This is a genomic window from Prevotella melaninogenica (genome assembly GCF_018128065.1).
GTDB lineage: Bacteria > Bacteroidota > Bacteroidia > Bacteroidales > Bacteroidaceae > Prevotella.
Map to the genome: position 1 here is coordinate 252,501 of NZ_CP072360.1, position 57,671 is coordinate 310,171.

The window sequence follows — 57,671 nt, forward strand, 5'->3', positions numbered from 1 at the left end:
GCTTTCGCTTAGCCGCTGATACCAGGTACCAACAGCGAGCATCCATCGTTTACTGTGCGGACTACCAGGGTATCTAATCCTGTTTGATACCCGCACCTTCGAGCTTAAGCGTCAGTTGCGCTCCCGTCAGCTGCCTTCGCAATCGGAGTTCTTCGTCATATCTAAGCATTTCACCGCTACACGACGAATTCCGCCAACGTTGTGCGTACTCAAGGAAACCAGTATGCGCTGCAAGTCAGACGTTGAGCGTCTACATTTCACAACACACTTAATCTCCGGCCTACGCTCCCTTTAAACCCAATAAATCCGGATAACGCCTGGACCTTCCGTATTACCGCGGCTGCTGGCACGGAATTAGCCGGTCCTTATTCGTATGGTACCTGCAAACAATCACACGTGACTGACTTTATCCCCATACAAAAGCAGTTTACAACCCATAGGGCCGTCATCCTGCACGCTACTTGGCTGGTTCAGACTTACGTCCATTGACCAATATTCCTCACTGCTGCCTCCCGTAGGAGTTTGGACCGTGTCTCAGTTCCAATGTGGGGGACCTTCCTCTCAGAACCCCTACTGATCGTAGCCTTGGTGGGCCGTTACCCCGCCAACAAGCTAATCAGACGCATCCCCATCCATTACCGATAAATCTTTACTTCAAATCTGATGCCGTCATCGAAGACCATGCGGTATTAGTCTGCCTTTCGGCAGGTTATCCCACAGTAATGGGAAGGTTGGATACGCGTTACTCACCCGTGCGCCGGTCGACATCCAAAGAGTGCAAGCACTCAATGCCGTTTCCCCTCGACTTGCATGTGTTAAGCCTGTAGCTAGCGTTCATCCTGAGCCAGGATCAAACTCTCCATTGTAAAATATGTGTTGGTGATGAATGAGGGGTGATAGGTGGTGATGAACACCACTACTCCCAAACACGTCACCGAGTAATCTCTGTTTCAGAACGCTTATCCTTAGAATTTAAGTTTAAAAAGCACCTTTTCGCTTGAACTTAAGTTTTGAGGCAGTGCCTCAAAAGCAAGAACAAGGAATTGATCGGTTCGTTTCTTTTACCCATCTATTTGATATAAAATCAAACAGACGCTTCTTGTACTACTTCTCTGTTTATGTAAATCTTTTCAAAGAACTCTTTCTTTATCGCTTTAGTCAAAGCGCCAGGTGGCGGGTTTTGTAAAGCGAGTGCAAAGGTATAGAGAATTTCTTTTCCCACCAAATGTTTTAAGGATTATTTTTCAGAGAAATAAACTTTTTTATTTAAAATTGATTCAAATCAACTAATATCTTTAAAAATGATTACTTTTGTACCTTAAAAAAGAAAATTAAAGTATGAGACATACAAGAGAGATTATTAAGATTTGGACTCACGATTGCATTCTACATAATGAAGAAAACTCAAAATTTTTCATTATACAACCTGTTGATAGCAACGATACAGAAGAATTAGAGCGACAAATCACCTATATTGAAGAGCATACGCAGACATCTTTCTGTCATATTGCCATTCGCATCAATAAATGGAATGCCGAGCTTACACCATGGTCAGCCCCACCCGTCTTTGGTAAGATTCCATTCGGTGATGGTGCCCATTCCACCTTATTATATATAATAGAGCATCTCATTCCAACATTGAATAAGCGATATTCATTAGGATTGAACAAAGGCAACACAATTTTAGGAGGATATTCATTAGCAGGACTCTTTTCACTATGGACTGCCTATCAACACGAGGTACCATTCCGAGGAATTGTTTCCGCATCACCTTCAGCGTGGTATATAGGTTGGTTAGAATACGCCGAAAACCACCAACCGCAAGTAGAACACGCCTATCTCAGCCTTGGCGACAAAGAGGAGAAAACAAAAACAAAATTGATGTCAACTATCAGTAAAGATATACTCCGACAAGAACAGATATTCACGGAGCAAGGCATCAATTGCAAAATGGAATGGAACGCAGGAAATCACTTCCAAGATAACGGCATTAGAATTGCGAAAGGTTTCCTTTGGTTAATGAACCAGTAGTAAACAAGCCGAATACTCTGCTCAAAGAGAAAGTAGTCGGCAAATAAATATTCGATTGACTTCACAATTGAATATCTTCTAATACAGAACAAAAGCGCCTACTCAACCCCAGCAAGGTGCTTTGCTTCTGGTGAAAGAAACCTCTTTATCTTATCATAAGAGACAGTAAAGGTAGGCATTCCAATCGCATACGGACCAATCTCATACTGTCCATAACCAAAGACAACACCTTTCGGCGAAAGATAAACCTCATCCTCAGGCAGCGGGATAATCCCCTTCTTAAGAAAGAGTTCCGCCATATCCTCTTTGACACGACTACTTACATTACGCGTACCATTATCCTCTTCACAACTTCTAAAATAGCTTTCCACGCCAGCTCTGAGGATAGGTTGTAGTTCCTTAACATTCTTCACTTTCAAGATATTACGCAGCATAGCACCCGTCTTCTTATCAAAAGTTACCCCATACGTTCCAGACATTCCATGTGCTCCACCAGAATATATGTAAACAGACGAGGTATAAGAAACATAACGAGTAGTTTCATTTTCCTTCATAACATAGCTTGAAAATGCTGGCGTCCAAGACGAATTTGAATCCTCGAGTTCTTCGAAATAAAGCTTCACATTAGTATAAGCAATCTTAGCATAATAGTTTATCATTCCCTTACCATCTGCAAGATTCTTGTAAGATTGAGCTCTTACACCATCATAAACAACATAATCTGTTACTTTCCTCATCTCAGACGATAGATAAGCACGCAACGAATCAACCAAAGGCTGCGGACCAGACTTCGGAAAAGAATAAGCAAAATCAACAGTTCCCTTATTCGTACTATAAGATTTACCGATAGAGTCAACCACCAATGGCACATCTTTCTCCACCACAACAGAATCAGAAGTGGAAAGAGGAGAAACAACAGTGTTCGCCAACTCTTTTGTTGTCGAAGCCTTTTCACTTTTGCATCCAACAGAAATAATGCTATTCAAAAGAGATGCTAAAAGGAATAAAAAATATCTTTTATTCATATCAACTAATGCTTGTTAAAAGACAACAAAAATAGTCATTTCCCCCTTTATTTACAAAACTTTACCTACTTTTGTTACATTAGGAAAGTAACAAAGCATATTTTATAGGCTTCCTTGTTGAAAACAGTCAATAAAATATGCTCTTAAAAGCAATAGGAAAGATGAAGATTAGCATTATAGGAACAGGGATGATAGCTACCGAAGTTATCACGCTGCTAAAGACAGAAGTGAAAGGGATTGAAATCACCAGTATATTTTCACATAGCAATCAGGAAAGGGTCGAATTTCTTGCAAAGATGAATCATATTGACAGAATTTATACCAACTATGATCAGCTACTCAAGGAAGACAAAGCCGATTTCGTTTATATAGCCTTAGTCAACAGTGCCCATTACGAATTCACTCGCAAAGCATTAGAAGCTGGACGAAACGTGATTGTAGAGAAGCCTTTTACCCTAACTGTTACCGAAGCTGAAGAATTAGCAGCAATGGCTCGAGAGCGAAAGCTATACCTCTTTGAAGCTATCTCACCCTTACATACCCCTAACTTCCACATGGTTAAGGATAGTCTGAAACGAATTGGTCCTATACACTTCGTACAATGCAACTTCTCACAATATTCAAGTAAGTACGACCGCTATCTGCAAGGAGATATTGCACCAGTATTCTATCCTGCATTAGGAGGTGGCGCACTTAACGACCTCAACGTCTATAACATCAATGTTGTTATCGGATTATTCGGACAACCCACTTCAACTGAATATTTTGCCAACCGTGGTCACAATGGTATTGACACGTCTGGCGTGATGGTACTCTCCTACCCCACACTGACCGCAACTTGTACAGCTGCAAAGGACTCCAGTAGCCCATCTTTATCCTCATACAAGGAGAAAAGGGATGGATACATATCCCAACACCAGCTAACGAGTTTGGTAGTGTGGAGATGATGATACAAGAAAAGCTAACCAGTTATCGTCGTAACGCCTATGAAAGTCGCCTTGCCCATGAGTTTATCGACTTCAAGGATGTATGGGAGAAGAAGGATTATAAACAAATGGAGGCATGGCTGGATAGGTCAGTAGAAGTGATGAGGGTGCTAAGGTAAAAAAAGCCTCACCCCAAAACAGCCTCACCCCCAACCCCTCTCCGAAAGGAGAGGGGAGTAATTACCGAAGAGGGAAAATAGGTTGAACTACTTCAGGGAAGGATGTTTTATAAAATTATAAAATCAAAAAGGACACTCAATAACTGAGCATCTTTTTTTTATATCCTTATTGTGTATTACTTCAATGCTTGCTCAAGATCGGCAATGATGTCCTCTACGTTTTCAATACCCACTGAAAGGCGGATTAAGTCAGGTGCAATACCAGCCTCACGAAGTTGTTCATCTGTCAACTGACGATGGGTGTGACTCGCTGGATGCAGCACACAAGTACGTGCATCAGCCACATGCGTTACGATAGAAACGAAATCAAGACGATCCATAAACTTAATAGCATCTTCTCTCGAACCCTTCAAGCCAAAAGCAATAACACCACATGAACCATTTGGAAGATACTTCTGCCCCAATGCATAATACTTATTTGAAGGCAGACCGCAATAGTTCACCCATGCCACCTTCTCATTCTTTTCCAACCACTCAGCCACCTTCTGTGCATTTGAGCAGTGCTGCTTCATACGAAGGTGTAAAGTCTCAAGACCTATATTAAGCAAGTATGAGTTTTGTGGTGCAGGTATACTTCCAAGGTCTCTCATCAACTGAGCTACCATCTTAGTAATATATGCCAGTTTACCAAAGGCTTTAGTATAGGTAAGCCCATGATAACTATCATCCGGAGTGGTCAATCCTTGGAACTTCTCACTGTATTCCTCCCAATCGAAATTACCAGAATCAACAACGACACCACCAACCTGCGTGGCGTGACCATCCATATACTTTGTCGTAGAATGGGTAACAATGTCGCATCCCCACTCAAAAGGACGACAATTAATTGGAGTAGCAAACGTATTGTCGACTATTAGTGGCACACCATGTTTATGAGCAATTCCTGCAAAACGTTCTATATCGAACACCTTACCTCCAGGATTTGATATTGTCTCACCAAAGAAACACTTTGTATTTGGCTGAAATGCAGCCTCAATCTTTTCATCGTCCCACTCTGGATCGATGAATGTACACTCAATACCCAACTTCTTCAGTGTTACACCGAAAAGATTAAATGTTCCACCATAAATAGTGTTGGATGTCACGAAATGGTCACCAGCTCCACAAAGATTAAATATTGCATAGAAGTTGGCAGCCTGACCCGAAGAGGTTAGCACAGCACCAACGCCACCTTCAAGGGCAGCAATCTTCTTGGCAACAGCATCATTCGTAGGGTTAGCCAAACGTGTATAGAAATAACCACTATCCTCCAAGTCGAACAAACGTGCCATCTGCTCACTGGTTTCATATTTGAATGTTGTACTCTGATAAATTGGCAACTGCTGGGGTTCACCCTTTATAGGTTTCCATCCACCATGAATACAAATAGTTTCGAGATTTCTTTTCATATCCTTATATATTTATTACTCAATAGAATTCGATTGCAAAGTTATAACAAAACAATTTACTAACAAAATATACTGATATATTCAGAAAAATGTACTACTTTTGTCCAATATTTACGATATTCAACAGAATAATATTCTGCAAAAAGAGAACCTAACAAAATGAATAATATTGAGAACTTAGATGAAACAGACCGTAAGATACTGCGTATTCTGCAACGTGATTCACACTTAACGGTAAAAGAATTAGCTGTAAAACTCCATCTCTCAACCTCTCCCACCTTTGAACGACAAAAACGTTTGGAACGTGATGGGTTTATAGAGCGATATATGGCTGTTGTAAATCCACATAAGGTTGGCAATGGTATTATGGTAATGTGTAATATCAGACTCAAACAACACTCTCAGGAACTCATACAAGAATTCATGAATGTAGTGCAGGGTATTGAGGAAATCACAGAATGTTATAACACCAGTGGCGACTATGATTTCCTTATTAAAGTCTATGCGCGTGACATGAAAAGCTATCAACAATTCATGCTCAACACCCTTGGAACAATTAATTGTATAGGAAGTTTACATAGTATCTTTATCATTGACGAAACAAAGAACACACATGGAGTTCCTATCTCTATGCTTTGAGTTTTAAGGAGTTAATGGCTTATCGAAATCGGCAATGACATCCTTAACTGGTCTTTCGACCCCTAATAGTTATCGTGCGGACGCTCCGCACATGTTGTGTTGATGGTGAACACATGTTGTGCGAATGGCGAACACCAAATGTGTTGAAGATTAAATGAACTGCTCTATGTGGTTAATGAAAGTGCAACCGAATGTTAGAACCCATCAAGTGGTGATACTATAAGCATTCAAGAGATGGAAGTCATGATATAGTAAAGGCAAGGACACACATTGATGCCCCTGCCTTTATCTTGTTTAATCATACTCAAAATTTTATGCGTCTTGCTGTCGAACACCCATACGAGCCTCAACAACATTGACAACATAGTCGCCTAATTTCTCGCACTCCTGAATGATGTCCATGTACATCGTTCCCACTGCATAGGTGTACTTATGGTCGTTCACATCGTTGATATTCTGCGAACGCAACTGATTACGATAGTTGTTGATTTCAGTCTCAATATTGAACGAACGATTCACATCATTGTCCTGACGATGACCAACAAGAATGCGGTTCATCTGTGTCAGAGCATCATCTGTCAATTCAAACATCTGATGCATGTGGTCATACTGATCTTGCGTGAAGTCTTCCTTGCTATTGATGAGACGGCTGGAGGTACGAGCAATGTTATAACAAGCATCACCGATACTCTCTAACTCAGAGATTTCACGAAGCATAGAACGTACCTTCTCCTTAGTTTCATCACTCAGATGGGCATTAGAAACCTGGTCAAGATACTTCGCAATCTCTATCTCCATATTATCAGAAATACCTTCATACTTCTCAATACGACTGTAAAGTTTGCTGAATTTATCCATATCTTTCTCACCAAGTAACTCACGAACCATACCAAACATACGCTGGATACGCTCTGCAAACGACTTTATCTCTTTTGAAGCCTCAAGCACAGAAAGTTCTGGAGTCTTCATGATACCAGTCTGAATGAAGTGCAGACGGAACTCGTCTTCGTCCTTGTTTGCCTTCGGTTTGATAATAATGCAGACAAGCTTCTCTAAATACTTGATTGGTCCAACGAGGATAGCTGTGTTGGCAAGGTTGAATGTGGTATGGAAAGCAGCAAGCACAAAACTTAGTTTGGCAGCATTAGCCGCAAAACCAGGCGCGCCTTTTGGCATATTTACATCATAACCCACCCAATCGCATACCATATTGATAAAAGGATGGAAAACACATAATACCCAGAGAACACCAAAGACATTGAACACCATGTGAGCCATCGCAGCACGACGTGCCTGCGTGTTAGCCGTCAAAGCAGCGAGGTTTGAGGTTACTGTCGTACCGATATTCTCACCCATTACAAGTGCAATACCCTGATAAATAGGCAGTACGCCCGTTGAACAGAGTATCATCGTGATAGCCATGATAGCTGCAGAACTCTGCACACACATGGTCAACACGCTACCAATAAGTAGGAAAACAATAGTTGTTACGAAGCTTTGTGGGTCAAAATGACTAAAAAAGTCGAGTACAGCCTGATTATGTGCAAGATCCATGTCAATACCCGTTTGGCGCAAAGTTCCCAATCCAAGGAACATAAAAGAGATACCAAAGAGAAAATCACCGATGAGTTTACGCTTCTTAGAGTAAATCAGTGCGATACCAACAAAGAATGCTGGCCAGACGAAATCGGTAATATTAAACGAGAAACCAGCTGACATAATCCATGCCGTTAGCGTCGTTCCGATGTTCGCTCCCATAATAACCGAGATGGCTTGAAGCAATGTCAACAACCCTGCATTCACAAAGCTAACCGTCATCACCGTCGTTGCTGTTGATGATTGTACAGCAGCTGTGATGAACGTACCCGTAAGAATACCAGTAAACCGGTTTGTAGTCATTGCGCCAAGAATGTGACGCAACTGTGGACCTGCCATTTTCTGCAGAGCCTCACTCATAGTTTTCATACCGAACATTAGCAATGCCAATGCTCCAATGAGCTTAAAGAAAATCCAAATCGACATATAATAACTTAATTTGTGATGTCTGTTTCTTGGATATCTGCAAAACTTTCTCTAACTTTACAATCCTATTTACCCAAGGACAATATTGTTCCCTGACATAATTTTAACCATCAATGATTATGAGACAAGTACTGCATATCCGTTGCAAAAATAATAAAAAAACTCAAGAAGTCCCAATCGGAAGTACACTTTCTGACATTTATAAGGAAATTAATCTCCAAATACCTTACGGACCAGTGAGTGCAAAAGTGAACAATAAGGTGGAAGGACTCCATTATCGTGTCTATCATAATAAGGACATAGAGTTCCTCAACCTGCTTTCACCATCAGGTATTCGCACTTACACCCGCTCGCTCTTCTTAGTGCTCTGTAAGGCTGTCCACGACCTTTATACGGGTAGTCAAGTGATTATAGACATCCCTGTTTCAAATGGTTACTACTGTAACTTGAAGCTTGGACATGAGATTACAACAGAGGATGTTGACCGCATCCGTACACGAATGCAGGAGATTATCGACGCTAAGATGCCTATCCAGCGTTACGAAACAACAACCGAGGAGGCTGTTAAGCTGTTCACTGAGTTAGGCGATATACAAAAGGCTAAACTCCTTAAAAGCAGCGGTAGCCTTTATTGTGTCTATTATGTGCTTGACGATTATAAGGATTATTACTATGGTTCGATGCTTACCAACACGAGTCAACTTCATCTCTTTGGGTTGGAGCCTTACTTTGATGGGGTCCTCTTGCGTATCCCTTCCGTACAAGACCCTTCTAAATTAGGTGAATTGATACGTCAAGACAAGATGTTCGAGGTGTTCAAGGAGCATCATAGATGGCAGAGTATCTTAGGCATTAAAACTGTAGGTGACTTCAACGAGGCGGTAAAGAATGGACTGGCAACCGACCTTATCAATGTCAGTGAGGCTCTGCAAGAAAAGAAGATATCGCAGATTGCCGATACGATTGCTGAACGAAAAGAGATAAAGGTAGTACTCATTGCCGGACCATCTTCGAGCGGTAAGACAACATTCTGTAAACGCCTTTCAGTCCAACTATTAGCAAGTGGTGTGAAACCTGTACAGATATCCTTAGATGATTACTTCGTTAACAGGGCGGAAACACCGAAAGACGAGAATGGAGAACTTGATTATGAGAGTATCTATGCACTGAATATTCCACTTATCAATGAGCAGTTTAATGCACTTTTCCGTGGTGAAGAGGTGGAATTACCAAAGTATAATTTCCAAACCGGAATGAGTGAAAAGAGCGGTAAAAAACTGCATCTTGGAGAGAATAACATACTACTTGTGGAAGGTATTCACGCACTCAACCCTGCACTGACAGAGCAGATTGCAGACGACAAGAAGTTTAAAATCTACGCATCTGCCCTCACTACAATCCTGTTAGACGACCATAACTATATCCCAACAACCGACAATCGACTACTTCGTCGTATTGTTCGCGATTACAAGTATCGTGGTTGTTCTGCACAAGAAACAATCCACCGCTGGCCAAGTGTACGTGCCGGTGAGAACAAGTGGATTTTCCCTTATCAAGAACAGGCTGATGTAATGTTCAACACGGCAATGCTCTTTGAACTTGCCGTCATTAAAACGCAAGCGGAAGAAGTGTTGGAACAAGTGCCAGAGAACTGTGAGGAATATGCTGAAGCCTATCGTCTGCGCAAGTTCCTCAAGTATTTTGCACCACTACCTTTCCGCAATCTCCCTCCAACATCCCTACTGAGAGAGTTCTTAGGAGGTAGTTCGTTTAAGTATTAGATACGCTTCTACCATATAAAAGGTGCGCTTTTGACTCTCAAAAGCGCACCTTTTATTTTATTAGCTATCATCAGTTTCTCATTGTTCATTGACCATAGCAAACAAAGAGACAAAGCTATTACTTTATTTTACGTTCCAATACTTTCAGCAAGTCAAAAGGATGTCTCTTCATGTCTTTCAATGAGAATCCATCACCCTGCAGGTACTCATCCATCTTTGGGAAACGATCAAAACACATACGAAGTGTTTTCTTAGCAGCCATACGTATGCCCGTTTCAGGAACATAATAAGTCACAACAACTTCGTCACCTTTAAGACAATAAGTATAAGCCCATGACTCTTCAGTATAAAATGTTGTCCCTGAACTACTATACCATACTGTTGGAGATAAAAAACCAAGTACTTCTTTCCCTTCATAAGTCAATTCCCAAAAGTACCGATGATTTGTTGGCTTCAAATTTTTAGGTAACGTTAATACCTTGCATGCATATAAAGACAAGTATTTACGTTGCTTCCCATCTACTGTTAACTCCATTTCTTTTGCATCATCAGCTACATACTTTGTTCCCTTACCCGTTGATGTAGGTGAGATAAACAATGTCTGCATATTAATAATGGACTGACCATAAACACTTGCCATAACCTTTGCATTCTTTACATCAACCAAATAACCTGACACTTTGCTACCATCTTTGAGCGTAAGGACGCATGGTAAAGGTTTGAATTCCTTTTTCTTAGCACTTACTGAGACGATGCCAATCAACAACATTAGCATCATCAACATGATTACATTAATCTTTTTCATAACTCATTTTATTGTTTTAGTTAGAGTTCTTTCGTTAACAATACAAAGATATACAACAAATGTGAAACAGAGAAAGAAACTTCTAAAGTTTTGCAAATCTTTTTTTATAATATTGCTATCCAATAAAAGTGAAAAAGAATAGCTCTATTGCTGCATCTTTGTAGTTACCTCTATGGTATTACCTTTGATAAAACAAACCTCCTCTAACCAAATAATGTTAGTTACTTTTACGTAATACAACTCTTTTCTGACATTAAATTAATTCCACATTAATAGCCTATTGCGAGGTGTTTAGCCATCCGCACCATTCGTGCGAACCAACAACACCATTCGTGCTAACCATCAACACGACACGTGCGGTATAACAACAGTACCTCTAAAGATGACAAAAAAGGAGACATTATGTTCATTATAACGAATATAATAAACTGCAAAACAAGGTAACTTTACTCAGTTTTAAAATGCAAAAAGCAAAGGAATAAAAAGGTAAAAACCAAACTCTAAAACTTAGAAACTAATCTTTACTGATTTACTTTCATACAAAAAAGAAAATATTTTCACGAGAAGAAGAATTTATTTTCATGAAAAGAATTATGGGTCTTCAGGAATTTGGAGTGATAGTGTTTAATATCTGATTATCAATAACATTTATAATTTATATACTTTTATATCCCTTTGTTTACTGATATTAAAGAATACAAAGTACTAATTTAAAGGTTACGAAAGTTGTTGTTGTATCACATGGGTTATACACGCTACAAAACGCTTATAATGAACTATTTACAAATTTTCTTTACTAACAAGTGGCATAAAGGACATCATCGCATCACTCCAAATTCCGGAAGAGCCCTTTTATTGTGTTTATAGTTGCTGTTTCCGTATCATAAAATCACCTTATCATACAGCTTGATAAAGTTATTCGTTTTCTCCTTCTTCATCAGCAATCTTCGGAGCTATGAATTTGACAGCTTTTCTGAAAGCACTGATAGGGCTAATCTTTCGCTTTCTTATTTCATCACTTGACAGTAAAGTAGCCTTATTGTCATTGTGTTCAACAAGGATAAAAGCTAAACCATCATAGCGTACACGTAGTCTATCAGACACTATCTGATGGTAGGCTTTCCGGTATTTCTCCTGCTTCATAAAGGAATCTGAACGTGAGCAGAGGAAGACGATGCGGTTGTCAATCTTGAAATAATGCGTAGGATAGATATCATCAACAGACCATTCTCCACCCATAAACGCGTCATAATAAGCAGGATGGATAACAAAAACGTCACTGTTGATATAGACACCATTTGTATAAACACCATGGTCTTCGTATCCATATCCACATTTAAGAATAAACGTACTATCCTTAGGATATTGCTTAATAAAACGATGAATGCATCCCAAAAAGGCTGATTTCATCTCTGTGGTGTCTACAAGAACCAAACTGTCTAATGCATTACTTTCTGTTGTTTTTTGACAAGTCTTATTACAACAGGAGGATAGGAGGGTAAGAAGAAAGACGAAGAAGAGTGCAGTTTGTTTCATACTTTCATTATGTTGAAGTCTTATATCTTTATTCTTTAAAATCTTTCTATATTCTATTCCTACAGCAATCCCTCTTCAATACGCTGAATAATCTCTTCAGGAAGGATATTATTCATACAAGCAAAGTCGCCACGATGGCAAGGTTTATTGCCAAAGACAGAGCAAGGACGGCAAGAGAGCGTATTGATTTGTACGGCATCTTCTTCCTTTTGATGCCAACCCATGAAGCCACAATAAGGATGAGTTGCACCCCATACGCTTACAACACGAGTGTTAGTAAGGGAAGCAAGGTGCATGTTAGCACTATCCATTGACAGCATAGTGTCGAGATGACTCATAAGAATAAGTTCCTTTTCGAGTCCTTTCAGTACATTGGCAACACATAGACATTGCGTATACTGTGTTGCCCATTGGTTCAACACTTCTATCTCATGTTTACCACCACCGAAGAGAAAGATACGCCAAGAAGAATGTTTCTCGGTCAGTTTACGCACCACTCGTTCCATCCTTTGCAGTGGATACATCTTACCTGCATGGGCTGCAAAGGGTGCTATACCTATCCAACATTCCTCTGGTTGTTTTATACCTATCGTATTAGGGAGACTCTGTAGGTCGCCACCTTCAGCTGGAAAGATACTCGTAAAGTCAGGTTTAATAGGATAGCCCAATGCTTCGAGTACATCAGCATAGTTTTGGAAGGAGGTAGGCTGTTGTATGAATACTTTGTTTTCAGTTTGGCATAAGCGTTTCTTCCCCTGTTTATGTTTGTTGATATGTGCTACGGAATAGCCACCAAGGAGGAAACGAAGACGGAGAATACGTGTACGTAGCACATTATGAAAATCAGCTACAGCAGTGAATTGTTTTGCAACTAAACGCCGATAAAGCGTATTAAGTCCTCTAAAACCTTTATATTCTCCTTTCAAGTCAGCAGCCATAAATTCGACATTTGGTGCTAAATGCTCGAAGAATGGCTGTGCAAAAGGACGAGAAAGCACACTGATTCTTATATCAGGATACTGTTTAGCAAGCGAGTAAACAATAGGGACTGTCATGGCAATATCGCCCATAGCAGAGAATCTTATAATAAGAATATGTGGAGTTTTCATTGGCTAACAAACATAAAGAAGCAAAGGATAATAAATAGAGAGGATTGCTATAATTAGTAGGGATAAGCAATAAGATGACTTATCTGATAACTAATAAAGCTCGTTCAAATTTACTCTTATCGAGTAATTGCACCCCTCCCTTTGAAAAGCGGGAGGGGGATTATTTTATTTCTTATTATAAAGAATCGGATTGGTTGCAGGGTCGTTGTACATCTTCATCTGACGATAAACCTTCATATACTTGCGACCATGCTGAATGTCGTCAAGCAATTGGTCAATGGCAAGACTAAGATCCTTTTGTTGTTCAAGGAGGATATTCAGCTTAGACTTACATTTCTCAATATGTTCAGCTGAAGCATCCGTGCGCTCAGTTTGCTCTTTCATGTGGTAAATTTTCAATGCAAGGATTGACAAACGGTCAACAGCCCATGCTGGACTCTCGGTATTGATAGTCGCATCAGGGAGCGGCGTAACGTCAGAGTAGAGTTGACGGAAATATGAATCAATCTGCTCAACGAGGTCAGTACGATCCTGATTAGAGCGGTCAATACGATGCTTGAGGCTCATTCCTTCCTCAGGATTGATATGTGGGTCACGGATAAGATCCTCAAAATGCCATTGAACTGTGTCAATCCAGCATTTCAGATAGAGACGGTTTTCAATGGAATCTCTGTCGTAAGGGTTATTAATAGGCGTGTCTACATTGTCCGTAATATGGTAATCACGGATAGCCTGATTGAAAATCTCGTTACAATGTTTTGTAAATGACATTCGATTTTTATTTTTCTGTTTATTTTGCAAATATATAGTAAATTCCTTAAAGGACAAAATAAAAGCTCTTGTTTTTCATTGTTTATCACTTAAAACCAAATCGTTCATTAGAGCCTAAAACTATTTTGTTTTATTATTGAGCAGATTGTCTGTCTTTATTCGCAGGCGTAGTGAACTACATCAAGTAACAAAGATTGATAACATACCGATAAGAAATACCCCTCTAAGTGGATTTCATGCTCTTATAAGACCTTTCTAAATATAACACATAGCTACACTATAAGTTTATATTTTGTTTGCTGTCATTTTAACAGTTAGTATTAACTATTTGTAAACTAATTGTTTATAAGTTTATAAACCCTGACAGGAGTGACAGGAAAATTATTTTGTCCCACTGACTATCTACGATTGAATTCCATTTATTTCTTGTTTTTTCTAAATATGGAGTGATATAGTTTCCTCCATACTAATGATATTTCTTAGTTAATATATGCTATTCCTCCGTATTTTACGAATGAGCTATAATCAACCTTTTACCCTCACTAATTTACGTACGGAGGGGACAGCACGTATAGTGCAGATGCTGAACACCATTGGTGCGAACGCTTAGCACGGATGGTGCGGATGGTTTATATCCATGTAAAGAACCTATTACAATCAAAGTGAAAACAACTATTAAGGTGTTACATTGTGGCGGATAGAATGCGTTTGATGAGTGATAACAAACAACGTTATTGTATTTTCGTCTTAATAATAAGGTGTGGTAGTTTATTAAATCAGTTTAATTTCAATCAGTGGCATAAATAAAGTTTTGAATAATCAGATATAATTGTTTGATTTTTCGTATAATTAAGTGACAAAATGGCAAAATTTATGCACAAAGATATATAGTTTGTGCAACGAAGAGTGCTTTTTTAATCAAAAAACTTGCACACATGGAAAAAAAACATTTCCTTTGCAACCGCATTTTGAATTTGGAAATCAATATTAAACATTTTAAAACTTACAATTATGTCAGAAATTGAATCAAAAGTAAAGGCTATTATCGTAGAGAAGCTCGGCGTTGATGAGGCTGAGGTAAAGCCAGAGGCAAGTTTCACAAACGACCTTGGTGCTGACTCTTTGGACACTGTAGAGCTCATCATGGAGTTCGAGAAGGAGTTCGGTATTTCTATTCCAGACGATAAGGCTGAGAAGATCTCTACAGTAGGCGATGCTATCTCTTACATTGAGGAGAACGCTAAGTAAGGTTTACTCAAGATAAAAGTACCAAGCAAAGCGTACGTCTTTGCTTGGCTTTTTTTTACTTTACTTTTTTAATTTATATTTCACGCATGGAATTAAAAAGAGTAGTTGTAACAGGTCTTGGCGCCGTTACTCCATTGGGTAACACTCCAGAGGAGACCTGGCAGAACATGCTGGCAGGTAAGAGTGGTGCTGCTCCTATTACACATTTCGATACAAGCCTTTTCAAGACAAAGTTTGCTTGTGAGGTAAAAGACCTTAACATCAATGATTACATTGACCGTAAGGAGTCTCGTAAGCTTGATCGTTACACTCAGTTGGCTATGATTAGTGCCATTCAGGGTGTTAAAGACGCTAACTTTGACATGGAGAAGCTTGATAAGAACCGTGTCGGTGTTATTTACGGTGTAGGTATTGGTGGTATCAAAACTTTTGAGGATGAGGTGACTTATTACGCTCAGCATCCTGAGAATGGTCCTAAGTTCAATCCTTTCTTCATTCCGAAGATGATTGCAGATATCGCTTCTGGACAGATTAGTATTCTGTATGGATTCCACGGTCCTAACTATACAACAACATCTGCTTGTGCTTCATCAAGCAACGCTTTGGCTTCAGCATTCAACCAGATTCGTCTTGGTAAGGCTGATGTTATTGTTAGTGGTGGTGCTGAGGCAGCAATCTGCGCTTGTGGTGTAGGTGGTTTCAATGCTATGCATGCACTTTCTACACGCAACGATGACCCAGAACATGCTTCACGTCCATTCTCAGCAAGTCGCGATGGCTTCGTAATGGGTGAGGGTGCTGGTTGTCTTATCCTTGAGGAGTTAGAGCATGCAAAGGCTCGTGGTGCTAAGATTTACGCAGAGATGGTTGGTGAAGGTGAGTCAGCTGACGCTCATCATATTACTGCTTCTCACCCAGAGGGTCTCGGTGCTAAACTCGTTATGAAGGCAGCACTTGAGGATGCTGGTTTGAAGCCAGAGGATATTGACTATATCAATGTTCACGGTACATCAACTCCTGTTGGTGACCTCTCTGAGGCAAAGGCTATCAAGGCTTTGTTTGGTGATGCTGCTTACAAGTTGAATATCTCTTCTACAAAGAGTATGACAGGTCACCTCCTCGGTGCAGCTGGTGCTGTAGAGGCTTTGGCTTGTGTCATGTCTGTGAAGGAAGATATCGTTCCTCCAACTATCAACCATGAGGAAGATGATAAGGATCCTGAATTGGATTACAACTTGAACTTTACGTTCAACAAGGCACAGAAACGTGAGGTACGTGCTGCACTTAGCAACACCTTCGGTTTCGGTGGTCACAATGCTTGTGTTGTATTCAAGAAGTATGCTGAATAATATAATTGATAGAATAAAGCTCCCTTTCCGCACGGAGAAGGAGCTTTATTTGTCTTTGTACCAAATTATTGGCATTATCCCACACGATATCAGTTATTATAAGACTGCACTCTTGCACAAGAGCGTAGCACATCGTAACGCAAAGGGTAAACCAGTTAACAATGAACGCCTTGAGTTTTTGGGTGATGCTATTCTTGATGCCATTGTTGGTGACATTGTTTATGAGCATTTCCCAGGTAAGCGTGAAGGTTTCCTGACGAACACCCGTTCAAAGATAGTACAACGCGATACGCTAAATCGTCTGGCAAAAGAGATGGGAATCGGACAATTGATTCTCTCTAACGGGCATACGTCTTCGCATAACAGCTATTTGGGTGGTAATGCTTTTGAGGCACTTGTAGGCGCTCTCTACCTTGACCATGGCTACAATGCTTGTATGAAGTTCATGAAGCAACAAGTTCTTGGGAAGCTTATCAATATTGACAAGGTTGCTTACAAGGAGGTGAACTTCAAGTCAAAGCTCATCGAATGGAGCCAAAAGAACAAGGTGAAGATGGAGTTCAAGCTGATTGAAAACCAAAAAGACCAGCAAGGTAGTCCTACCTTCCATTTTCAGGTGATTATAGAGGGTATTCCATGCGGTGAGGGGCATGGTTATTCAAAGAAAGAGAGTCAGCAAGAAGCTTCTAAACTTACGCTTCAACGTCTGCGTCGTGAACCTCAGTTTATAGATGAGGTATTCGCTGCCAAAGCAAACCGTACAAAGATGGAAGAGGAACCAGTGCTCAATGTTCCTGAAACGACACAGGACATGAACTTCATTGAAGGTTCTGAACCAAAGGCTGAAAAGCATGAGAATCCTTTCCAAACAGAAGTTTTTGATGAGAAATCATCAGCCGCTGATGAAAAGATAGAAGCACAAAATGAATCTTCTGTAGCATCAGAACGAAAGGAAGACAATGAGGATTTTGACCTCTCTGATATCTCTCATTTAAAACCTATTGACCGTGAATCCATCATCGCAGCTGCTGAGGCAGAAGCGTTTGATGAGGATAAATAGCAGGACAAAAACAAAAATAACAGGCGTTTACAGCCGATGGTAAGTGATAAATACATCCTTTCGTTCACTATCTTCTGTAAACGCCTGTTATCTTTTGGCTGTTTTCTTATCATATATTAAGCCTCTATTAATCCTATAATCAAGTACTTAATATGTTAGAACTCTAATCTACATTCTACGACATATTTACGAGAAGAGGAATAGTTCTATAACGAATCGTGTGGGTAAATAGTTTTTTCCTTGCCAGCGTTCCTATGTTTAATGGCTTTATGGCTGAACAGATGAAGACGAATTAATCTACAAAGTATAAAGGTGTTTGAGCTAAACAAGCTTCTACACACCTCCTGTTTATTCTTAGTATTACAACATTTTGCTCACAATTCATCCCCTGTCATCCATATATCATAGTGAATTTAACCCTCCGCACATGTGGTGTTAACCTTCCGCACCATATGTGCTAAGCATCAGCACAACATGTGCAGAGTATCAGCACCGCAGCAAATGATGGTAAACATTCACAAACATTGTATGAAATAAGACCTTAAAACATCCTTTTCCCTTGGCTAAAGTATTAAAGTGTAAAACGCTAAAACTAAACTGAACAAATCAATTCTTTCTATAAGTACAACAGATATTATTCTAATCGGGGCAAACAATCCAAACGATTCGTTATAGAGCCAGAGAATATTATTAATGGCTGTCATTTTAAAATTTGTATAAACTCATTATAAACCTATCAGTTAAATAAGAATAATGGGTGACGATAGTGACAGGAAAGTCTACTTTATTTTTACTTTTTTGGATAATAATCGAAAGTGATAAACTTCTAAAAATATTCCATTTTGGATAACAATGATATCACTTTTTTTTCTTAACTTTGTCCATACGAAAACCTGTTATAAGACATAAATAACTAATAATTAGTTACTTATATGTAAATAAGGAAATCTCAATAGAGGGTTAAAGTATAATAAAAAGGAAAACTATATATTACAAGTAATGAATATAACGAAACGTAATGGAGAAGTAGAAGTCTACAATAACAAAAAGATTTCAATAGCCATTAAAAAGAGTTTTATTAGCACTGGGAAGGAAGTTTCAGACAGTGAGATAGCTGGAATGGTTAGTGAAGTAGAGCAGTTCATCACTGACAATCCCGAACTACGCACTGTGGAGGATATCCAGAACCGAGTGGAGAAGTGCCTTATGGCACATGGTCATTACGATGAAGCGAAGAATTATATCCTCTTCCGCTATCAGCGTAATGAGCAACGACAAGCTATCAACTACATTGCGTGGTCAGCTGACGATCGTGAGTTGGCTGATGTGTTGCACAGTGTAGCCCGAGAATACCGCGAGCGTTCTTATAGTATGGTGACACTTCAGGAGAAGTTTGCCAGCTTCACCAAACCCGGTATGTCACAGAAGGATGCTATTGAAGCACTTATCAAGGCTGCTGTGGAGTTGACAACACCTGAGGCTCCAGCATGGGAGATGATTTCAGCACGTATTCTTTCTTATCGTTCTGAGAAGAAAATCACCCGTTTGGAGGAAGAGTTGGGACTCAAGACCTTCTATCGTAAGCTTAAATATATGACCGAAGAAGGACTTTATGGTGATTATATTCTTCAGAACTATAGCGAAGAAGAAATCAACGAGGCTGCTACCTTCATTGATCCTGAACGCAATAAGCTCCTTAATTATTCAGGTCTTGATCTACTTCTAAAGCGTTATGTTATAAAGAATTACTCTGGTAAAGTGATTGAACGTGTACAAGAAATGTTCCTTGGTATTGCGCTTCATCTTGCTATGCCAGAGCAGAAGGATAGTCGACTTATGTGGGTACGTCGTATCTATGACTTGCTTAGTAAGTTAGAAGTAACGATGGCAACCCCTACCCTTTCTAATTCTCGTAAGCCAAGTCATCAGCTTTCAAGTTGCTTTATTGACACCGTACCAGATAGTTTGGATGGTATCTATCGTAGCTTAGATAACTTCTCACAGGTGAGCAAGTTTGGCGGTGGTATGGGTATGTACTTTGGTAAGGTACGTGCTACGGGTGGTAATATCCGTGGTTTCAAGGGTGTAGCAGGTGGTGTAATCCGCTGGATGCGACTCGTTAATGACACTGCTGTTGCTGTTGATCAGTTAGGAATGCGCCAAGGTGCTGTAGCCGTTTACTTAGATGTATGGCATAAAGATCTACCAGAATTCTTACAACTTCGTACCAACAACGGTGACGATCGTATGAAGGCTCACGATATTTTCCCAGCTATCTGTTATCCTGATCTTTTCTGGAAAATGGCAGAGGAAGACATGAATCAGAACTGGTCGCTCTTCTGTCCTAACGAGATTATGCGTATCAAGGGTTATTGTCTTGAGGATTATTATGGCGAAGAGTGGGAACGTAAATATCTTGACTGCATTAATGATCAGCGCCTTTCACGCCGTGTAATCAGTATTAAGGATATCGTTCGTCTTGTTCTTCGTTCTGCTGTTGAGACTGGAACACCATTTACCTTCAACCGTGACACGGTGAACAGAGCTAATCCAAACGGACATAAGGGTATGATTTACTGCTCTAATCTTTGTACGGAGATTGCTCAGAACATGGCTCCAATTGAGACTGTATCGAAGGAAGTAGAGACAAAGGATGGTGATACTGTTGTTGTTACAACAACTCGTCCGGGTGAGTTTGTAGTATGTAACTTGGCAAGTTTGTCACTTGGTAGACTTCCATTGGAGGACGAGAAGAAGATGAAAGAAAAGGTTGCAACAGTTGTTCGTGCACTTGACAACGTTATCAACCTCAACTTCTACCCTGTTCCTTACGCACAACTTACCAACCAGCGTTATCGTTCAATTGGCTTGGGTATTAGTGGTTATCACCATGCTCTTGCTAAACGTCGCATCAAGTGGGAGAGTGAGGAGCATCTGCAGTTTATGGATAAGGTGTTTGAGACTATCAACCGAGCAGCTATTCTTGCCAGTTCAAACCTTGCTAAGGAGAAGGGAAGCTATCAGTTCTTTGAAGGAAGTGACTGGCAAACAGGCGCTTACTTTGATAAGCGTGGTTATGACAGTGCTGAATGGCAGGATGTTCGTAAGACAGTTGCATTGCAGGGTATGCGTAATGCTTATCTTCTTGCTGTCGCTCCAACCAGCAGTACAAGTATTATTGCAGGTACAACAGCCGGCTTAGACCCAATTATGAAGCGTTTCTTCTTAGAAGAGAAGAAGGGAAGTATGCTTCCACGTGTTGCTCCTGAGCTTTCAGATGAGACCTACTGGATGTATAAGAGTGCTTATCTTATCAACCAAAAATGGAGTGTTCGTGCTTCTGGTGTACGTCAGCGTCATATCGACCAGGCACAGAGTATGAACCTCTATATCACCAATGACTTCACAATGCGCCAGATACTCGACCTTTACTTACTTGCTTGGAAAGATGGTGTTAAGACTATCTACTATGTCCGTAGTAAGTCATTAGAGGTGGAAGAGTGTGAGAGCTGCTCATCATAATAATTCAGAATTCACAATTCAGAATTCACAATTATGATTACCTCTCTTGCTAAATATTAGAAAAATGATAGAGTAAATATATAAGAAATAATGGACAATCAATTAAAACGTAATACCTTATTCAATCCTTCAGGCGATATCGACTTGCGCTTGAGACGAATGATTGGTGGCAATACTACTAATTTGAATGACTTCAATAACATGAAGTATTCATGGGTAAGTGACTGGTACAGACAGGCAATGAACAACTTTTGGATTCCGGAGGAAATCAATCTTTCACAGGACTTTAAGGATTATCCACATCTTGAAAAGGCTGAACGAGTAGCTTACGACAAGATTCTTAGCTTCCTTGTTTTCCTTGATTCGCTTCAAAGCAACAACCTCCCAACACTCAGTGAATATATCACTGCAAACGAGGTAAACCTCTGTCTGCATATTCAGGCATTCCAAGAGTGTATCCATAGTCAGAGTTATAGCTACATGCTCGATACTATTTGTAGTCCTGAAGAGCGTAACGACATTCTCTATCAGTGGAAGACCGATGAGCATCTCTTGAACCGTAATAAGTTTATTGGTGACTGCTACAATGAGTTCCATGAGAAACGTGATAAGTTCAGCTTGATGAAGACGCTTATTGCTAACTTCATTCTTGAAGGTATCTACTTCTATAGCGGATTTATGTTCTTCTATAATCTCAGCCGAAATGGTAAGATGTCGGGGTCTGCACAGGAGATTCGCTATATCAACCGAGATGAGAATACACACCTCTGGCTCTTCCGTAGTATTATTCTTGAGCTGAAGAAAGAGGAGCCTGATATGTTTACTCCAGAGAAAATAAAGGTTTATGAGGATATGATGCGTGAGGGTGTACGTCAGGAGATAGCATGGGGACAATATGTTATCGGCAATGATGTGCAGGGTCTTAATGCGCAGATGGTGTCTGATTATATCCGTTATTTGGGTAATCTTCGCTGGTCTGGACTCGGTTTTGGTTTCCTCTATGATGACAACCAAAAGGAACCTGAGAACATGAAGTGGGTAGGTCAGTATTCTAATGCTAACATGGTGAAGACCGACTTCTTCGAAGCTAAGAGTACTGCTTACGCCAAGAGTACTGCACTGATTGATGACTTATAAGTCTTAATTCATAATTATAATTACCTTCGTAATTCATAATTCAAAATTCACAATTCATAATTATGATTACTTATTTTGGGTGTTATGAAAGGAAAATTCTAAACATAATAATTCCAATAAATAGTAATTTAAATTATGAATTGTGAATTTCTTTTTATCTCTATACGAACCATAAACATGAAAGACATCATATATGCTTTATTTATTTTTAGTAATCTAACTCGTTTATAACAGTAAATTAGTTCTTATTCAAGACTATACTGCAATGTAATTAGTGGTTAGCACCATCGGTGTTTACCCTCCGCACATCATGTGCTGGGAATCAACACCAACCGAAATAATACAAAGTAAGATTCATAAAGGATGAAACTTGTATTCATAACTGTTGATAACTCTGTGGAAAACTATATTGATAACTATTTTATAACTCTGTGGATATCCACACAAGAACAGAAGAAGAGGCTTCTATGTGGATATCCACAAGGTTATTAATGCAGTTTTATAGAAGTTTTACACAACTTTCATATCAAAAAAGATATAAACTTATTATCTTTGCATCAATTGTGGATAATGTGGATAACTCAACATAATGCCTGAATATCAAACAATAAAATGAGAATAACTTGTTAATAATATAACATCTAAGTTTGATAACCATTCTGGCAAGAAAACGGCAGAAAAGTTCTGCACTAATCCACAGCCCATCATACTTAAACATTCTTTTTCTTTTAAAAGAGAAATAAAGAATAATATTAAAGTTGAACGGATAAAACGGAGAATATGAAAAAGTTGAAGATTTATATAGTTTGTCTCTTTGCGATGATTGCCGTCAGTGCCACCGCACAGTGTACATTCCGTAACACGGCGTTTAGCAGTGGAGAGTATCTTACCTACAACCTTTATTATAATTGGAAGTTTATTTGGGTAAAAGCAGGTACAGCCTCTTGGTACACGGTCTCCTCTACTTATAAAGGTATTCCAGCTTATCGTGCCTCGCTAACAACACGTGGTAATGGTAAGCTTGACGATTATTTCGTATTGCGTGATACGTTGCTTGCCTACAACTCTAAGCAGATGGAACCGCTTTACTTCCGTAAGGGAGCAAGGGAAGGAAAGCGATATACGGTGGATGAGATATTCTATACTTATCCAAATGGTAAAAGTAAGATACGCCAACATAGAATCAACAACGAAGGAAAACATCAATGGATGGAGAATACATACGATGACTGTTCTTATGATATGATGAGCATTTTCCTTCGTGCACGTAGTTTTAATCCTGAGAACTGGAAGAAAGGTGAGGTGGTGAAGTTCCCTATCGTCGATGGAAATAGTCGACATGCAGCTCGTATAGTTTATGGTGGTAAGGAGAATATCAAGGCCGACAATAATCATAAGTATCGTTGTTTGCGTCTCACCTATTATGAATATGAGGATGATAAGTGGCGCGAAATAGCTAATTTCTATGTAACGGACGACAGCAACCATATCCCTGTTCGTCTTGATATGAGTTTGAAGTTTGGTTCAGCAAAGGCTTTTCTTGTTTCAATGAAGGGTATTAATAGTCCGATTAAATCTGAGGTAAAATAGGAATTTATCAGTCTTATTCCTATCTTATATATAGAGGATAAATTTTTAAAAGGACGATATAAAACCATTCCTTATAAATTATAGGGGTATAACGTAATGCAAGCGTTATACTCCTATAATCGTATGATAGAGATGAGATAGACTTCATTTGTATTCCACCTTATTTCCACTTCTTCTCGCTTATATCGAATTAATTATGTAATTTTGCAGATAATAAGTAGCATACGGCAAAGAGAAAGAACACTTCCTCTGCGTTCGTAAGTCTTATTTTTGGACAAAAGAAATAAACGTTTATTTAAGATATGGCATTAAAATGTGGTATAGTAGGACTGCCAAACGTAGGTAAGTCCACACTTTTCAACTGCTTGAGCAGTGCCAAAGCACAAGCAGCTAACTTCCCTTTCTGTACGATTGAGCCGAACCTCGGCGTAATTACCGTTCCTGACGAGCGTTTGAATAAGCTCGCTGAGATTGTTCATCCAGGACGAATCGTACCTGCTACCTGTGAGATTGTCGACATCGCAGGACTCGTTAAGGGTGCTTCAAAGGGTGAAGGATTGGGTAACAAGTTCCTTGGCAATATCCGTGAGTGTGATGCTATCATTCATGTAATCCGCTGTTTCGAGGACGATAACGTGGTACGTGAGGGTGGTATGGCAGTCAACCCAATTGAAGATAAGGAGATTATCGATACAGAGTTGCAGCTTAAAGACCTTGAAACCATTGAGGCACAGCTTGCTAAACAGCAGAAAGTTGCTGCTGCAGGCAATAAAGATGCTAAGGTAATGGTATCTGTCTTGGAGGCTTATAAGGAAGTGTTAGAGCAGGGTAAGAATGCTCGTAGCGTTGAGTTTGAAAGCAAAGAAGAACAGCAAGCAGCGCACGACCTCTTCCTCCTGACAACAAAACCTGTACTTTACGTTTGCAATGTAGACGAATCAAGTGCTAAGACAGGTAACGAATACAGTCAGATGATTGAGAAGATTGCTGCTGAGGAAGGTGCTGAAGCAATGGTTATCGCGGCTAAGACAGAGGAAGACATTGCTTCTTTGGAGAGCTATGAGGATAAGAAAATGTTCCTCGACGAGCTTGGATTGGAAGAAAGCGGTGTGAGCCGACTCATCAATAAGGCATATCATCTGCTCAACCTCCAGACCTTTATCACTGCTGGTGAGATGGAAGTAAAGGCATGGACCTTCCATAAGGGATGGAAAGCTCCGCAGTGTGCGGGAGTTATCCATACCGACTTTGAGAAGGGTTTTATCCGTGCAGAGGTCATCAAATACGACGATTACATTAAATATGGTTCTGAGGCAGCTATTCGTGAGGCTGGTAAACTCGGCATCGAAGGTAAGGAGTACGTTGTACAAGACGGTGATATCATGCACTTTAGATTTAATGTATAGCCCTATTTAACCCCTCTCTATTCAGAGAGGGGATAATTATTGGTGCTATCTTCACTTTTAATAGCATAACTATGAACAATCTACTTTATATTGCATGGCAGCCAAGTGAAGTGATTTTCCAGCTTGGTTCTCTTCCTATTCGTTGGTACGGAATGTGTTGGTTAGTAGGTCTTGCCTTGGGATATTTTATGATGCAGTGGCTTTTCAAACGTCATAAATTTCCTTCATCACAGTTTGATCCACTCTTCCTCTATGTCTTCTTTGGCGTATTGCTTGGTGCTCGCTTAGGTCATTGTCTCTTTTATGAGCCAGAGGAGTTCCTCACTTCTTGGAAAGGAATCATGACTATCTTTATTCCTATTCGTGAAATGGCTGACGGTTCATGGAAGTATGTGGGTTATCAAGGACTTGCATCGCATGGTGGAGTAGTCGGATTGCTTATTGCCCTCTTCCTTTATATTCGCAGGACGAAGATGAATACGTGGGTAGTACTTGACTTCTTCGGTATTGTATCAGGTATCACAGCCTGCTTTATTCGTCTTGGAAACCTGATGAATTCAGAGATTATTGGTAAGGTAACAGACGTTCCTTGGGCTTTTATCTTCTATAATGTAGATGATAAACCACGTCATCCAGGACAGCTCTATGAGGCAATAGCCTACTTAATTATCTTTCTTTTTATTTATTTTATATATAGGAAGTATCCTAAGAAAGTGGGTACAGGACTTTATTTCGGACTCTGTCTTACACTTATCTTCACCTTCCGTTTCTTCATTGAATACACAAAGGAGATACAGGAAGCATTTGAGGCAGGTCTGCCAATCGATATGGGACAGATATTAAGTATTCCTCTTATTGCCCTCGGTGTATGGTCAATTCTACGCTCAAGAGGCAAAGAAGGAAAACTACCATAACTCGCTTTCGACTACGAATTACGCTAATTGCACGAATATTCCTTATCAATGAGTATTCGTGCAATTTGTTTTATGAATATTAATTAGTTGAAATTTGTAAACTATTTTTATGCGGTTTAAACCCAATACATGCTCTTTTAGCTTCTAAAAGACGCCCTTTTGGCTTGCAAAAGATGCCCTTTAAGCCCCTTACTAACGCCCTTTTGAAGTCCAATTAAGCACCTTTTACTTTGCTACTTTATAACTAATTGATTTTCTGTTGATTACAAACCTACTTTTTGTATGTGGTTTTATCGTTATTTATTGATGTTTTACTCGAAATTATGTAATGATTTTTCAAACCCTTATCTGCATATTTTCGAAGTCCTAAAATGAAATGGTTTTCAATATCAGAGGATGATAATAGGACAGATGGTTGACTGTCTTAGCCAAGTTTTTGTTTAATGAGTAACTTCGGTTCTTTCTTTAAAGCAATACGAAAAGCGTCTACACATTTAACGGAAGAACCTATTTTCTTCCTTATAATTCTTTTATTTATTTGTAATTCTTCTTGTAATATCTTCTAAAGACTGATAAAAAAGTGGAGCTGAAACATTGTTTATGTTTCCTTCTTTATATACGCTATTGCATATATACAATAAGTCATCAATGTTTCCATGTAGTTCCATAATCCTTCTTGTAAGATTATTTGTGGCAAACATACGCTTCATGAAAATGGCAGAAAGTTGAGCTGGTAGTTTATATAGCCATAATTCATTTCTGTAATATTTCATATTAATACCACGTGAAGCTGCTATTTTTGTTGTCTCACGAATAGTTTTAATCGTAGTTGCCAATAGCTTTAGAGAATTCATAAGTTTATGAACTGATGCTATACTGTCATTTATGTCTCCATTTTTACCTATGACAGAGATAACTGCAGCGTTGATAGCCATGTGTATCCATATCCATTCCAACATGTCATAAGGGTTCTCAAGCTTTATGTTAGAGGACTTAAATAGATTAGAAATAGCCTCATAATTTGATATGGTTGTCTTATTTTTAGACTCTATCATGAAATGATCGAATAAACAACAATCAAGTTCAGCTTTAGTAGCAAGCTCTTCTTTTTTTATTTTTATGCAACCTCCAGCAACGGGAAAGCCTAAGATATAATCATATCCTTGCATAATTTTATCAAGATATTGCTTGTCATACCATAGATTACAGCATAAGAGTATTGTGCCTTTGAATGCTTCTTTTCGTAGTATCTCCATTACATTGGCAATCTTCCCTTGTGAGATACTTACGAAAATCATGTCATATTCTTTCTTTGAATGTGGATTTACTGTATATTCTTTTTTGACTTGAATACCCTTTGATGATTCTCTTCCATCTAATAATGTAACTTCAATATTGCTTATATATTCCTTATTACTTCCTTCCCGAATATAATGTTCAACATTGTGTCCAGCCTCTTTAAACACAGAAGCATAAGTTGTTCCGATAACTCCTAATCCTATAATTAATATATCCATATTTGTGTTTATTTTAGACAAAGGTAATTAATTATTTGGGCTTTCCTCCTTATTTTTGTAATTTTGTAAGTCTAAGGATAAAATAGGAAACAGACTTAATAAGGAAGTAAAAGATATGACAAAAGACGATAAGGGATTAACCCCGATGATGAAACAGTTCTTCTCAATGAAGGCACAACATCCTGGAGCATTGATGCTCTTTAGGTGTGGTGACTTTTATGAGACGTATGGTGAGGATGCTGTGGAGTCGGCAAGAATACTCGGTATTACCCTTACACGTCGTAATAATGGTGGTAATGGCGACTCGATAGAGATGGCTGGTTTCCCACATCATGCCCTTGATACTTATCTTCCTAAGCTTATCCGAGCTGGAAAGCGTGTAGCTATCTGCGACCAATTAGAAGACCCAAAGAAGAAACGTGAGGCTATCAAAGGCAAGAAGGGTCTGACGGCAATGGACAAGATGGTGAAGCGTGGCATCACAGAACTTGTCACTCCGGGTGTTGCCATGAGCGACAACGTGCTGAACTATAAGGAAAATAACTTCCTTGCAGCGGTACATTTCGGTAAAGGTTCTTGTGGAGTCAGTTTCTTAGATATATCTACCGGTGAGTTCCTGACTGGTGAAGGCAACTTTGATTATGTCGAAAAACTATTGGGTAACTTCCAACCAAAGGAGGTACTCTTTGACCGTGCGAAGAAACAAGACTTTGAACGCTATTTTGGTACACGCCTTTGTACATTCGAGATGGACGATTGGGTGTTTACCGATCAGACGGCACGTCAGAAGCTATTGAAGCATTTTGGAACAAAGAACTTAAAGGGTTTCGGTGTTGATCATTTGAATAATGGTGTTATTGCAGCAGGTGTTATCCTTCAATATCTGGAGATAACGCAGCATACACAAATCAATCATATCACTTCATTGGCACGTATTGAAGAAGATAAATATGTGCGAATGGACCGCTTCACGATTCGTTCTTTGGAGTTGATTGCCCCAATGAATGAGGGTGGATCATCGCTTTTGAACGTTATCGACAATACTGTTACGCCAATGGGTGGACGTATGTTGCGCCGTTGGATGGTCTTCCCACTGAAAGATGTAAAGCCTATCAACGAACGTTTAGACGTTGTTGATTATTTCTTTCGTGAACCTGATTTCCGCGAGTGTATCAATGAACAGTTCCATCGCATTGGCGACTTGGAGCGTATCATATCAAAGGTAGCAGTCGGTCGTGTGTCACCTCGTGAGGTAGTACAGCTGAAGAATGCCCTTATGGCTATCCAACCCGTTAAGACGGCCTGCCTTTATGCAAAGAGCGATACACTCAAGAGGATAGGTGAACAGCTGAATCTCTGTGAGTCTTTGCGTGATAGAATAGAGAAAGAGATACAGCCTGATCCTCCACAGTTGGTCAACAAAGGCGACGTGATAGCCTTAGGTTATAACCAAGAACTCGATGATTTGCGTTCTATCCGTGACAATGGAAAGCAATATCTGTTAGAGATTCAAGAGAAGGAGATTGCTCAGACGGGTATTACTTCATTGAAGATAGGATTTAATAACGTGTTCGGCTATTACTTGGAGGTGCGCAATACGTTTAAGGATAAGGTGCCTGAGAATTGGATTCGTAAGCAAACATTAGCGCAGGCAGAGCGTTATATCACGCCAGAACTTAAGGAATACGAAGAAAAGATACTCGGTGCTGATGAGAAGATATTGGCTTTGGAAACTCAGCTTTATATGGAGCTGATACAGGATATGCAGGAGTTTATTCCGCAGATACAGATTAATGCCAATCTCATTGCCCATCTTGACTGTCTGCTTTCGTTCATGAAGGTGTCACAGTTGCAGCGTTATGTGCGTCCAGTAGTGGACGATTCGGAGGTTATAGACATAAAACAGGGTCGCCATCCAGTGATTGAAACACAGCTACCGATAGGTGAACAGTATGTGCCTAATGATGTACTGCTTGATACGGAACACCAACAGATAATGATGATTACGGGTCCGAATATGGCAGGTAAGTCTGCCTTGTTGCGTCAGACAGCCCTTATCGTACTCTTAGCACAGATTGGTTGCTTCGTTCCTGCTGAACGAGCACGTATCGGAATGGTGGATAAAATCTTCACACGTGTGGGTGCTTCGGATAACATTTCATTAGGAGAATCAACCTTTATGGTTGAGATGACAGAGGCTTCAAATATCCTAAATAACGTCACTCCACGCTCTTTAGTGCTCTTTGATGAGTTGGGTCGTGGTACAAGTACCTATGACGGTATTAGCATTGCATGGGCGATTGTAGAGTATTTGCACGAACATTCACGTGCACAAGCTCGTACCCTCTTTGCGACACACTACCATGAATTGAACGAAATGGAGAAGAATTTCCCACGTATTAAGAACTTCAACGTCTCTGTGAAGGAAGTGGATGGAAAGATAATCTTCGTTCGTAAGTTAGAGAAAGGTGGTAGTGAGCACTCCTTCGGTATTCATGTAGCGGAGATAGCGGGTATGCCTCGTTCTATTGTTAAGCGTGCTAACATTATACTTAAGGAGCTTGAAAAGGATAATTCACAAGTAGGTAGTGTCGGTAAGGCTGCCGTTGAGCGTCTTGACCAGAGCAGAGAAGGTGTTCAACTCTCCTTCTTCCAGCTCGATGATCCCGTCCTCACACAGATTCGTGACGAAATCCTCGGTCTTGATGTCAACAATCTTACACCTGTTGAAGCCCTTAATAAGCTGAATGATATTAAGAAAATCGTAAAGGGATAAGGCTTAATCAACTTATAAAAAATCTATCAATTCTTGCAAGTTCTTCAAAAACTTGCAAGAATTGGCAGAAATCATACGTAGAAATAATATTAAATAGTATTTATGTAAGTCTGGTTTTAGAGTCAAACAGTTCACCTTTAATGTAGCTGAATTTTACCTTATTAATAGGTATTTTCTTTAAAAACTGCTGCGAAACAAGCCCATCAAGATCAGATTTTGCCGTCGTATGGCTGACAGAGAAGCGATTTTCTACTTCTTTTACGGTCATTATCATTTTTGGATTATCACGATACAAAGATAAAATAATAGCTTGTCTCTCATTTATGGAGCCTAACTTATGCAGATTGATGCTATTTTGTCGCTGGTATATTTTTCGTTGAATATAATCTTGTAGTTTTTTGAAGGCAAGTGAAAGTACTTTCAGATGATAAGTTACGAAATAACCTAAGTCATAATCATCAGTCTCAACATATAAGTAAGCTTTTTCATATTGTCGTTTTGAAGCATAGATAATACGAGAGATAGATAAGTATTCTGTTAGCCAGTAGCCATTCTTGAGCATATACCAATAGAATAATGCTCTTGCTGTTCTGCCATTTCCGTCTACAAAGGGATGAAGATAAGCTAAGAGGAAGTGGATGATGATGGCTTTGATAATAGGATGTATAAAAACGTCCTTTGCTTCATTGTTGGCAAATTCACAAATTCTGTTTATGAAGTCAGGTATCTCTTTATAAGAAGGAGGTGTGTGTACTATCTCATTTGTGATACCATCAATAACAACGATATCGTTATTCTGACGAAATTTTCCTTCATTGGTACTATCATTCAATGTCTTTGCTGTCATCTTAGAATGGATTTTCAAGAGTAGTTCCATACTCATTTTATCATCCTTATGCTCAGCAATAAAGCGTATTCCCTCATAATTATTTACAATCATCTGTTCTGATTTGTTATGAGGTGATATACTTTTTCTTAGCATCTCTTTGGCAGCTCTACGGGTGGTAGCTGCTCCTTCCATCTGACTGGATGATATAGCTTCTTCCATTAGTGAGGATATGAGATACCGCTCTCTGTCTTCTGAAGGAATAATAGCTGAATTTTCCCAAGAACCTCCAAAGTTCATGTCAAATAATGACATAGCTTTTGCATATTGTTGGTAATGGATAGTGTGAAAGGACAGTCCTCCCATATTTTTATCTGTTGCATGAGACGGTTAAGTTTAGCAGCTGCCCAAATGTGTTCAGATGAAAGATCAGCTGGATGAGACTTGTATTTTACTTCAGTCCAATACAAGTAATCATCATTGATATTGCGTATCAATGGAGTAACGTCTGTTCGTGCAGATAATTTTGTTGCTTTTTGTATAAGTTTGGTATCTAACTTGGGAGGTTGTTCTATCATAATTCTTTTTTGCAAATATAATACTTTTCTCTTATATTAAACGGTTAATAGTGAAGATTTAACATAAATTCTTGCAAGTTCTTCAAGAATTTGCAAGAATTGGTAGGTTCAATTAATGGTTGAAAGAATAGGTTGATAAGAGGAAAAGAACATAAAAAGACAAGGTAACAAAGTGAACAACTCAGATTAGTTCCTTTGTTACCCTGTCTTTTTATCATGTCATAGAAATAAGAACTTGCTTTTTTCTAATCCAACTTAGTTATTCTGATAATTTTCACAACTGTATAATACTGCGAAGTACTATTGAACTAATGTATATACAAGAACATTTTTAATTCTATTTTGCTGTCACTTTTAACATTTAAGACTAATTGCTTATTTTCCAGATATCTATGTCATTTATAATACTGACAGATGTGACAGGAAAAATGATTATAGTCTGCAAAGCTAAGAGTTATTTCTCATGCCGCTTAATGTTGTTGCTGTCTCATCCTTTGTGTGCTACTCTGTAGTTTTACTTATTCTCTTTCCTACTTTGCGCGCTGTGATTCTGTATCACGGTTGTCATGATAGGTACGATGAACCTGTTTGCCACCAAATGACCATGTAGCACGAAGTCCGATATATCGAGAATGATTATCAAATCGGTTCGTGTTAGTATATTCTTGATAGAATATGGTATTTCGATTGATATTCTGATGAAAGGGATCGCCAATGGTAAGACTCATTTTCAAGCGGTCGTCCAGACAGCTGTATTTAAGGCTCATCCGCAGGTAAGCATGAGGATCACTTTGAGTCTGTGCAAAATATTCCCGGAACCAGTGCCGATAGTTGATCTCGGCAATGAGCGTCTTCTGCCGGTTGAGCAGGAACGAGAGCGAACCTTCAGCCCGCCTGCCCCATCCATGTATCTGTAACACGTCCGTTTTGTAATCGGAATGGGAATCATAGTAATATACTTCTCCTCCTATGTTAAGGTTCATCCATGCCTGCACATTGCGGTTATAATTGGCATAGACACCCGTCTTTTCATGGCGCAGGCCGTCATAGGGACCGGTTACCTGACTTCCGTTTGCGAGGAATGTGGTTCTCCAGCCTGTCTCCCCTTTGCCATGACTGCTGTAGAGAACGGCATAAAGTCCTTTCCCATTGCTATAGTTTATCTCCATGTTGCGAGTATAGGCAGCTGCGAGATAAGGGTTTCCTGTCATGTAATCAGTGGTAGATGTATAGATACGGAAAGGATTGAGGTCGTTGAAATCGGGTCGTTCTATCCCCCAGTTGGCAGCAAGTGCCAGATTCTGATTATCTTTTAATTGCCAGTTGAGGTGCAGAGTGGGATAGAAACGTCCGTAATGACTGCGATTGATTTGTCTTTGTGTAAGCTGGTTGCTTTCCGTCCATGTATGTTCGTAGCGTAGTCCAGCTTGTAGCTGAAGTTTTTCTGTGAGCAGTTTCTTTGCTGATAAATAGGCAGCGAGGGTTCGTTCCTTATACAAGAATTCATTACTTTCATCTGCATTGTATCTCCACTGTCCGTTGGAAAGGTTCTCCAGCATCAGACTTGTCTTATTGCGGATAGCTGAGAAAGATGACCCTGTCTCCATATAGAGATGCTTGAAAGGCAGTGAAAAATCAAGTTTTAAGGCATTTATCTTGTAATTTGCCTTGCTTTTATTGCGTAGTGATTCAGTCATTCCGTTTGTTACCGATACGTTCTCACTTTGCGTGGGAGCATTACTGTTGAAGAAGTTATAGTTCACATTGAGTGTCTTCTCTAATGAGTCAAGTTTGTATTCAGCGTACAGTGTCGTACTTATGTTGTTGTTCCAGACAGCTGGGGCATGAGCTGTCGTAAATGTTGTGTCCCTGTTAATTGAGACAAACGTGTGATTGGTAGAGATGTGATTGGTATAGAATGATGTCATGACACCCAGTTCCAAGCGCTTGTTAGCATGATATTTCACGATGGCATCTGCACTATACGAAGACCAAGGGGATATGGTCCGCTTTCTTGTACTGCGCTGGTGTCCATCTTTGAAGTCATAGACAGAATATGAGTTGTTGATTACTTTATCCAAAGACATTCCCAGACCTGTGGACAGCTCAAATTTCCTGCCGGCATAGTTGAGGTTTATATCCTGGAAATACCGCCCACGGTACTGCCGCTGCACCTCCTCGCTGATACTCCCACTCCACCCTTTCGACTGGTCACGCTTCATGACGATGTTGATGTATCCCGCATTGGCTTCTGCCTTATATTTTGCAGGTGGAATAGTTATCACCTCTATACGCTCAATATCTTCTGCCTTCAAGCTGCGGAGTTTTGCCTTTACAGCATCGGCAGTCATTTCAAGGATATGTCCATCAAGCATGATATGGGTAATGCCCTTACCTACGATGCTGACACTTTCGTCACTGACATTTAGCATTGGTACACGCCCCATCACTTCTATACCATTCATCCCCTTGGAGAAAGGGTCATTACTGACGAGATATTGCAGTCGGTCAACATCATTTTTAATAACTCGGCGCATACCTTTTACTGTCACGGATTTCAGTGTATATGGTTCAGTCTTCATACGGATAGTACCGATATTGCCGACATTAATCAGCTTATAGTAGGTAGCAAATCCAATGAAAGAAACCCGTAGTAAGACCTTCCGTTGACTACATGGTATGACTAAGTCTCCCCCGTTATTGGTCACTCCGCCATTGATGAAACTGGAATCCGATGGATTCAACAAAGCTATATTGGCAAACGGTACAGGCTGGTTGTGCTGATCAACAATGTGTCCAATGACCTTTGTAGGTACTTTCTGTGTACATTCTACGAAGATAAGGCTATCACTGACGGTCATGCGCATGGGATAGAAACCCAATACCTCTCGTATTGCTTCGGGAACGGTGCGGTTACGTAGGTTTACAGTGACTGTAAAATCCTCTAATTCATTATATATGAAGTTGATTGTATACCTTTGGCTGGCATTGTCAATATCAGTCAGCACATGTGGTAGGGATGTATTATTATAGTTTCGGGTAATATGCTGCGCCTGTACACCACAGACAATCAGTAGCAGTATACCAAGAAAGAGATGCTTTCTCATAGTGTTTTATTCTATGGTGATTGTACTGTCAGCCAAAGTTAGCTGTACTTTTTCAAACATGTTTAGTGTCTTTACTGCGTGTTCTACACTTTGGTCTCTGTTCCAAAGAAAGCGCAAACGTAGCTGTCCTGCTTCTGGGTTACGACAGACAGTTTTTATCCCATAGTAATCTGATATTTCTTGAACAATGTCCTGTAACATAACATTATCAAACTGTTTGGGAGGAAGTATCTCTCCTACTCTCTTTTCTTCCAGCTTGCTATATGTGGCAGTTGTGCGTGTAGAGTCTTTTTCCCTTAATGTTTTTGTATGAACTATGTTGTTTGTGACTGTAACAGCTGAATCCGTTGCCAACTGTTTTCTACTACCTTTGACAATGCTAACTGCAGCAATGGCAATTCCCGATACAGTGAGAATACCAATGACTACTGCTGCTATCTGTCTGTAATAGCGGTATATAGGTCTGGAAGTAGACTTCTTTTCCATTACCTTGTTCCATTCCTCTTCTATGATTTCATCTGTCAGTTTATCGGAAGTCCGTCTGTACTCGTATGCACTGGTAGTGTCTGATATAAGTTGATATGTTTGCCTCAACTCATCATCACGCAACAGTTCATTAAGCTGTTCATCAGTATATTGGTCAGGATGCTCCATCATGTCAAGCAACCTTTCCATCTGTCCGTAACTATCTTTTTTCATTTCTGGTTGGGATTAAATTGTTCTTTCATCTTCCTAATTGCCTGTATCAAGTGCTTGTAGACAGCAGCTTCGCTGATGCCAACCTGTTCTGCAATGGCTTTATAGGACAGTTGCTTGTCAAAGCGTAGACGGAAGACTGTACGGGTCTGTGTTGTCAGCTTATTGTCTGCAAAAGCCAATAATTCCATGTAGCAATCAGTCTGGTGCTGTATGGGCGATAAGTCAGGCTCTGTCTCTATTGTCAACAGCTTATTGACACGCTCTTTCATCTGTTTCTGTCTGATGATGTCTAAGCACTGGTTGCGTACACTTACAAGTAGATAAGCGCCTGTACCTTTCTTAGGCAGGTGGAAATTGTCACGGAATAACCGTACAAACACCTCGCTCACGGCATCCTTTGCCTCGTCAGAATCGTGCAGCATTGCCACTGCCAGCCTGAACATTGCGCCGTAGTGCATTCGAAACAGGTACCCAATGGTTTCTTCTTTCGACATAGATATCTATTCGTTTTTTATCTGTTCTCATCCTTATAACGAATGAAAGTGGATTTTCCCAACCCCTTAATACCATAAATTGTCTTTAAAGTTGGAAATGACCTTATTAATTGCTTGTTTTGTACTTAACTTCTGGGTCCTATTGTACTTAGCTAACAAGTCCTAAGTTTTTACTGAAAAGCTCTTAAGCTTTTACTGAAAAGCTCCTAAGCTTTTACTAAAAAGCTCCAGACAACTTAGCGAACAAGTCCTATCGTACCCAGCGAATATGTCCTATTGTACCCAACCGCTGGGTACGATAGGACCCAGCAGCTGGGTGTAAAATATCTATTTGTTGGGTATAACAATTCTTTAATTGCTGCCATAGTTTATTGGGTTTAAGGGAAGAATAAAAGGTTAAAAAACAGAGTAATAAGGGAACATATCATTGTTGTTCATTTTCTTACTCTGTCTTTTGTTAAGTCATAAAAAGAATGTTTGTCTTTTTAATTTGTTTTTATATGTTTGGAAACCCATATCACCCATGTATCAACGTTGTCTTTTAGAGCGGTTGGAAGTGGAATAGGTATCTTTACATCTGGTTTGATACCCAATTCTTTGTTTTTAATTTGCAAAGCGAAATCTTCATCAACACAAAGAGGGAATAGCAGGTAATTTGGCTATGTGGAAGTTTAAAAGGAGTTACATTACCAGACAGGTTTGCTCCATTAGTATTGTCCTGTCCATATATTTTCCCACGATTGCAATAATCTTTGGTAAAACGGGCTAACGTTTCTCCAGAACTTGCTGTTTTACTATCGACGAGGATTGCGACTTTAGTTAAATTGCTTGATAAGAAGGTCATTTCCTCATCGTGATCCTCTTCTGTTAATGGCACAAACTGAGACTTTGATTTCTTTGCTTTCTCAGCAAGGTTCATGTTCCCTTGTTGCATCAGCGCATCTATATTTGCTGGACTACTTCTGAATAATACTTTCCAAGCCTTGTCAGGTTTATGGTCTGCAAGTATTTCAAAGAATGGTTCCCAAATAGCATCATTCCCACCAGTATTGCCCCGTATGTCTAAAATCAGGTATGGGCAGTTTCTCTTTTTAAATACTTCTGCCACGCTGTCAACCCATGCAAAGGTTGGATTCTGACCACCACAAGACGGTACTCTTACTAAATATGTATCTGAGTCAACCATACATGCAAGTGGTTGAGGATTATATTCCATCTTTTCTTTATATTTAGTGTGCACCTTTCGGTCATATTCCTGCCAGAATTTATGTCGGTCAACGATAAAATGTGTATCGAATTGAGAAAAGAACCAGAAGACATAATTGCAAGTTGCAGTCTCTATATCTTGTCCTTTCAACAAGTGTTTTCTGATGGTCTTCTTATGTTTTCTGTATTCCTTTCCGTACATTTTGTAGATGTATGGGAAAGTGGCAAGGTTGGCTTCAGTGAATTGTGTGAGGTATTGATAGTCTTGCAGATTATTGTTTATGCTGTCAGGACACGTTGCGGATGATGTTAATGTCCATGATAAAGATAAGAATACAAAGAACAGTTTGAGGTTCATAATACTTTCTTTTGGGACATATACGCCCCCCAATATATTATCTTCTCCGATATCTGATACTTACTTTAGAAGTAGCTGACGAGCAAACTCCCATATGACAATACCAGTTGTTACACTTACATTCAATGAGTGTTTGGTGCCGAATTGTGGAATTTCAAGACAGCCGTCGCTCATATCTACAACGCTCTGCTTTACACCTTTCACCTCGTTGCCCAGCACGATAGCGTAGTGGGTGGATAGGTGTTGGGTGTTGGGTGTTGGGTGTTGATAGTTTGTTGGGTTCTCTGTGTTGAGTTCCTGTAGCTTTGTTGAGCCTTCCACCTGTTCCACACTATATACAAATACGCCTTGACGATGGAGTTCTTCGATAGCATCCTCTGTACGTTCAAAGTAACGCCAATCAACTGAATCCTCACCACCGAGTGCTGTCTTATGAATCTCTGCATTGGGTGGTGTGGCTGTGATACCGCATAGATAGACAGCTTCCACACGGAAAGCATCAGCAGAACGGAAGACACTTCCCACATTATGTAATGACCGCACATCGTCTAACACAACGATGAGTGGCAACTTATCAGCCTCCTTGAATTCCTCAAGGGAAAGCCTATTCATTTCGATGGTGCGTAGTTTTCTCATAAAATAATAAAGCCCGTCCAAATACTACCAGCCCCTCCCCCTTCCCCTCCCCCATAGGGAGGGGCGTGAATACCGAGATACCCCTATGTTATGGATAGTTCTTGATGCTCTTTATAAAATAGTATATCAGCTTATGTATGGTTTTTTGTTATCTGCACTCCCCTCCCTTTGGAGGGGTTGGGGGAGGCTTCTTTTACTGCAAACTAAACCCTACTGCATACGCCTTAATCTTCGTCACCATAGAGAGTAAGCCGTTGCTACGTGTAGGTGAGAGATGCTGACGAAGGCCTATCTTATCAATGAAATACAAGTCTGCATCAATAATCTCTTGCGGAGTATGATTACTCAAAACACGTATCAGAAGGGCAATGATACCCTTTGTGATGAGTGCATCAGAGTCAGCAGTGAAGATAAGTTTACCATCTATATTGTCACACTGCAGCCATACACGGCTCTGACAACCGTCAATGAGGTTCTGCTCGTTCTTATACTGTTCCTCTAATGGCTCTAACTCGTTGCCCAAGTCAATGAGCATTTGGTATTTATCCATCCAATCAGTGAAGTCTTCAAACTCACCAATTACTGCATCTTGTGCTTCGTTTATTGTCATAGATCCTTATTTTTAATTCATAATTCAGAATTCACAATTCATAATTATGATAACTTCTGTGGGCAGAGTTTATTGCTACAAGCAGCTTACAATATTGTTATTTACCATATAATATTAACCAATAGAAGTAATCATCGTTGTGAATTTGGATTGTGAATTATGAATGTTGAATTCAGAATTACCATAGTAATCATAATTATGAATTATGAATTGTGAATTCTGAATTAGAATGATTTACTTTGTTACTAACTTAAACAGTTTATCATTTGGGCGTACCTTGTCCGGTACTGGGATTGAAACGCGCCAGCCTTGTTCTGCTTTATCAACAGGATTGAGGTCGTAGCGGATTTCTTCCGCATTGAGGAACATAGCTCCAGTGCTGTTACCTGTGATAAGAAGCTTCTCTCCCTTTACAAAAGTATTAGCCTCAACGGCAACCTCAGCCACGCCAAGACGAGAGAAATACTTGATCACCTTACCGATGAGTACCTTCTTCTCTGTAGCCTTATTGCCATAATCCTTGGTCCATTCGCCCATCTTCTGACCTTGATAGTAGCCATCCCAGAAGCCACGGTTGAAGACTGTTGAGAGTCTCTCGTCCCACTGGTCCTTCTTTTCTTCGGTGAAGGTACCATCGAGTACGCTCTCTATTGCCTCCTTATAGCAGCTCACAACGGTGTGAACATACTCTGGTCCACGCGCACGACCCTCAATCTTAAACACACGTACACCAGCATCCATCATCTTATCAATGAAGCGAACACTCTTTAAGTCCTTAGGACTCATAATGTACTTGTTATCAATCTCTAACTGATTACCCGTCTCATTGTCTGTAACCGTATAGCTACGACGGCATATCTGGGTACAAGCACCACGGTTAGCAGAGCGGTTAGAGTCGTGAAGACTCATATAACACTTGCCCGAAATTGCCATACAGAACGCACCATGGCAGAACATCTCGATACGAACAGGCTGTCCCTTCGGTCCACAGATATTCTGTTTGATAATCTGTTCGTGTATTTCCTTCACCTGATCCATATTCAGCTCGCGTGCCAATACGGCAACATCAGCAAATTGAGCGTAGAACTTTAGGGCGTCAATATTAGATATATTCAACTGTGTTGAGAGGTGAACCTCAACCCCCACCTGACGGCAATACATCATTACAGCAACGTCACTGGCAATGACAGCGGTGATGTTAGCAGCCTTGGCAGCATCGATAATCTCGTGCATTGTCTCAATATCCTCGCCATAGATGACGGTGTTTACAGTCAAATAAGTCTGTATACCTTTTGCATTACAAGTCTCGGCAATCTCTTTGAGGTCGTTAATAGTGAAGTGGTTGGCCGAATGGGAACGCATATTTAGCTTCCCGATACCGAAGTAAACCGAGTTAGCTCCGGCATTGATGGCAGCTGCTAACGACTCACGTGAGCCAACAGGTGCCATTATCTCAAATTCATTTATATTCTTGTTCATTGTTTTATTTTCATTACCAAACAGTTAGCAAGCAATAAGAAATCTGTTACCTTTCGTAGACTTATTCCTATGCTTTGCTTTGTCTGTTGCTATCCTTTATTTATTGTGAATGTGTCTATTCAGTCTGCAAAGGTACGGAAAATATCCGATAAAGGGCGTAAACGAGTTTGTAAGTTTTGCAAATTACTTGCATTAATGCAATATATTGCTATGTGTTTTAGCTTCAACACGATTGGTGCTTACCAAGAACACCATGCGTGCTAAGCCTTAGCACCATCTGTGCTGAGGGCTAACACATTAGCAGAAGACGGAAAGAAAACGTCCTAAATACCATTATGATAGATAGTAAAAACCTAAGAATAAACTTATATGGAAAATGTTTAAGAGTCAGCATTATTCACTAAAAAGAATATATCAGTTCTTTTCTAAGAGTCAAATAGTTAGAACGTTTTTCGGTTGTATGCGATAAAATTAGTATCTTTGCATGCTAATTTTTTCGAGATAACAACAGAATGAAGAAACTATATATTGAGACATACGGCTGCCAGATGAATGTGGCAGACTCTGAGGTTGTGGCTTCTGTCATGAAGATGGCAGGTTATGACGTATGCGAAACAGAGGAAGAAGCAGATGCTATCTTCCTCAATACCTGTTCTATACGTGAGAACGCAGAGAACAAGATATATAATCGTTTGGAGGCATTGCACGCCGAGCAGAAGAAAGGTCGTGACCTTATCTTGGGCGTATTGGGATGTATGGCAGAGCGTGTAAGGGACGATTTAATTCAAAATCACCACGCCAATCTTGTGTGTGGTCCTGACTCTTACCTCAACTTGCCTGATATGATTGCACAGTGCGAGAACGGTACGAATGCAATGGATATCGAACTCTCTACCACTGAGACCTATCGTGATGTTATCCCACAGCGTATTGGTGGCAATAGAGTGTCGGGCTTTGTTAGTATTATGCGTGGTTGCAATAACTTCTGCCACTATTGTATCGTTCCTTTTACCCGTGGACGTGAGCGTTCACGTGATGTAGAAAGTATCTTGAAAGAGGTTAAGGACTTGCATGACAAGGGTTTCAAGGAGGTTACTCTCTTAGGTCAGAACGTCAATTCTTACGGATTGTTGCCAAATGGTAAGCGTCCTGAGAATGGTATTTCGTTTGCAGAATTGTTGCATAAGGTGGCACAGAGTGTACCAGATATGCGTGTGCGCTTCACGACTTCCAACCCAGAAGATATGACAGAGGATATCATTGAGGCAGTAGCTACCGAGCCTAATCTCTGTAATCACATCCACTTCCCTGCACAGAGCGGTAGTAATAGCGTGCTGAAGTTGATGAACCGTAAGTACACTCGTGAGGACTACCTTGAGAAGGTGGCTGCTATTCGTCGTCTTATCCCTGATTGTGGACTTACAACCGATATCTTCATTGGTTATCACAATGAGTCGGAAGAAGACTTCCAAGAAACACTCTCGTTGATGCGTGAGGTAGGTTTCGATTCTGCCTTTATGTTCAAATACTCTGAGCGGCCGGGAACATACGCTGCAAAGCACCTTCCAGACAATGTATCTGAGGAGGTGAAGATTCGCCGTTTGAATGAGTTGATTCGCTTACAGACTGAGATTTCAGCTGAACAGAACAAGAAAGACGAGGGCAAGGAGTTTGATATCCTTATCGAACGCTTCGGTAAACGTAGCCGTGAACAGCTGATGGGGCGTACTCCACAGAACAAGGCTGTAGTCATGCCACGTGGCAATCATCATATTGGTGAGACCGTCCGTGTACGCATCACAGGCTCAACCAGTGCTACACTCTTTGGCGAAGAAGTGTAAATATACTTTATATATAAAGATAAACCGCAAAACAATTTTGCGGTTTTGCTTTTTATAGCTATATTTGCAAAATTGAATATAAGATAAGAAGATTAGTTGATGAAGGAATTCATACACGTTTTACGCAGGTTCGTACCGCCATACAAGAAGTATCTTGTGCTGTCAATCATTTTCAACATATTGTCAGCAATTCTCAATATATTCTCCTTTGCAACGCTTATACCACTCCTTCAGATTCTTTTTAAGGTTGATGCAGGAACAGGAGCGATGCGTGCAATGGCTTGGAGTGAAGGCTCTTTCAAGGAAGTATTATCGAACAATGCGGATTATTATACGCAGATATACATCACCAGTTGGGGACCAACAACCGTCTTATTGGCTATCGGTTTGGTCCTTGCTTTCATGACTTTCCTAAAAACTGGAGCCTACTTCCTTTCCTCTGCTTCTATCATTCCTATCCGAACAGGCGTTGTACGTGATATTCGTAACCAACTCTATGAGAAGATAACATCCCTTTCTCTCGGCTTCTTTAGTGAGGAAAGAAAGGGAGACATCATCGCTCGCATGAGTGGTGACGTACAAGAGGTTGACAACTCCATCATGTCATCTATCGACATGCTCTTTAAGAATCCTGTTCTTATTATCATTTACTTTACCACACTGCTTGTTATCTCTTGGCAGTTGACCCTCTTCACGCTTATTTTCGTACCTATCTTCGGATGGTTTATGGGCTTTGTTGGTCGAAAGCTGAAGCAGAATAGTATGTCAGCGCAGAAGTTGTGGAGTGATACGATGAGTCAAGTAGAAGAAACCTTAGGCGGATTAAGAGTCATCAAAGCCTTCTGTGCAGAAGGAATGATGAAAGAACGCTTTGACAAGATTAACTCACAATACCGCAATGACATCATGCGTGTGAACATTCGTCAGCAGTTAGCTCACCCTATGAGTGAGTTCCTCGGAACGGTCATGATAGTTGTCGTGCTTTGGTTTGGTGGTACCCTCGTTTTGGGTGAATACCCTATTATTAGTGGACCTACCTTTATCTATTATCTTGTTATCCTCTACAGTATTCTTAATCCATTGAAAGAATTCTCCCGCGCAGGCTATAATATTCCTAAAGGGCTTGCCTCAATGGAGCGTATTGATAAGATTCTCAAGGCAGAAGTAAAGATACAAGAGCCAGAGAAACCAGTACATATCGATAGCTTTGAGCATGAGATAGAGTTCCGTCATGTCAGCTTTGCCTATACTGATGGTAAGGATGATGATGGTAATACAGAACTTCACTGGGTATTGAAGGATATCAACCTCGTTATTCCAAAGGGTAAGACAATTGCTTTGGTAGGGCAGAGTGGTAGCGGAAAGTCTACCTTGCTTGACCTCATCCCACGTTACTACGATGTGCAAGAAGGCGAAATTCTCATTGACGGAATCAATATTAAGGATTTAGGAGTACACGACCTCCGCCAGCTTATAGGTAATGTAAATCAAGAGGCAATCCTCTTCAACGATAGTTTCAAGAATAACATCTCCTTCGGTGTCAATGCAACAGACGAGGCAATAGCCGAAGCAGCGAAGATTGCCAATGCTCATGAGTTCATCCTTAGCAGTGAAAAAGGATACGACACGAATATCGGTGACCGTGGTGGACGTCTCTCCGGCGGACAGCGTCAGCGTGTTAGTATTGCTCGTGCTATCCTTAAGAATCCACCAATCCTCATCCTTGACGAAGCTACTTCTGCCCTTGACACAGAGAGCGAACGCCTTGTACAGGATGCCCTCTATAAGCTTATGAAGACACGTACGACCATAGCTGTGGCGCACCGCTTATCAACTATCAAGAATAGTGATGAGATTTGCGTGCTGCATGAAGGTGAGATTGTAGAAAGAGGAACGCATGATGAACTGATGGATATAGAAGGATACTATAAGAAACTGCATGATATGCAGGAGATATAAAGGTCCAGAAGTATTGAAAGATATGAAGGGATTATTAAAAACAACATTTGGTTCGCCAATAGCATTAGTGTTCAACTTGCTATTGGCGTATGCCATTTTCTTTGTAGCACGATTGACTTACTTCTTTGTCAATTACAGTTACTTTATTGACGGTCTCAATGCTTCTTCGCTCTGGATGTGGGTGCGAGGAGGTCTTCTCTTTGATACGACCGCCATTCTTTACACACATATTCTCTACATCGTAATGATGCTTCTGCCACTATGGCGGAAAGAGAACCCTGTCTATCATAAGGTTTGTAAGTGGGTATTCATGGTTGTTAATGCTTTTTCTCTTGCTATCAACCTTGCCGACTCGGTTTATTTTCCATTCACACTGCGCCGTACAACGACCAGTGTGTTCCGTGAGTTCGACAATGAGAACAACATTGCTGGTATCTTGTTCCACAATGCTGTTACCCATTGGTACCTTATTCTGATTTTTATTATTGTTCTATGGCTTGCCAATAAGCTATATGTAAAGTCACATACTGACCACCGCAGCTATAAAAGCCTACGTCAACGATTAGTTTATGCGGCACAACTTTTCGTATGTCTTGCCGTGGCTGCTGTCCTTACAGTAGGTGGTTGCCGAGGCGGATTGCAGTCGGGTGTACGTCCGATAACTATTAGTAACGCCAACCAGTACGTAGAACGTCCAACTGATTGTGCCTTAGTACTCAACACCCCTTTTGCTCTTATCCGCACGATAGGCAAGTCCGACTTCTCCGTTCCTGATTACTTCCCCTCTTTGGCAGCTGCCCGTGAGGTCTACGACCCTGTTTATTGGATGCAGTACAAGGAGCCTAATCCTACTTCAGGCGTACGCCTTCCCAATAAGAAGAACATTGTTATTCTCATTGTTGAGAGTTTCGGACGTGAGTATATCGGAGGGTTTAACCGTGACTTCTTCGATGGAAAATACAAAGGTTATACACCGAATGTAGACAAACTCATTGATAAAAGCCTCGTTTATCGCTTCTCTTATTGCAACGGACGTAAGAGTATTGACGGAATGCCATCCATCCTCTGTGGTATTCCTCGCTTTGGAGAACCTTTCATTCTCACTCCTGCTTCGATGAATGACTATACAGGTATGCCGGGATTACTTAGTAAATGGGGCTATCAGACCGCTTTCTTCCATGGTGCTAACCGTGGTTCGATGGGTTTTCTTGCCTTTGCTAATAAGATTGGATTCCAGAAGTATTATGGTCGACAAGACTATAGCGAAGACCCTCGTTTCGGTGGTGATAAGGACTTTGATGGCAACTGGGGCATTTGGGATGAGCCTTTCTTGCAGTACTATTGTACGAAGATGGGAGAGATGAAGCAGCCGTTTATGACAGCTCTCTTCACTGTTTCAAGCCACGACCCATTTGTTGTTCCAGAGAAGTATAAGAACGTTTATAAGGAAGAACACCTACCTATCCATAAGTGCATACGCTATACAGATATGGCGATAGGCAAGTTCTTTGAGTCTGCGAGCAAGCAGCCTTGGTTTAAAAATACCATCTTCGTGCTTACAAGCGACCATACTAATCAGAGTGATCACGAGCAGTATATGACCGATATAGGTGGCTTCTGTTCACCTATTATAATCTATGACCCATCAGGTGAGATAAAGTCTGGACGTATAGATGGCGTGGCACAGCAGATTGATATTATGCCAACTCTGTTGAATCACATAGGTTATAACGCTGGCCCTTACCTCTCTTTCGGAAAGGACTTGCTGCATACAGCGGCAGAAGATACTTGGGCTGTGAACTATCTGAACGGTATTTATCAGTATGTAAAGTATGGTTATGTACTCCAATGGGATGGTAAACAGACAAAAGCCATCTATCGAGTTACAGATGCATTGATGAAGCAAAACCTTCTTGGGCAGGTCCCTGAACAAGTTAAGATGGAGCGAGAACTGAAGGCTATTATCTATCAGTATATGTATCGTATGGTAAATGATAAGATGCATCCAACGATTAAAAACCCAGAACTTCAATGAAAAAAGCCCTTTATAAAACCCTTTATTTCCTTGCTTACGGCTTTTGGTATTTAGTGGCTCTGCTACCTTTTCCAGTGCTGTATCTGCTCTCTGATGGTCTTTATTTCGTAATGGCAAAGGTGATAAAGTATCGCCATAAGGTGATATGGAAGAACCTCAAGAATAGCTTCCCAGAGAAGACTGATGACGAACTCCGCCAAATTGAGCAAGGATTTCACCGCTGGTTCTGCGATTACATTGTGGAGACACTAAAGCTGATGACCATGAGTAAGAAGCAGCTGATAAAACGTATGACCTTTACTGGCACGGAAGAGCTGAACAGAGTGCTGTCGGAAGGTAAGTCGGCTGCTATTTATTTAGGTCATTTGGGTAACTGGGAGTGGATTACTTCCCTGCCTTATTGGGTAGATAATGCGCTCTGCTGTCAGCTTTATCACCCATTGGAAAACGAATACTTCGACCGTCTTTTCAAGTTTGTGCGCGAGCGTCAGGGTGCACTTTGTATTCCTATGCAAGAGTCTTTGCGTAAGATTATCCAGTTTGGTCGCAGTGGTAAGCCGCTCGTTGTGGGTTTTATCTCAGACCAATCACCCTTCTGGTGGAGCATTCATCACTGGGTTCAGTTTATGAATCAGGAGACTCCCGTACTTACTGGAGGTGAAAGAATCGTAAAGCACATGAGCCAAGTCTTTGTTTATGGAGATGTGACACGTACCAGTCGTGGACATTATAACTGTGAATTCCGCATCATTCGTGAAGAGACCAAGGGACTACCAGATTATGAGATAACCGACCTCTACTTTCAAGAGTTGGAGAAGTCTATCCGTCATCAGCCTGAAATCTATCTTTGGAGTCACAATCGTTGGAAACGTACACGTGGCCGCTTTGACGAATACTTTGAGGTGATTGATGGTAAAGTACGCCTGCGTGAGGGTAAGGAGATGATTTACTAAGTCACAATCAAGCTGACTTAGGTCTTATAAGTCTTATGTTCAATGACAATAAAAGTAGCTTATTAAGGCTAAATAAGCTCTCTTTTACCTTGCGATTTGCCTTCCTTAAGCGTTTTATATGATGGTCAATGGCGAATTATTTTCATGAAAAAAAATATTTATTATCATGAAGAAAAATATTTATTTACGTGAAAAAAAATATTTCCACCCGTGAAAATAAATGTCTATGTGCTGTAGAGAGACCTACTCATAATGTCCTTTATAAGCAGAAATAACGGTAAAAACAATGACTATTGATGCTTTGTTGTTGCTGGAATCATACCATCTTAAAAGAGAAATAAGTTAATCAAATAATGTATAAGAATTTAAAGTACTTAATCAAACATTCTGCCGTCATCCTTGTTATCCTATTGCTCGTTCGCATTTGCTTTGCTGTTGCGTTTGTTCCTATGAGTGTTATCAGCAGCAATCTGGCAGTCTTTCCTCGTTTACTTTTTAACCTTCTACGCTTTGATGTGCAGGTGATATGCTATGTATTGTTACTGCCTACGGTCCTAACTTTCATCTTTGCAGTCCTTCGTAAGCCTTGGACAGACCATGCGTTGAGCCGTTTCCGTTTGATTTATTTCTCTATTGTCAGTGTTCTTCTACTGATAATTAGTGGTATAGATATGGGCTTTTATGCTAATTTCAATAGCCATATCAACCTTACCTTTTTTGATTTCTTCAATGAAGGACCGATGAGTTTGATACAGACTGTATGGGAGGAATATCATTGTGTCTATGAAGCTATAGCCTTCCTACTGATTACATTACCAGTTCTTTTATTGATCCGTAAAATAGAGTTGGGTAACTTATCTTCTCGTCGTTCTGTGCGATCGTCATACGGTCGGAAGTCATCACGCCGCAATTCAATTAATCTTTTGCTTATCATTTTGCTATATATCGTCTTTTTGGCTATTGGTCTGCGTGGGTCAGTATGGCGTTTCCCTTTACAGATTGAGGACACCTTTGTATCGAATCAGAAAACTCTTAACGACCTTGTTCCGAATGCTGTCTATATGCTGAAGAAGGCTTATAAGGAGAAGAGGAATGCCTTTAAGATGGAGAACACGTCTGATTTGTTGAAGCAGTATAAGTTCAAGAGCTTGCAAGAGGCACTGGATATCTATACTGGTGGTAAAGTAAGGATGGTGAAGAACGATACGCTTACAGCTCTGCAGCATGCACTCTTCGCAAAAGTGGGTGATAGCTTGAAGCTGCGACAACCCAATATTGTCATTATTTATAGCGAGAGTTGGAGTAATTATCTGTTCAATCTCCAGCAGAAAGATGCAGAGATGTACTTCGGTTTAGATCGTCATTTCAAGGAAGACCTACTCTTCCGTAACTTCCAATCAGTGCAGAATGGTACGGTAGCTTCGCTTGAGAACCTCTATGTCTCTACCCCTTTCCCACGCTTCTTTGCCTCGGCTTATCGATTCAAGGCACTCCCTACGTCGATAGCTCTACCTTTTAAAGCCAGTAATTACACAACAATGTTCATGTCGGGAATGGATGCAGCATGGGAAAACTGTGCTGAGGCGTTGGTTCATCAGCAATTCGATGCTATCTATGATAAGTTCTTTATTTTGAAGGACTATCCTCATGCGACTTATAATAGTATTGGTGTTTACGATGAATACCTCTTTCAAGCGTTGTTAGATAAGTTAAATAAACCGTCAAAGAAACGGCAGATGATTGCAGTGATGACAACAACAAATCATCCGCCTTTTGAGTTCCCAAAGGACTTGAAACTCCCTCCTTTGCCCGATTCTTTCTATAGCAAGAAATGTTTTGCTGAGCATAATCGTAGGGTGTTAGATAAATATCTCACAGGATTCCGCTATTATAACAAGGTGTTGAATGAGTTTCTCAATCGTTTTAAAGCCTCTGCAGCAGCAAAGAATACGATACTTGTCATCACAGGTGACCATAATGTGCGTTCTATCCTTAATTATGATGCTGTAGACAAGCGGTATGAACACTCCGTTCCGCTCTATATATATCTGCCACCTTACCTACGCAAGGAGGCTTATAACAAGCTAACCAGCCGATGGGGAAGCCATGATGATATCTTAGCGACATTAGCTCCTTTTGCTTTCCGTAATACAAAGTATTTCAAGCTGGGTAAGAATCTTTTAGATACGTCCGTATCGGATAGTACTTATTATAGTGCAAACGTTGAACAGATAGAGTCTATTCCTACCTATCGAAAGAAGGCTGAGCGACTAACCGCAGCCCGCAACCTTCTCCGTCAGGTATATTTTGGTTTATATTGGAGGGATAAACTATAGATTACGAATAGAGGGTGTAAGATTTGAAGCTTACACCCTCTATTGTTATATGATTATTATTCGTTTATTTCTGTTCGTCTTCTGTCTGTTTCTTTATCCTTGCCTCTATTACTTTCGCAACAATCATAAACTGGTAGAAGCCTGTCATAATACTATCAATAAAGCCTGTAACACCGTTTCTTATTTCTCCATTCATAAAGTAGGATTTGAAGAAACGCCAGAAAGGACGGAAGAGTAATGCTCCAACTCCATAGTTCTTAACCTGTTTTTTGAGGACTTCGTTAGTGGTATAGCGGTTACATTTCTCTAACATATCAGCCAGATAGTTCTCTGCTAAGTGAATCAGTCGTACGTTGTAAAGATGGTTGTCGATATGTTCAACAGTCCCTTGTACTTGTGGGAAGGAGTGTATGTATGGAGGCCAGACGGTTCCTTCACGGATAAAGAAGCGAAGTTGGTAATCCTTTGAAAAGCCTTTCTTGGCAGTATTCATAAATCGGTTCTGCCTTGGAATATAAAGACCTTTCGCACAGTTAGGCTTGTTGATGTGCTGATAAAGATAGGTCTTTAACTCTGGTGTCACCAATTCATCAGCATCAACGACGAGTACCCACGGACAACTTGCACTTTGTATGGCAAAGGTTCGGGCTGGTTCAACACAGGTATGATCAGCTTTTGGGAAGGTGACAACCTTACATCCGGCACGTTGGGCAATCTCCACGGTATGGTCAGTACTCTCCATATCGCAGATAATAATCTCATCGAAATCCTTAACAGAATCGAGTACACGCTGCAGGAATTTCTCTGCATTGTAGGTATTGATTACAACTGATATCTCTTTTTTTTCCATCTTATGGGCAAAGATACGATTTTTTTCTGTACATTTGCATTATGCCAATTGAAAAATAAAACCATTGGTGGATTTGTTGGAATAGTATATTTGAAAGATAGAAATACCTACTGATTTGGTAAAGGCAATGTGTTTTATTGGTACAAAATGTGTTTGAATTATTCATTACTATGATAGAAAAGCCCTTGGTTACGGTTATTACCGTTTGTTATAACGCTGTATCACTGATAGAGAAGACTATCCGTAGCGTTTTGGCACAACAGTATGAGCAGATTGAATACGTTGTTGTTGATGGCGGTTCTACCGATGGGACAATAGAGATTATTCGTAAGTATGAAGCTCATATCAGTCATTGGATAACGGAACAAGATGAGGGTATCTATGATGCAATGAACAAAGGGGTTGCAATGTCTACTGGAGAATGGTGCATCTTCCTAAATGCTGGTGACACATTTGCAGCTGATGATGTTTTGAATAGAGTCTTTCAAGTTTCGCGTGAAGCTGATGTTATTTATGGTGATGTCGTAAAGAATGGCATTGTTAAGCCTGCAGAAGTACCGCATAATAGTCATAGAATGTATTTTTGTCACCAAAGTTGTCTGACACGTACAGCCTGTCTTCGAACTTTTCCATACGATACAAGTCATCGAATGTCAGCAGACTTTAAGTTGTATAAGCTGCTTTGGAAAAAACATTATCGCTTTCTTCAACTGCCTTTTGCTATTTCCAACTTTGATACAACAGGTGTTTCTAATACGAATCGGTCACGAGGACTATACGATAACATACGAATTATTCGAGAGTTAGACGGATGCTTAGAACAAATACGACTTTTACCACGTCTTTATTTCGTCTATTTCCTTTGTAAATTAAAGAAACAATAAGTTATAACAAATAACAATTATATCGCTATGATACCCAAAGTCATTCATTACTGTTGGCTCAGTAACGACCCATATCCTGATAAGATAAGGAAGTGTATGGACACTTGGAGGAAGGTGTTGCCCGACTATGAGATAAAGTTATGGAACACTGAGAACTTTGATATGTCAAAGGCTCCAGTCTATGTGCGCGAAGCTTTCGAGCAACGTAAGTGGGCTTTTGCAGCCGATTATATCCGTATGTATGCGCTGTATACTGAGGGTGGCATCTATCTTGACTCTGATGTAAAGGTCTTGAAGTCGTTTGATGAATTCCTAAACTATAAGTTCTTCACTTCATTAGAGTACCATCCAAAGCAGATTGAGATGACTGGAGCGATGGATATGATTGATGAAGAAGGCAATCGTATTAAGGATGATTTCGTCTCTGGGATACAGATTCAGGCTGCTGTTATGGGTTCTGAAGCTGGCTGTCAGTTCGTGAAAGATGTCTTAGACGACTATGAGAAACGTGAGTTTATCTATCCAGAAGGCTCTAATGGTAAGGGAGTAATCTCGCCATTTGTCTATGCAAGGGTAATGGAAAAGTATGGCTTCAAGTACTTGGATAAAGATCAACCACTCGAAGACAATATGATGGTGTTCCGTTCGGAAATCTTTGCAGGTAACAAGTATGAGGCAACACCAGCTTCATACGCCATCCACTATTGTGCTCATAGCTGGAAACGAACCCCGATGGAGAAGTTAAACCGATGGTTGAAAAGGAACATCCCTTGTCTGTTTCCTAAGAAATAAATGTGATGAAAGATAGAATAAAGCAACTCTTACACCATCCCTTGCTCTCTAACCGATGGTTCCTTATGGGCTTATGGTTTATCATTGCCCTCGCGGGAATGCTGAAGTATAAACGAAGTTTTAATAACTTCCTAATCTTCCGTGGTGTTTATTGGCACACGGTGAATGGAACTTCACTCTATGAAGCCTATCCTACGGAGTATTGGGATGTGAATCATTATGGTCCGGTGTTCTCACTTGTCATCGCACCTTTTGCTATTCTGCCTCTTTGGGTGGGTATGTTGCTGTGGTTATTGTTCCTAACAGCGTGGCTATACTTGGCTATTGTCCGTTCAGGACTGCGTGAAAAGCAAAAGATATTTATACTTTGGTTCTGTGGAATAACGCTCCCAACGGCATTGTTTATGCAGCAGTTCAATATAGCTGTGGCTGCAATGATTCTCTCTTCCTTCTTCCTTATTGAGAAAGAAAAGGATGGCTGGGCTGCTTTTTTCATCGTCTTGGGTACGTTGGTGAAGCTATATGGTATTGTAGGATTGGCTTTCTTCTTGTTCTCTCGGCATAAGTTGCGCTTGTTGATGTGGCTTGCTGTGTGGTCAGTTGTACTCTTCTGTGCACCAATGCTTATTAGTTCGCCTTCGTATGTCATAGGACAATATCACGAATGGTTTACTTGTTTAGTGGAAAAGAACGCAGAGAACCTCGGTTCTATACAGCAGAATATCTCTCTTTTAGGTCTTGTTCGTCGTACAACGGGTTGTATGAACTATTCTGACCTATGGTTGATTCTGCCCGGAATGGTACTCTTTGCACTTCCTTACCTGCGTTTCTCTCAGTATAAGAACCTCGCCTTCCGTGAGACAATACTTGCTTCTGTACTCTTGTTTGTCATACTTTTCAGTACAGGTAGCGAAGCCAGCGGATATGTGATAGCCTTGTTAGGCGTTTGTATATGGTACACCGCCGCTCCTTGGAAGCGTGGAAAGTGGGCGATAGCATTGATGGTATTTGTCTTCCTACTCTCTGGTATGGGTAGTAGCGACCTCTTCCCAAAGTTTATCCGACAGGAATATATCAAGCCATACGCCCTCCGTGCGTTGCCAATCAGTATTCTTTGGCTATGGCTTTGTTATGAGTTATGTACAAAGGATTATACTCCAATAGAAAAGGTTGATGCTCATGAATAAGAAGATAATAGGTTATGATGCTAAGCGTATCGTAAGAAACGGTACTGGATTAGGTAGCTATGGGCGTACGCTTATCAACGACCTTGCTCCGTTGATGCCTGATACAAACTTACGACTCTATGCTCCTGATGCTGGACATGACGACCTTCGTAATCAGGTTGAATTGCGAGATAACGTGCAGTTCTGCTATCCTGACCACCTTCGTTTCCGTCTGCAGCGTGACTTATGGCGTGTGAAAGGCGTAGTAAAAGACTTGAAAAGGGATGGAGTAGAACTCTATCATGGGCTTTCGGGTGAGCTTCCTTCAGGCTTGGCAGCAGCTGGCATCCCCAGTGTTGTCACTATTCATGACCTTATCTTCCTACGTCATCCGGAGTTCTATCCCGCTATTGACGTTTTTTTCTACAAGCGGAAGTTCTTTAAGACACTGCGAGAAGCAACCCGCATCATTGCCATTAGCGAATGTACGAAGCGTGACATCTTATATTATGGTGACTTTCCAGAGGACAAGATAGACCTTGTTTATCAAAGCTGTAGCACTCACTTTAATCAGTCGGTAAGTCCTTCACTGATAGAGGAAGCCCGCCGTAAGTATCAACTCCCACAGCGTTATATATTAAATGTAGGAACGGTAGAAGTGCGAAAGAACATTCTTTTGGGTATTCGTACTATGGCAAAGCTACCTTCCGACTTACATCTTGTCATCGTAGGACGGCAGACCAAGTATCAGAAAAAGCTCGATGCAGAAATCAAACGCTTAGGGATTGGCAAGCGCATACACTTCTTGCAGGGTGTTCCTAACGACCTTCTCGCAGCTATTTATAATCAAGCTGAGGCTTTCATTTATCCTTCTCGTTATGAAGGCTTTGGTATTCCTATCATCGAAGCCATACAAAGTGGATTGCCAGTCGTAGCTGCTACGGGTAGTTGTTTGGAGGAAGCAGGTGGTCCGGATTGCCTTTATGTAGGTCCAGACGACGTTGATGGCACTGCAGCTGCAATCTTATCAGCGATTGAAAATCGTAGGGAAATGGTTAGTAAAAGCCAACTTTATGTGAAACGATTCGAAAATCAAGATGTAGCCTCGCAGGTTCTTGAGGTCTATAATAAGGTATAAAGCATTATCCCCAAGCCCTTTTCTTGTCATAAAGAGCTTGGGGATGAGTTTTTTCTTCCCTTTTCTATTGTTGTGTTACTGCTTAGCACCAATCGTGCGAACGCCCCGCACCATGTGTGCGGACGCCTAACACCAATGGTGCGAACGGCTAATATTACTCCTGCAAACCATTAACACCCACCATTCAACACCTATCACCCAATCCTGCCAACCATCAACACTTAACACCCATCACCTAACACCCATCAGCCTTTTTCCCTTTCACAAACACAAGTCGTAATAAAACGAAGTTGATAGGGACTACTATCACCATCACAAGGATAGGCGACAACCATTTGCTTACACCCATCCAAAGGAAGAACTGGAGCAGTCCTATCTCTAAAAGATAGTTGAGAACGTGGCTACCGGCAAAGCCTGCAACATTGCTCTTTGACGGCTTTCCCTTAAAAGTAAAGTAGGTAGTAAGTCCGTAGTTACAAAGAAGTCCTACGCCATAACCAGCGGTATAAGCAATAGTTGTATTCGTAAACAGCAGACAAAGACAATAGATACCATAATGGATGAGCGAACATATCGTACCCGTTATACCAAAACGGAATAGTCGCCAGAAGTCTTTTTGCCAGCGTTGCCAAAGCTCTTTAATGCTTGTCGCCATATAGAAAGGGGGATTAATCGAGTATTTGACTGATGTTATAAAGCGGACGCTGTTTTACCTCTTCATATATTTTGGCAATATAAACTCCCACTGCACCGATTGAAATCATCAGCATGGCGCCCACGAGCCAGATACTGAGAATGAGCGAAGCCCAGCCTGCCACCTCTGTGTGATTTAGGAAAGCATGGATGACATAGATACCGATACACAAGCTGACGAACAAGAAAGCGATACCAAGATAGATGACATAGTAAATGGGTTTCACGGAGAATGACGTAATACCGTCCAATGCTAAACTGAGCATCTTTCGTAATGTGTACTTAGACGTACCAGCCTTACGCTCGCTAATGCGGTCGTCAACCGTTGTTGATTTTAGTCCGATAGAAGGGATGAGTCCACGTAAATAGAGGTTACGTTCCTTATATCCAGAGAGCATATTCAATGCTTTGCGGCTCATCAAGCGGAAGTCTGCATGATTGAAAATACTGTTCACACCCATCGTTTCTTGTAGATGGTAGAACGCTTGTGCTGACATACGTTTCAACATTGGGTCGGCTTTGCGCGAAACCTTTACACCATAGACAATCTCGTTACCTTCCTCAAAGGCATCAACCATCTGTGGAATACATTTCTTATAGTCATCTTGCAGGTCGGCATCAAGTGTGATAACGGCATCAGCCCAGTCCTTTGCCGTCATCATACCAGCCATAATAGCATTCTGATGTCCCACGTTATGGGCAAGATTGATACCCTTTATACGTGGATATTGCTTGTGGAGCTGTTGGATAATTTCCCATGTTCGGTCACGGCTTCCGTCATTGACAAACACAATCATCGAGTCATCGGAAATCTTCCCCTGACTGATGAGTTCGTCGAATAGCTCCATGAGCTGTGCTACCGACTGTTCTAAAACCTCTTCCTCGTTGTAGCATGGAGAGACCGTTGCAAGTTTTATCATATCTTTTATTCTGCCTGTTGGGATGTTTCTTAGGATATTCTCGGTTCCTGCTGTCTGCTATTCAGCGCAGGGCATGTACTTATTTCTTCTGTCGGTTGACAAAGTCTACATAGGTAATAAACTCCTGTTTGTCTGCTTTCATTGCCTTAATAAAGCGGTCGAGACGCTGTTCTAATTCGTGTCCACTGTGGTTCTTAATGATGAAAGGCATCTTAAACTCTGGATGTGACTTAAGATTATAGAACTCCCAAGGGTGGAAATAAGTCACAAAGTAGCCATCATGGCGCAATACTTGCCGTACCAAACGAAGATAGAACCACTCTGGGAAGTTGTGCATAGACAACCAAAAGAGCGGGATACGTAGGTGTGGACTAACGCTGGCAGGTATCTGCATCACCTTACCTTGCATAAACCATGTACGTGGAGTGGTGAGGTGCATATATCGACCCGGTATAAAAGCAGGATTCAAAGAAGAGTTATAAAGGTAGCCAGCCTTCTCTATCTCCTCATCTGATACGGGAAACATGCGTGGCTGACGATAGCCCGCAACCTTCACACCTGTTACACGTTCGATGATTTCCTTAGAGCGGAAAACGTCCTCAGGCTGTGGCTTCCAGTGGTCAACACCATGGCAAGCGACCTCGTGACCTTCGTTCTTTATGCGTTCCATGACTTCTGGCGCCAGTTCAGCAAAGTTACCTGTACAGAAGAAGGTAGCACAGACATTGTTTGCCTTTAGTATGTCGAGGATGCGATTCGTACCTTCTACGGAAACCTTCATACCCTCTTCAATTGAGAAGTCTACCCCATGTTCACGTGGTACATCAAACTCTTCCGTATCGAAGCTTAGTAATATCATTATCTCTTCAGTTTCTTAATTTGTCCAATTTCCTTTATCAAAAGAAAGCTGTTCAATAAGGCATTCTTCTTTTTGTGGATTGCCTTAACAAGTCCCTCAGATATTGTCTTGTTTTATTGTGTAAAGCTTTCATTTGTATAAAGTATTGCAAAGTTACAATAAAACTCTGATATTATTTGTATAAGAAGACATTGATTTAGGGCTTATTAATCATTAATTAGAAGGCTGATAAGCCTATAGAATTATTTTTATAAAGAAAAACTTCTTCATAAAAAAAACATTTTCAAGAGCGTTATTTTTACTTTCAAAACTTGTTTTATCAGAATATTATTGTTAGTTTTGCACAGAATAATACACACATAAATTATGTGTAAAACACTACTGGTAAGGTGATTGATAATGATATAACTGATGTTATTTATCGTAATAGGAAACGTCTTTGTAGTATATTTATATCATCT

At 40.5% G+C, this 57,671-nt stretch carries 42 protein-coding genes, 1 rRNA gene and 1 pseudogene (1 of these 44 only partly in view); 23 read left to right on the plus strand and 21 right to left on the minus strand.

All coding sequences use genetic code 11. From position 1 onward, the window contains the following. Positions 1-866 (minus strand): 16S ribosomal RNA (locus J5A56_RS06985) (it extends 665 nt beyond the left edge of the window). 472 nt (positions 867-1,338) lie between these two features. Here J5A56_RS06985 and J5A56_RS06990 point away from each other — a divergent pair. Beyond that, positions 1,339-2,031 (plus strand): alpha/beta hydrolase, encoded by a 693-nt coding sequence (locus J5A56_RS06990; protein WP_021671507.1) that lies wholly within the window; start codon positions 1,339-1,341, stop codon positions 2,029-2,031. Positions 2,032-2,129: 98 nt separating this feature from the next. Here the strand turns inward: J5A56_RS06990 and J5A56_RS06995 are convergent, their stop codons facing one another. Beyond that, on the minus strand, positions 2,130-3,056 hold the full coding sequence (locus tag J5A56_RS06995) for a DUF3298 and DUF4163 domain-containing protein (protein ID WP_021671506.1): 927 nt from the start codon (positions 3,054-3,056) through the stop codon (positions 2,130-2,132). Positions 3,057-3,217: 161 nt separating this feature from the next. Here J5A56_RS06995 and J5A56_RS07000 point away from each other — a divergent pair, with 161 nt between their 5' ends. Together J5A56_RS07000 and J5A56_RS13485 are read left to right on the plus strand one after the other, a co-directional pair. Further along, positions 3,218-4,003, plus strand: coding sequence for a Gfo/Idh/MocA family protein (locus tag J5A56_RS07000; RefSeq protein WP_249112150.1), 786 nt, complete (start codon positions 3,218-3,220; stop codon positions 4,001-4,003). Beyond that, positions 4,000-4,161, plus strand: coding sequence for a hypothetical protein (locus J5A56_RS13485; RefSeq protein WP_249112154.1), 162 nt, complete (start codon positions 4,000-4,002; stop codon positions 4,159-4,161). The genes J5A56_RS07000 and J5A56_RS13485 overlap by 4 nt, the downstream gene beginning before the upstream one ends. A gap of 176 nt (positions 4,162-4,337) precedes the next feature. Here J5A56_RS13485 and J5A56_RS07005 read toward each other — a convergent pair whose 3' ends face one another. After that, the gene (locus tag J5A56_RS07005; protein WP_021671504.1) at positions 4,338-5,609 is read right to left on the minus strand and encodes an O-acetylhomoserine aminocarboxypropyltransferase/cysteine synthase family protein; all 1,272 of its coding nucleotides are present in this window, start codon (positions 5,607-5,609) and stop codon (positions 4,338-4,340) included. Positions 5,610-5,768: 159 nt separating this feature from the next. Between J5A56_RS07005 and J5A56_RS07010 the strand changes: the two genes are divergently transcribed. After that, the gene (locus tag J5A56_RS07010; RefSeq protein ID WP_021671503.1) at positions 5,769-6,248 is read left to right on the plus strand and encodes an Lrp/AsnC family transcriptional regulator; all 480 of its coding nucleotides are present in this window, start codon (positions 5,769-5,771) and stop codon (positions 6,246-6,248) included. 312 nt (positions 6,249-6,560) lie between these two features. Here the strand turns inward: J5A56_RS07010 and J5A56_RS07015 are convergent, their stop codons facing one another. Beyond that, on the minus strand, positions 6,561-8,270 hold the full coding sequence (locus J5A56_RS07015) for a Na/Pi cotransporter family protein (RefSeq protein ID WP_021671502.1): 1,710 nt from the start codon (positions 8,268-8,270) through the stop codon (positions 6,561-6,563). Positions 8,271-8,383: 113 nt separating this feature from the next. Here J5A56_RS07015 and J5A56_RS07020 point away from each other — a divergent pair, with 113 nt between their 5' ends. Next, on the plus strand, positions 8,384-10,051 hold the full coding sequence (locus tag J5A56_RS07020; protein ID WP_021671501.1) for a nucleoside kinase: 1,668 nt from the start codon (positions 8,384-8,386) through the stop codon (positions 10,049-10,051). 118 nt (positions 10,052-10,169) lie between these two features. Here the strand turns inward: J5A56_RS07020 and J5A56_RS07025 are convergent, their stop codons facing one another. The 4 genes from J5A56_RS07025 to J5A56_RS07040 form a co-directional block, all read right to left on the minus strand. Then, a complete protein-coding gene (locus tag J5A56_RS07025; RefSeq protein WP_021671500.1) occupies positions 10,170-10,856 on the minus strand; it encodes a hypothetical protein in 687 nt (228 codons plus the stop codon). A gap of 915 nt (positions 10,857-11,771) precedes the next feature. After that, the gene (locus J5A56_RS07030) at positions 11,772-12,392 is read right to left on the minus strand and encodes a hypothetical protein (RefSeq protein ID WP_021671499.1); all 621 of its coding nucleotides are present in this window, start codon (positions 12,390-12,392) and stop codon (positions 11,772-11,774) included. Between the two features lie 59 nt (positions 12,393-12,451). Beyond that, positions 12,452-13,501, minus strand: a complete 1,050-nt coding sequence (locus J5A56_RS07035; protein ID WP_021671498.1) for a glycosyltransferase family 9 protein — start codon at positions 13,499-13,501, stop codon at positions 12,452-12,454. Between the two features lie 165 nt (positions 13,502-13,666). Beyond that, on the minus strand, positions 13,667-14,272 hold the full coding sequence (locus tag J5A56_RS07040) for a DUF4254 domain-containing protein (RefSeq protein WP_036919445.1): 606 nt from the start codon (positions 14,270-14,272) through the stop codon (positions 13,667-13,669). A 1,011-nt stretch (positions 14,273-15,283) separates the two neighbouring features. Here J5A56_RS07040 and J5A56_RS07045 point away from each other — a divergent pair. The 8 genes from J5A56_RS07045 (at position 15,284) to lgt (ending at position 26,498) form a co-directional block, all read left to right on the plus strand. Next, the gene (locus tag J5A56_RS07045) at positions 15,284-15,520 is read left to right on the plus strand and encodes an acyl carrier protein (protein WP_004358972.1); all 237 of its coding nucleotides are present in this window, start codon (positions 15,284-15,286) and stop codon (positions 15,518-15,520) included. An 86-nt stretch (positions 15,521-15,606) separates the two neighbouring features. Continuing rightward, on the plus strand, positions 15,607-16,869 hold the full coding sequence (gene fabF / locus J5A56_RS07050; RefSeq protein ID WP_021671496.1) for a beta-ketoacyl-ACP synthase II: 1,263 nt from the start codon (positions 15,607-15,609) through the stop codon (positions 16,867-16,869). Continuing rightward, positions 16,859-17,929, plus strand: a complete 1,071-nt coding sequence (gene rnc / locus J5A56_RS07055; RefSeq protein ID WP_021671495.1) for a ribonuclease III — start codon at positions 16,859-16,861, stop codon at positions 17,927-17,929. Before fabF ends, rnc begins: the two co-directional genes overlap by 11 nt. 999 nt (positions 17,930-18,928) lie before the next feature. Then, positions 18,929-21,451, plus strand: a complete 2,523-nt coding sequence (locus J5A56_RS07060) for a ribonucleoside-diphosphate reductase subunit alpha (protein WP_021671454.1) — start codon at positions 18,929-18,931, stop codon at positions 21,449-21,451. A gap of 90 nt (positions 21,452-21,541) precedes the next feature. Next, positions 21,542-22,588, plus strand: coding sequence for a ribonucleotide-diphosphate reductase subunit beta (locus J5A56_RS07065; protein WP_021671453.1), 1,047 nt, complete (start codon positions 21,542-21,544; stop codon positions 22,586-22,588). Positions 22,589-23,368: 780 nt separating this feature from the next. After that, entirely contained in the window at positions 23,369-24,178 is an 810-nt protein-coding gene (locus J5A56_RS07070; RefSeq protein ID WP_021671450.1) for a DUF3108 domain-containing protein, read from the plus strand. A gap of 302 nt (positions 24,179-24,480) precedes the next feature. Then, positions 24,481-25,584 (plus strand): redox-regulated ATPase YchF, encoded by a 1,104-nt coding sequence (gene ychF, locus J5A56_RS07075; protein WP_021671449.1) that lies wholly within the window; start codon positions 24,481-24,483, stop codon positions 25,582-25,584. 71 nt (positions 25,585-25,655) lie between these two features. Next, positions 25,656-26,498: a prolipoprotein diacylglyceryl transferase gene (lgt, locus tag J5A56_RS07080; protein ID WP_021671448.1), complete on the plus strand. Its 843-nt coding sequence runs from the start codon at positions 25,656-25,658 to the stop codon at positions 26,496-26,498. A gap of 530 nt (positions 26,499-27,028) precedes the next feature. Here lgt and J5A56_RS07085 read toward each other — a convergent pair. After that, positions 27,029-28,015, minus strand: a complete 987-nt coding sequence (locus tag J5A56_RS07085; protein ID WP_021671447.1) for a ketopantoate reductase family protein — start codon at positions 28,013-28,015, stop codon at positions 27,029-27,031. Between the two features lie 115 nt (positions 28,016-28,130). On the opposite strand from J5A56_RS07085, the gene mutS reads away from it, so the two are divergent. Then, positions 28,131-30,791: a DNA mismatch repair protein MutS gene (gene mutS, locus J5A56_RS07090; RefSeq protein ID WP_021671446.1), complete on the plus strand. Its 2,661-nt coding sequence runs from the start codon at positions 28,131-28,133 to the stop codon at positions 30,789-30,791. A gap of 100 nt (positions 30,792-30,891) precedes the next feature. Here mutS and J5A56_RS07095 read toward each other — a convergent pair. The 8 genes and pseudogenes from J5A56_RS07095 to J5A56_RS07130 form a co-directional block, all read right to left on the minus strand. After that, positions 30,892-32,195: pseudogene (locus tag J5A56_RS07095) on the minus strand (Fic family protein). Positions 32,196-32,725: 530 nt separating this feature from the next. After that, the gene (locus J5A56_RS07100) at positions 32,726-35,302 is read right to left on the minus strand and encodes an outer membrane beta-barrel family protein (RefSeq protein WP_021671443.1); all 2,577 of its coding nucleotides are present in this window, start codon (positions 35,300-35,302) and stop codon (positions 32,726-32,728) included. Between the two features lie 6 nt (positions 35,303-35,308). Beyond that, the gene (locus tag J5A56_RS07105) at positions 35,309-36,001 is read right to left on the minus strand and encodes a DUF4974 domain-containing protein (protein WP_021671442.1); all 693 of its coding nucleotides are present in this window, start codon (positions 35,999-36,001) and stop codon (positions 35,309-35,311) included. Beyond that, positions 35,998-36,495, minus strand: coding sequence for an RNA polymerase sigma factor (locus J5A56_RS07110; RefSeq protein ID WP_021671441.1), 498 nt, complete (start codon positions 36,493-36,495; stop codon positions 35,998-36,000). Before J5A56_RS07110 ends, J5A56_RS07105 begins: the two co-directional genes overlap by 4 nt. Before the next feature lie 571 nt (positions 36,496-37,066). Further along, positions 37,067-38,059: a S41 family peptidase gene (locus J5A56_RS07115; RefSeq protein WP_021671440.1), complete on the minus strand. Its 993-nt coding sequence runs from the start codon at positions 38,057-38,059 to the stop codon at positions 37,067-37,069. 60 nt (positions 38,060-38,119) lie between these two features. Next, on the minus strand, positions 38,120-38,695 hold the full coding sequence (locus J5A56_RS07120; protein ID WP_021671439.1) for an RNA methyltransferase: 576 nt from the start codon (positions 38,693-38,695) through the stop codon (positions 38,120-38,122). A 193-nt stretch (positions 38,696-38,888) separates the two neighbouring features. After that, positions 38,889-39,305: a SufE family protein gene (locus tag J5A56_RS07125; protein WP_021671438.1), complete on the minus strand. Its 417-nt coding sequence runs from the start codon at positions 39,303-39,305 to the stop codon at positions 38,889-38,891. 234 nt (positions 39,306-39,539) lie between these two features. Beyond that, on the minus strand, positions 39,540-40,784 hold the full coding sequence (locus J5A56_RS07130; RefSeq protein ID WP_021671437.1) for a peptidase U32 family protein: 1,245 nt from the start codon (positions 40,782-40,784) through the stop codon (positions 39,540-39,542). Between the two features lie 512 nt (positions 40,785-41,296). On the opposite strand from J5A56_RS07130, the gene miaB reads away from it, so the two are divergent. The 5 genes from miaB (at position 41,297) to J5A56_RS07155 (ending at position 49,908) form a co-directional block, all read left to right on the plus strand. Beyond that, positions 41,297-42,625 carry a tRNA (N6-isopentenyl adenosine(37)-C2)-methylthiotransferase MiaB gene (gene miaB, locus J5A56_RS07135; protein ID WP_021671436.1) on the plus strand — a complete coding sequence of 443 codons (1,329 nt, stop codon included), beginning with the start codon at positions 41,297-41,299 and terminating at the stop codon, positions 42,623-42,625. Positions 42,626-42,724: 99 nt separating this feature from the next. Further along, positions 42,725-44,584 carry an ABC transporter ATP-binding protein gene (locus J5A56_RS07140; protein ID WP_021671435.1) on the plus strand — a complete coding sequence of 620 codons (1,860 nt, stop codon included), beginning with the start codon at positions 42,725-42,727 and terminating at the stop codon, positions 44,582-44,584. A 22-nt stretch (positions 44,585-44,606) separates the two neighbouring features. Next, positions 44,607-46,619: an LTA synthase family protein gene (locus J5A56_RS07145; RefSeq protein WP_036919395.1), complete on the plus strand. Its 2,013-nt coding sequence runs from the start codon at positions 44,607-44,609 to the stop codon at positions 46,617-46,619. Further along, complete coding sequence (locus J5A56_RS07150) at positions 46,616-47,572, plus strand: lysophospholipid acyltransferase family protein (RefSeq protein WP_021671433.1); 957 nt, start codon at positions 46,616-46,618, stop codon at positions 47,570-47,572. Before J5A56_RS07145 ends, J5A56_RS07150 begins: the two co-directional genes overlap by 4 nt. Before the next feature lie 353 nt (positions 47,573-47,925). Continuing rightward, a complete protein-coding gene (locus J5A56_RS07155) occupies positions 47,926-49,908 on the plus strand; it encodes an LTA synthase family protein (protein ID WP_021671432.1) in 1,983 nt (660 codons plus the stop codon). A 64-nt stretch (positions 49,909-49,972) separates the two neighbouring features. Here J5A56_RS07155 and J5A56_RS07160 read toward each other — a convergent pair whose 3' ends face one another. Further along, positions 49,973-50,758: a glycosyltransferase family 2 protein gene (locus tag J5A56_RS07160; RefSeq protein ID WP_021671431.1), complete on the minus strand. Its 786-nt coding sequence runs from the start codon at positions 50,756-50,758 to the stop codon at positions 49,973-49,975. Positions 50,759-50,907: 149 nt separating this feature from the next. Here J5A56_RS07160 and J5A56_RS07165 point away from each other — a divergent pair, with 149 nt between their 5' ends. Genes J5A56_RS07165 through J5A56_RS07180 form a run of 4 tightly spaced genes read left to right on the plus strand, consistent with a single transcriptional unit; the run spans position 50,908 to position 54,738 of the window. Next, complete coding sequence (locus J5A56_RS07165; RefSeq protein WP_249112160.1) at positions 50,908-51,642, plus strand: glycosyltransferase family 2 protein; 735 nt, start codon at positions 50,908-50,910, stop codon at positions 51,640-51,642. Positions 51,643-51,669: 27 nt separating this feature from the next. Next, positions 51,670-52,434: a glycosyltransferase family 32 protein gene (locus J5A56_RS07170; RefSeq protein ID WP_021671429.1), complete on the plus strand. Its 765-nt coding sequence runs from the start codon at positions 51,670-51,672 to the stop codon at positions 52,432-52,434. 5 nt (positions 52,435-52,439) lie between these two features. After that, a complete protein-coding gene (locus J5A56_RS07175) occupies positions 52,440-53,621 on the plus strand; it encodes a glycosyltransferase family 87 protein (RefSeq protein WP_021671428.1) in 1,182 nt (393 codons plus the stop codon). Then, positions 53,614-54,738 carry a glycosyltransferase family 4 protein gene (locus tag J5A56_RS07180; RefSeq protein WP_036919389.1) on the plus strand — a complete coding sequence of 375 codons (1,125 nt, stop codon included), beginning with the start codon at positions 53,614-53,616 and terminating at the stop codon, positions 54,736-54,738. Before J5A56_RS07175 ends, J5A56_RS07180 begins: the two co-directional genes overlap by 8 nt. Before the next feature lie 235 nt (positions 54,739-54,973). Here J5A56_RS07180 and J5A56_RS07185 read toward each other — a convergent pair whose 3' ends face one another. From J5A56_RS07185 to J5A56_RS07195, 3 genes are all read right to left on the minus strand, one after another. Next, on the minus strand, positions 54,974-55,393 hold the full coding sequence (locus J5A56_RS07185; RefSeq protein ID WP_021671426.1) for a GtrA family protein: 420 nt from the start codon (positions 55,391-55,393) through the stop codon (positions 54,974-54,976). A gap of 13 nt (positions 55,394-55,406) precedes the next feature. Beyond that, on the minus strand, positions 55,407-56,351 hold the full coding sequence (locus tag J5A56_RS07190; RefSeq protein WP_021671425.1) for a glycosyltransferase family 2 protein: 945 nt from the start codon (positions 56,349-56,351) through the stop codon (positions 55,407-55,409). 79 nt (positions 56,352-56,430) lie between these two features. Further along, complete coding sequence (locus tag J5A56_RS07195) at positions 56,431-57,210, minus strand: polysaccharide deacetylase family protein (RefSeq protein ID WP_021671424.1); 780 nt, start codon at positions 57,208-57,210, stop codon at positions 56,431-56,433. Positions 57,211-57,671: the final 461 nt, after the last annotated feature.

What these genes read in the sequence shown, in the direction of transcription:
- J5A56_RS07150 (WP_021671433.1), top strand. Translation starts at nt 46,616, where the DNA reads ATGAAAAAAGCCCTTTATAAAACCCTTTATTTCCTTGCTTACGGCTTT.
- J5A56_RS07030 (WP_021671499.1), bottom strand. Translation starts at nt 12,392, where the DNA reads ATGAAACAAACTGCACTCTTCTTCGTCTTTCTTCTTACCCTCCTATCC.
- J5A56_RS07155 (WP_021671432.1), top strand. Translation starts at nt 47,926, where the DNA reads ATGTATAAGAATTTAAAGTACTTAATCAAACATTCTGCCGTCATCCTT.
- J5A56_RS07010 (WP_021671503.1), top strand. Translation starts at nt 5,769, where the DNA reads ATGAATAATATTGAGAACTTAGATGAAACAGACCGTAAGATACTGCGT.
- J5A56_RS07190 (WP_021671425.1), bottom strand. Translation starts at nt 56,351, where the DNA reads ATGATAAAACTTGCAACGGTCTCTCCATGCTACAACGAGGAAGAGGTT.
- J5A56_RS07065 (WP_021671453.1), top strand. Translation starts at nt 21,542, where the DNA reads ATGGACAATCAATTAAAACGTAATACCTTATTCAATCCTTCAGGCGAT.
- J5A56_RS07015 (WP_021671502.1), bottom strand. Translation starts at nt 8,270, where the DNA reads ATGTCGATTTGGATTTTCTTTAAGCTCATTGGAGCATTGGCATTGCTA.
- J5A56_RS07100 (WP_021671443.1), bottom strand. Translation starts at nt 35,302, where the DNA reads ATGAGAAAGCATCTCTTTCTTGGTATACTGCTACTGATTGTCTGTGGT.
- J5A56_RS07170 (WP_021671429.1), top strand. Translation starts at nt 51,670, where the DNA reads ATGATACCCAAAGTCATTCATTACTGTTGGCTCAGTAACGACCCATAT.
- J5A56_RS07085 (WP_021671447.1), bottom strand. Translation starts at nt 28,015, where the DNA reads ATGGATATATTAATTATAGGATTAGGAGTTATCGGAACAACTTATGCT.
- fabF (WP_021671496.1), top strand. Translation starts at nt 15,607, where the DNA reads ATGGAATTAAAAAGAGTAGTTGTAACAGGTCTTGGCGCCGTTACTCCA.
- J5A56_RS07130 (WP_021671437.1), bottom strand. Translation starts at nt 40,784, where the DNA reads ATGAACAAGAATATAAATGAATTTGAGATAATGGCACCTGTTGGCTCA.
- J5A56_RS07110 (WP_021671441.1), bottom strand. Translation starts at nt 36,495, where the DNA reads ATGTCGAAAGAAGAAACCATTGGGTACCTGTTTCGAATGCACTACGGC.
- J5A56_RS07005 (WP_021671504.1), bottom strand. Translation starts at nt 5,609, where the DNA reads ATGAAAAGAAATCTCGAAACTATTTGTATTCATGGTGGATGGAAACCT.
- J5A56_RS07070 (WP_021671450.1), top strand. Translation starts at nt 23,369, where the DNA reads ATGAAAAAGTTGAAGATTTATATAGTTTGTCTCTTTGCGATGATTGCC.
- J5A56_RS07105 (WP_021671442.1), bottom strand. Translation starts at nt 36,001, where the DNA reads ATGAAAAAAGATAGTTACGGACAGATGGAAAGGTTGCTTGACATGATG.
- J5A56_RS07175 (WP_021671428.1), top strand. Translation starts at nt 52,440, where the DNA reads ATGAAAGATAGAATAAAGCAACTCTTACACCATCCCTTGCTCTCTAAC.
- J5A56_RS07120 (WP_021671439.1), bottom strand. Translation starts at nt 38,695, where the DNA reads ATGAGAAAACTACGCACCATCGAAATGAATAGGCTTTCCCTTGAGGAA.
- J5A56_RS07160 (WP_021671431.1), bottom strand. Translation starts at nt 50,758, where the DNA reads ATGGAAAAAAAAGAGATATCAGTTGTAATCAATACCTACAATGCAGAG.
- ychF (WP_021671449.1), top strand. Translation starts at nt 24,481, where the DNA reads ATGGCATTAAAATGTGGTATAGTAGGACTGCCAAACGTAGGTAAGTCC.
- miaB (WP_021671436.1), top strand. Translation starts at nt 41,297, where the DNA reads ATGAAGAAACTATATATTGAGACATACGGCTGCCAGATGAATGTGGCA.
- J5A56_RS07180 (WP_036919389.1), top strand. Translation starts at nt 53,614, where the DNA reads ATGAATAAGAAGATAATAGGTTATGATGCTAAGCGTATCGTAAGAAAC.
- J5A56_RS07195 (WP_021671424.1), bottom strand. Translation starts at nt 57,210, where the DNA reads ATGATATTACTAAGCTTCGATACGGAAGAGTTTGATGTACCACGTGAA.
- J5A56_RS07040 (WP_036919445.1), bottom strand. Translation starts at nt 14,272, where the DNA reads ATGTCATTTACAAAACATTGTAACGAGATTTTCAATCAGGCTATCCGT.
- J5A56_RS07025 (WP_021671500.1), bottom strand. Translation starts at nt 10,856, where the DNA reads ATGAAAAAGATTAATGTAATCATGTTGATGATGCTAATGTTGTTGATT.
- J5A56_RS06990 (WP_021671507.1), top strand. Translation starts at nt 1,339, where the DNA reads ATGAGACATACAAGAGAGATTATTAAGATTTGGACTCACGATTGCATT.
- J5A56_RS07185 (WP_021671426.1), bottom strand. Translation starts at nt 55,393, where the DNA reads ATGGCGACAAGCATTAAAGAGCTTTGGCAACGCTGGCAAAAAGACTTC.
- J5A56_RS07115 (WP_021671440.1), bottom strand. Translation starts at nt 38,059, where the DNA reads ATGAACCTCAAACTGTTCTTTGTATTCTTATCTTTATCATGGACATTA.
- J5A56_RS06995 (WP_021671506.1), bottom strand. Translation starts at nt 3,056, where the DNA reads ATGAATAAAAGATATTTTTTATTCCTTTTAGCATCTCTTTTGAATAGC.
- J5A56_RS07060 (WP_021671454.1), top strand. Translation starts at nt 18,929, where the DNA reads ATGAATATAACGAAACGTAATGGAGAAGTAGAAGTCTACAATAACAAA.
- J5A56_RS07045 (WP_004358972.1), top strand. Translation starts at nt 15,284, where the DNA reads ATGTCAGAAATTGAATCAAAAGTAAAGGCTATTATCGTAGAGAAGCTC.
- rnc (WP_021671495.1), top strand. Translation starts at nt 16,859, where the DNA reads ATGCTGAATAATATAATTGATAGAATAAAGCTCCCTTTCCGCACGGAG.
- J5A56_RS07000 (WP_249112150.1), top strand. Translation starts at nt 3,218, where the DNA reads ATGAAGATTAGCATTATAGGAACAGGGATGATAGCTACCGAAGTTATC.
- J5A56_RS07035 (WP_021671498.1), bottom strand. Translation starts at nt 13,501, where the DNA reads ATGAAAACTCCACATATTCTTATTATAAGATTCTCTGCTATGGGCGAT.
- J5A56_RS07145 (WP_036919395.1), top strand. Translation starts at nt 44,607, where the DNA reads ATGAAGGGATTATTAAAAACAACATTTGGTTCGCCAATAGCATTAGTG.
- J5A56_RS07020 (WP_021671501.1), top strand. Translation starts at nt 8,384, where the DNA reads ATGATTATGAGACAAGTACTGCATATCCGTTGCAAAAATAATAAAAAA.
- lgt (WP_021671448.1), top strand. Translation starts at nt 25,656, where the DNA reads ATGAACAATCTACTTTATATTGCATGGCAGCCAAGTGAAGTGATTTTC.
- J5A56_RS07140 (WP_021671435.1), top strand. Translation starts at nt 42,725, where the DNA reads ATGAAGGAATTCATACACGTTTTACGCAGGTTCGTACCGCCATACAAG.
- J5A56_RS07125 (WP_021671438.1), bottom strand. Translation starts at nt 39,305, where the DNA reads ATGACAATAAACGAAGCACAAGATGCAGTAATTGGTGAGTTTGAAGAC.
- mutS (WP_021671446.1), top strand. Translation starts at nt 28,131, where the DNA reads ATGACAAAAGACGATAAGGGATTAACCCCGATGATGAAACAGTTCTTC.
- J5A56_RS13485 (WP_249112154.1), top strand. Translation starts at nt 4,000, where the DNA reads ATGATGATACAAGAAAAGCTAACCAGTTATCGTCGTAACGCCTATGAA.